We start from the raw sequence: 47,629 nt of genomic DNA, 5'->3' as shown, positions 1-47,629 counted from the left end.
TTTAAGTTAGCATTTGTATTTATTAAAGTCTAAGGAAAAAGAATATCATATCTACCTTAATAATAAAGCTTTACCAATGTTTATAAAAAATGGCTTCACATTTTTAGTGGAGCGCTCGAAAAAGGAATTATTTAATTATTATAAAAAGATGAATTTAAATGAACAAGCAATGGAAATTGCACAATTAATTGTGAATGCTTAGCACTTATACTTTTATTATAGATCGGGGCTGTCTCTTAATTGAAACGGCTCTTTTTTATGAAGATTTTTTTTGGGGGAATTCCAGAGTTGTTATTAACAGAAAGACGAACAAATTATGTCTTTTGTTGATAAAGCTGTGAACTTTATTGATATATTCATTTTTTTGTTGATATTACTCTAATTTTTATTGATAAACCTTTTTTAGATAAAAAGAAGACAAGAATACTAATTTGTATCCTTGTCTTTTATTATTTTAAGAGAGAGTTATTTTTGAAAAAGTTAATTGGAAATCTTGTTGGGTGTTTATTCATTTTCATTATTAAACACCCATTTGGAATTGTATTACTTTACAGTAACCTGACGTGATACTGTACTACTCTTATTTCCTGCTTTATCAATAGCATATAAGTTAATTGTTAATTTACCTGCTTTTTGTTTTGGTAGTTTCACAGAAAATGTTCCATTACTAGAAACTTGTACATTTGCCACAACCTTACTACCAATTGAAACAACGATTTTTGCATTTGCTTCTGCTTTACCATTTACTTGGATACCTGTTTTAGAGCTTACAGATACATTTGTAATTGCTGGTACGCTTGGAGCTGTTTTGTCTAATACCGTTGTTTTAGCAGCTGAACTCTCGTTTCCAGCAGCATCTTTAGCTGTTACATACAATACTGATCCAGCTTTTTGTTTGCTCACTGAAACTTTAAATGTACCTTTTGAATCTGCTTTTCCTGTTCCGATTACTTTTGTACCGTTTTTAACTGTAATTGTCGCATTTGCTTCTGCTTTTCCTGATACCGTTACATCATTATCATCAACTACATTAATAACTGGTACTGTTGGAGCAGTTTTATCTAATACTGTTGTTTTACCTGAACCACTTTCATTTCCTGCTTGATCTTTCGCAGTTACTGAAAGGATTGTTCCTGCATTTAGTTTACCTACTTGGATTTTGTAAGATCCGTTTGAATCTGCTTTTCCTGTAGCGATAACGTTCGTTCCAATTTTTACAGTGATCGTCGCATTTGCCTCTGTTTTACCAGTTAATGTTATGTCTTTATCACTAATTGGATTAATTACAGGCACTGTAGGTGCTGTTCCATCCAATACGACTGTATCGAATACATTACTTTCGTTTCCGGCTTCATCTTTCGCAGTTACTGAAAGAACTGTTCCTGCTGTTTGTTTACCTACTTGAACTTGATAATATCCATCAGAATCTGCTTTTCCTGTTCCGACTACGTTATTACCAGCTTTGACAGTAACAGTTGCGTTTGCTTCTGTTTTACCTGTTAATACTACTGCATTATCACCAATTGGATTGATTACTAGAGTAGGAGGAGCTGTACGATCTAGAACCGTTGTTTGAGAAGCTTCACTCACATTTCCAGCTAAGTCTTTAGCAGTTACAGTAAGAATTGTGCCTGCTGCTTGTTTACCTACTTGAATGACGAATATTCCATTTGAATCTGCTTTTCCAGACCCAATTTCAGTATTACCATCATTTACAGTAATTGTTGCACCTACTTCTGCTTTACCTGTTAATAATGTGTCGTTATCCCCAATTGGGTTAATAACCGGCACTGCAGGAGCTACATGATCTTCTTGTTTTAATACTTTGATCGTAAATTCTTTAGTTGTTTTGTCCAGTCCTTTAGAAATTGTTGCTGTTAACGTTACAGTCTTGTCCCCAGTTTCATAAGTTGGGCGAATCACTGTGCCATCTTCTTTAATAACTGATGAATCACTTGAAGACCAAGTAATTGTTGTATCTAGGTTACCTTTTGTTGGTAAGTTTAGATTTGTTGTAACAACATTTTGATCAGTATTGTCTTTCTTAATTAGATTCCATACAACAGAAGCTTTTGCAGATAAAACAACTTCTGAATTAGATGAATTCTCACTTCTTACATAGAAACCATATCCTTTAGCTATATACGTACCATTTAATCGGAAAACCGCTGTTAAACTAACACCTGTATTTTGAGCCGGTCTAGTCACTTTCCCATCAGGAGCAATAACACCAGGAGTATCGGACATCCAAGTGATAGTTATTCCATCATTACCATAAGTTGTTGGTAAAACTAAGTCTTTTGTAATATCAGTTAATACTTTATTTTCACCAAGTAAATCTTCAGTGTTAATTGCATTGTATGCTCTTAACAGAAGCGTTCTACTTTTATTAGCTGTATCTTTTAATACTGTCACATTGATCGTCTTATACACTGTAGAACTGTTTCTTGTAATTTTTGCTACTAGTTCTACATGCGCATCACCTTCATCAAATAACGGTTTATATACTACACCTTTATTTGTTACGTGTTTTGTATCATCAGATGTCCAAACAATTCTAGAACCATTTGATCCAATCGTAGGAAGTGATAACACTGTGTTCACGTCGTTTTGATCTGTGTTTTCTCCACGAATTACATTCCATGTGATGTTCGTTGCATCTTCATTCGTCGCAATATCATCATTTTCTTCTTTCGCTGCTACTGTTACATTAAATGTTTTTACTACTGATGCTCCACCTACTAATACTGTTGCAGTAAGCGTAACGTTTGTATCTTGAGATTGTCTGATTACTGTTCCATCATTTTTAATTACACTTGTATCACTACTACTCCAGCTGATAATCGCATGATTTTTATCATCATAAGTTGGTAATGCTAAGTTTGTTAATAGTAATGATTGGTGTTTATTCTCACCATTGATCGTATCCCAAGTTAAAGCATTAGCTGCACTTACTGCTAATGGCATGTCTGCACCTTCTGATGTACCTAGGCGATAGACTACTACATTTTTAGTTAGTGGGTGAGTACCTGCAAAAGTTTTAGCTGGATTACTTCCAACGATACTACCGCCATCAATTTCAAAATAGTTTGCTCCAGGTTTTAGTTCACCTGTATTAAGACTAAATGATTTTACTCCTGCATTATTTTCATACCCTGCATAGATTTCACCAGTGCTATCATTTGCTAGTCCAGATTTATGCCATGCTGAAGTTTGGTCAAATAAATTTTTAACTCCATCAAGTCCATTTTGTTTTCGTTGCCAATCAGTCCAAGTAGCAAAGAATTGATCTTGAACTCCAGTAATTGTTCCTTTTACCGTAAAGCTTGAATCATATGTGAAGAATGTTGCTGTATCTTCATTGCCATGATCAATAATCGCATCATTAAATTTAACCTTTGGAATATAGGCATTTTTGTGCAACTTAACTTTGATTGTCGTTTCATTACCTAAATAATCAACCATCGTAATTGGAATCTCACTATCTCCTTGTGGGTAAGCTCCAATATCTTTTAAATATCCACTAATTGCATTATTATTTACTCCATTGAAATAGTAACTATCTGCTGGTATGCCCCAAGCTGGTTCTCCCGTTTTTAGATAATATATCGATACTTTATTTCGAAGATTACCAGCTAATAAAATCGGATTAAGGGCACTATCTGTATTATTTAAGTTACTATTCGGTGTTTGAATATATCCCGTAAATGCAGGGTCTCCACCTTCAGAAGGCCATACTTTATCTGGGCTTATTATCTTTGCATTACTTGCTAATGAATCTTTAAGAGTGATTGCTGGATTTTGAGTTGTACTAGCAATCTTTTGAATTGCAATATCTTTTGTCGCACTTTGTCCATTTAGCGTGTAATTTACAGTCACTTTATCGGCTGCTACATTTACTGCAAATGGATATTCACTTTTATTTCCTAATGAGTCTGTTGCTATAATTTTGATATCATGTTGACCACTTGCATTTGGTAATACAACTGGGTATCTAAACGTTTGAGTCGTTGTAGCGTCATATCTCGACCAAGATCCCATTGATTTTGGAGTCCCTCCATCAACAGAATACTCTACTTTATATCCTCTTGAATTTGAAACTGCATCTTTTACAGAAGCGTTTAGCATCAGAGCTACAGGATCGCCATCGTTCTTCACAATCGCTCTCATTGAAGTAGTATTTAATGCTGTAACTACTGGCGCATCTGTATCTACATAGGTCTCAATACCAATTGCTGGTACACCTGGATCATTCCATTTTTCACCTTCTGCCATCACGAAGTATTTCACTGCATAAGCGCCTTTAGGTAAAGTTGATGGAATAGTAACACTTCCCTTAACTGCATATTCACTATAATTGCTGAAATATGGAGTTTGAGTCGCATTTGCCAAACTAATATCGATTGGATCTCCAACAATTGAACTGCTATCACTGTAGTTCTTTAAAATAACTGCTTGGATCTTTTTAACACTATCTTTAGGACCTACAGCTTTGAAATTTAAATCATAGCTATCGCCTGGTTTAACGTTCGCTTCCCAATACATACTTGGAATATTATTATTTAAGGTTGCTGATGATAAATCAATCCATACGTGCTTACTTGTTTTCTTAACGATAATTGTGTGAGCCTCACCCATATTACCAATTTTATCGACTGGTGCAATATGAATAACGTTTAATCCTTCAACTAATCCAGGTACTTTTAGCTCATATGAACCATCTGCATTTTGTTTTACATTTTGCTGATAACCCCATTGTTCTGAACCGTTTAATGCCATGTAGACATTTCCATCAACATTTCCAGCATCACCATCATCCATTTTCCAACGAACAGTATAGCTATCTGAGTCTGTTGTTTCTGGTTTTGTTTTTTCGTCATAATCTGCTGAACGAGTAATATTCATTTTCGGTGCAGTTGTATCCTTGTACATCGGAATATAAACTGTCTTTTGCGGTTTTGCACTCGGCGCATCAGCAGTTGCAGTAATCGCAAAATAATATTGTCCATCCGGTACTTCTACTGCTTGATTCCAGAATCCCCATGCATCTGTTGGAAGTTGTCCAGGAATACCTCCAGAATACGGATCTGTCTTTTTAACCCAATCAGTATTCGATAAATTCGTAATCAGGTTATGCTCTTTATCTACAACATCAACTTTTAAGTTACGCGCATTTCGAAGTAACGCAACGACAGGTATCGGATATAGACCATTACCAACTACATAGTACTTGTCACCTAATGCGATTTCTGCTGGAGTCTTTGGTGGACCGTAAATAGTTTCATATCCATAGATATTACCACCCGCATTTAAACCTAATTGAGTTCCCCATGTAGATGCCGTCCAAATATTCGTATCTTTTGTATCGATTACATTTGGCTCATCCCAATTACCATAAAATCCGTTATATGGAACATTTAACGTTGGTAGAGATTTGTCAGTTGGTGTTAAGTACACATATCCCTCAATAAAGGTATTTTTAGTAGTAGTGTCCGCAAGTGATACTGTCACATTAACACGTTTAACTGTATTTGCAGGAATTGTAATCTCATTTTGATCGAAAGTAATATTCGCATCGTCTATATAACGACTGCGAATATTATCTGAATTTGTTTTTGTTTTATCATTCAATACATCAGTCATGACAGTACCGTTCACTTTATACGTAACCGCTTTATCAGTAAGATTTTGAGCAGTAAGTGAAAAAGTAGTCGTGTTGCCAATCTCTTTTAAACTAACGCTTCCAGTACCGTCTTTATTTGACACAACAACCGGTGTTTTCAGAGCTAAATCAGGGCGAACCATACCTGCACCTTGTCTTCTAGGTTGGTACTCTGTCATATAATCCTGGCGATTTGCCGGATTGTTGTCGTTAATATAGTCTCTCTTTGCTGGTATTGATGTGTTCATCATGACATTTTTTGTTAACTGCGCAAATGCTCTTGTTCCAGGTTGGAATCCTTTTGCAATTAAACCTTGCATTACATCTGCAACTGCTCCTGTAATATATGGAGCTGCCATTGACGTACCATCTTCATTTTCATATGTGTTATGCTTATCAGCTGTTACACGTACTGATGAATAAATAGCATGACCAGGTGCCATAATTTCTGGTTTTAATAATAAATCACTCGTAGTTCCCCAAGAGGTAAAGTCCGTTGGTTGGCCAGGATTTGATTCACTAAACGCTGAAGTTAATTTTTCATTTGAAATTTTAATTGTAAGAGGTTTTGGTGCAACTACTGCAAGTGGTCCTGAAAGTGGCCCTCCACCACCAATACCAATTCCTCCACCATTTAACTTTTTATATGCATCTTCTAGTTTAACTCCGTCAGCATTACTGATGAATGTGTAAGGAATTAAGCCAAAACCAACTGGATTATCTAGTGGTGCTTTACCTGCAGCATTATAAATAATGACACCTGCAGCACCTGCATTCTGTGCATTAATTACTTTCTCCGCTAAATTCAGAGTTCCTCGTTGTACTAGAACAATTTTCCCTGTTACATCTAGTCCACTATAATCAGAAGCTTGTCCAAGTTTTGGAGTACCGTCTGAGTTTGTACCTAAAGACACTATCTTATATTCTTTACTTGTGTCATTATTCCAGTGCCAATCATCTAGACCATCACCCGTGAATGAACCTAATGTTCCACCTGTTGATAATGCATCACTTGATGTAAACGTATATTTATGATTTGTCACGATATTGTTAGCTGCTGCAACTGTGAATGAATCTGGATATGATCCAGGCGTTCCGATTTTATTTAAATCCGGAGTTTGTCCGGTCTTAATCGATTGACCCATTCCACCTGAACGGTCAGCATATGCATTTGAAGCATTACCAGCCGCAACGACTACAACATGACCTGCATCTGTTGCATTACGAATAGCAATTCCTGTTGGGTCATTAGGGTCTCTTGTGTCAAATGCAGAAGATGAACCAAGACTCATATTAATAACATCTGCTCCTAATGCTGATGCATGGTCAATACCCTTTACAATATCTTCCTCAAATGCACCTGGGCTATAATCTGAAAATACTTTTTCTGCGATAATTTGAGCTTCTGGTGCAACCCCTTGAATAACAGGTCCAGAACCTGCAGCAATACCTGCAACGTGTACACCATGTGAACTTGTGTTACTTTCCGGAAGTTCTACGTGTGGGATTACATCGCTATCTTGATCCGCCCAGTCATATCCATCCACAACTTTATGTGATATCGTTCCATCTGGACGTGTGAATTTACCCGTTTTAATTCGAGCTTTACTCATATCATTTGGATCAGGGAATGCTTCGTGTGTATAGTCAACACCTGTATCAACAATTGCGACAACCATTCCTTCGCCTTTGTAACCAGTTGGTTGTCCAATTGCAGAACCATTCCATACATTTTTAATACCTGTTAAATCATGTTGTTGGTTAACTGCTGGATAAAATGTCTTTTGTACCGTAACTGCTTTAACAACCGATAGCGCTTTAATTGTTTCGATATCACCATACTTAATATTATCAATGCTAAATCCTTTAAAAATGTTTGTATATTCTTGTTTGAATTTAATTCCATCATCGCTCTTTACTTTACCGATTGATAAAGTACTCATAATATTATTTTTAACTGATTGAATATCCTTTTTTACTAGACTTTGTGCAGTACTTAAAGACATCTGGCTAACCCCAGTACCGCTTGTCATCTCAGAAGCAGTTTGTCCTTTTAATTGAACAATTACTGATACGATATCATCTGGTTTGTGCCTATCAGCATCAATACTTTCTTTATTTTTTAATAAATCTTTCTGAGCTTTTGTATGTTCAGCTTTTAGAGCTTTTAACCCTTTTTCTTTAAGTCCATCTATTTGATCATCTGACATGCTTGGTGAGTTTAGATTGTTCTCACTGTTAGTTACAAAAATACCCTGATTGGAATCCTTATCTTCTGTAACAGTTGGCAAATGTTGCACTAAATCTTCTGCTTTTACATAAGACACGTTCGACATAACTAGTCCAAAAAGCGATAAAGCAGATACGGCTTTAATCCATCTTTTCTTAATATTCATTTGGTTCCCCCCTACCAGTAAATCAATATTAATTTTCCGTTTAAAGTATTAAAAATTTTCCAAATACTTTAATCATAAACTAATAATATATGACGACATTAAAAACGTATATTGGGGGAATTTGGCAATTTTACACTTCCTTTTTAAGGATTTTTTTACAAAATTCAACGAAGTAAAATAAAAAATTATAAAATTCTAGTTAAAAATAATAATAAACAATAAAATTTGTAGAATAAACTCATAAAGTAGTAGTGAATTTTCATTGAACGAAATAATAAGTAAAATGTACAAATTTGGGGGAATTTGAGAAAGAAAGCAAGAAAATTTATTGTTAAACCATTATAACCCCAATAATTGTATTGATATTTTATTAAAATAATAAATGAACGTTTAAGTTTTTTCCTTCTTCTCCAATAGAAAAAACCTCTTAAAACATCTATAACTTAATGTTTTAAGAGGTTATAAATTTTCGTATTTTTAAACATAAAAAAACCACCAAACAATATGTATTGGTGGAGACGGTGGGAGTCGAACCCACGTCCAAGAATATCGGCACTTAAGCTTCTACGAGCGTAGTCACTGTATTAGAATTTCGCATACCATTCGGCCCAATGACAGGCTTCCTGATAGCTAGTCTGATTAATCTCTTCCATTCCCCTCAGACGGCGAGGTCCGGCGTAGCCCACTAATGAGTGAACCCCTCTAAGCTATGCACATGGGCGATACATAGGAGGAGCCTTTAGTGCAATTAAGCAGCTAAAGAGAAATTGTTGTTTTTGCCAGTTATTGGCTTTTGCGTTTTAACGAGGCCGACCCCTCGACTCGCGACTTAAGCTCGAACTACCCCTGTCGAATCCGTAACGCCCCCATATAAAATGCTCACAAAACTTATTCAGTCATGTTCGCTATGAGTGACTTACGAAGCATAAAGCAAAGGCTTCATAATCTATAAAATCTGCACATCGTGCTAAATTTTTGTTGGTGATTAACTTACAAACTTATTATAGCATATCCATCTCAAGTTGCAATTAACAATTGTTTCTAAAGAAAACCTAAAATTCCAATGCTTCAACATTTATCCAATTAGATTCTTTGACGATCTCTGAATGCACGTTCTACTTCACGTTTTGCTTCTTTTTTCTTTAAATCATCACGTTTATCATATTGTTTCTTCCCTTTACCTAATCCAAGTAATAGCTTAGCATAGCCATTTTTTAAATAGATTTTTAAAGGTACTAAAGTATAACCAGTTTCTTTTGTATAACCGATTAACTTCACAATTTCTCTATTATGTAGTAATAATTTTCGAGTTCGTAATGGCTCGTGATTATAGCGATTACCTTGTTCATATGGACTTATATGCATATTATGAAGCCATACTTCTCCACCTTGAACGCGGGCAAAGGAATCCTTTAAATTAGCTTTTCCAGCACGTAGTGATTTTATTTCAGTACCTTGTAATACGATACCTGTTTCATACGTTTCTTCAATAAAGTAATCATGATACGCTTTTTTATTTTGAGCAATTACTTTCCCTTCACCTTTTGGCATAATTAACACCTCTCTATCTTTACTTATTTTACCATAATTCAACCTAAAATAGTCAATAAAGCAGTGGACAAGATGTCCACTGCCTTTATGATTATTATCGTTTTTTATTACCTTTTGCTACTTTATCGTAAAAAGGTTTGTTCTTTTTACTCTTACTTTTACTTTTCGTTGGATTAAAACGATCGTCACGTTTATTCCTTGACGATTTTCCGTTACGTCCACTATCTTTTTCGTCACTTCGAGTACTTTCTCCTCGAGGTGAACTTTCTCCTCTTGGTGAACTATCTCCTCGTTTTCCACGAGAACGACCACTGCGAGAACTATCTCCATTTCGGTCTGATGAGCCTCTTCCGCCGCGACCGCCACGTCCTCTACCGCCACCAGAGCCACCGCCAAGATTAACTGGTCCTCTGCCACCGCTTCTACGAGGTTTATTCGATTTCATCCCAACAATCTCAAAATCGATTGCTCGTTCCTCTTTATTAACATTCACTACGCGAACAGCTACTTCATCACCAATTCTGAATACTTTCCCTGTTCTTTCACCAATCATCGCGTACGTACGCTCGTCATAGTTATAGTAGTCATCGGATAAATCAGCAACTCGAACTAATCCTTCGATCGTATTTGGTAGCTCAATAAACATACCGAAATTTGTTACAGAGCTAATAATCCCCTCATACTCTTCACCAACTTTATCAAGCATGTATTCTGCTTTTTTCAAGTCATCGGTTTCTCTCTCTGCTTCAACTGAACGACGTTCCATATTAGAAGCATGCTCAGCGATTGCAGGAAGTTTATCATCCCATTCACGCTTTGTCTCACTATCCATTTTTCCTTCGATTAAATAATTTCGAATTAATCGATGGACAATTAAGTCTGGATAACGACGAATCGGCGATGTGAAATGAGTATAATACTCCGCTGCTAAACCAAAGTGGCCCAGATTGTCAGCCTCATACTTAGCTTGTTTCATTGAACGAAGCATTACTGTTGAGATAACAGTTTCTTCTGGTTGCCCATGAACCATATCAAGAACTTGTTGCAACGCTCTCGGGTGAATTTCGTTACCAGCACCTTTTACTGTATAGCCAAATGATGCGATAAATTCAAAGAATCGTTGAAGTTTTTCTTCTTTCGGGTCTTCATGCACTCGATACATAAACGGTACATTTAGCCAGTGGAAATGTTCAGCAACTGTTTCATTTGCTACAAGCATAAATTCTTCAATCAGTTTTTCTGCAGTTGAGCGCTCGCGTATTACGACTTCAGTTGGATGACCTTCTTCATCAACAAGCACTTTTGCTTCTTTAAAATCAAAATCAATTGCGCCGCGTGTCATACGTCTATTACGCAAAATTTTTGCTAGCTTAGCCATTTCTTCAAACATCGGCACTAACGGTTCGTAGCGATCACGTAAATCAGTATCTTGTTCATCTAATATTTTATTAACATCGCTATATGTCATTCGTTCAGTTGTTTTAATGATACTTTCAAAAATTTCGTGTTTAACAACTTCACCTTTTTGATCGATTTCCATCTCACATGAAAGGGTAAATCGATTTACTTTAGGATTTAATGAACAAATACCATTAGACAAACGATGCGGAATCATCGGAATAACACGGTCAACTAAGTAAATACTTGTTCCTCGGTCATATGCTTCTTGATCAATTGGCGAACTATCAGTCACATAATATGAAACGTCTGCAATATGTACACCTAGTTTATAATGACCATTTTCAAGCGCTGTAACGGTAACAGCATCGTCTAAATCCTTCGCATCTGCTCCATCAATCGTTACAATCTGTTCATCGCGAAGATCACGACGAGTACCAATTGCTGACTCATCAATCTCATCTGGAACAGCATTTGCTTGATCCATTACTTCTTTAGGGAATTCTTGTGGCAAATCGAATTTATGAATAACTGATAAAATATCAACACCAGGATCATTTTTATGTCCTAGAATTTGAACGACAATACCCTCTGCGTTTTTCCCATTCTCAGGAAACTGAGTAAGTTCTACAACAACCTTGTGGCCTTCCACAGCCCCTTGAGAATTACTTCTTGTAATAAAAATATCGCTTCCAAATCGCTTATCATCAGGAATTACGAAACCGAAACTTTTCTGTGCTTGGTAAGTACCAACCATTTTTGTTTGGCCACGTTCTATAATTTTTACAATTGTTCCTTCTCTACGCGCATCACTTTTCTCTTTTGTAATACGAGCGAGAACGATATCTCCATGCAGGGCACCATTTAAGTCTGATGGTGGAATAAATACATCTTCTGCTCCAGTTTCTTCTGGAATGACGAAAGCAAAGCCTTTAGCATGGCCCGTCAATTTACCTCGTACTAAATTTGATTGGTCAGGTAAGCTATATTTATTATTTCGAGAACGTACAATATAACCCTCATCTTCTAAAATGACGAGCGTTTTTACTACTTCTCGGAAGTCACTTGCTTCTGTTAAACCCATAGCCTCTTCTATACCTTGTATATTTAAAGGCATATAGTCAGCGCTTTTCATTAATTCCAATAATTTTTCTTTCCATTGCTGATTCATACTTTTCCCTCCTTTTTCGTTTAAAGGGTATTTAGTTTAAGTTTGTCCAGAAAGATATCATTCTACCATTCCAATTCATTTAAAAATGCTAGTACATCTTCATGTAACAAGTCTTTCTCTTGTCCAAGCGTTATAACATGGGTAGAGTTTTCATACCATTTTAATTTTTTCTGATCAGATTGTACTTCATTGTAAATTATGTTTGCACTGTCTGTATTAATCATTTCGTCTACAGTAGATTGTACGACAAATGTAGGTGCATAAACTGTATCAACATTTTCGCGAACTTCTTTAATTAAACCTTGAAGTGCTCTTAATGTATTCATCGGAGTTTTTTTAAACTCTTCCATTTCTACTTCAATTTGTTCAGGGGTTTTCCCTTCACGTTTTTTAAACTCTCTTGTATATGCTAAAACACCTTCATACATAATTTCTTCGCTTTTTATGTACATTGGTGAACACATCGTAACAATCCCATTCAACGGAACCGTATAGCCTAATTTTAATGCAAAAACTCCACCTAATGATAATCCTACTGCCGCTATCTTTTGATGGCCTTTATCCTTTAAGAATTGGTAAGCATCCATTACATCCTTCCACCAGTCTTCAGGACCTGTATGAACAAGCTCATCTGGTGGTACACCATGACCTTTATAATGTGGTGCATGACAAGTATATCCTTGTTTTTCTAAAAAACGTCCAAGCATACGTACATCTGCTGAATGTCCTGTAAATCCATGTAATAATAAAACTGCTCGATCTCCACCTTCAAATGTAAATGGTTTCGGCATTGTTACTCTCATATATACTCACTCCAAAACTTTTCTATCCATTTTTCTTTCGTTACTTCATATTTTACCTATAATCGTTCAATTCAATATTAAATAATCAATAATAAGAATTAACTAATTTTACGTAAAGAAATTGTCATTTTATTTTACCTTTCAATTCAATTATTTACCAATAAACAGTTTTTTTAAATAACTTGTTATGATTTAATAAAAGGTGTGGTAATAATAATGTTGGTAATTTAAACAACTTAAGGAGGATACGTTATGTTTAATAATGTTGAAGAATTTATTACTGAATGGAAACTTGAAGAAGAAAGCACAATCAAATTACTTAATGCTATGACAGATGAATCTCTTGATCAAGCAATTGGTGAGGATTTTAGTTCTTTAGGCGAATTAGCTTGGCATATTACGACAGCCATTAAAGCAATCATATCACAATCAGGTTTACAATTCGAAGCATCTACGAATAAAGAAGATATGCCTGGAACAGCGAAAGAATTAGCAGAAAAATACGCTGAAGTAAGTAAAGCTATGATCGAAGCAGCACAAAATGAATGGAAAGACAATGATCTAAAACAAATTATTAACGCGTTTGGATTCCTTGAAATGCCGATTCACGCATTACTACGTATGGCAATTCAACACCAAACTCACCACCGTGGCCAAATGACTGTATTAATGAGACAAGCTGGGTTAGCTGTTCCAGGAATGTATGGTCCAAGTAAAGAAGAATGGGCTGCAATGAGAGGTTAATTTTTTTGGAAAATCAAGACAACCTTATAACGGTTGTCTTTTTTCGTGCTTTTAATTGATATGTGGATAAGTAGCTGCTTCCCCTTGAAATTCTGAGGAATTATCAAAAGAAATACGAACAAATTATGCCTTTTGTTGATAAAGTTGTGAACTTTATTGATATATCCACTTTTTTGTTGATAAACAACAGAAATTTGTTGATATAACTCTAATTTTTGTTGATAAACCGTTTGGCCTTATATAGTGGCGTCTGTTTTGCCTAAAAATTATAGAAAATCACAAAAAGCCCACTAGGAATCCAAAACTTCCTCGCGAGCTATCATCAATTTTTGAGACAACTTCTTACTCCTAGTCATTAAGAAAAATATCTTCTTGTTTAAGAGAAGTAATTTTTCCTGTTTTTGCATCAATCTCCATAGAATGATTAATATGGTCCTTCATTACTTCAACACTGTAATGGTATTCATTATCGTCTTTTTCCTTTTCAATTTCAGTAATCGTACCATTATTTACTTGGTCTAATGCAATATCTTTTGCTTGTGAAAGTGTAATAACAAATTCATTTTTATATAATAGATTTAGCGCTTGATCGTCTAAAAGATCTCGGTCTTTTTCTTCTTTTTTAATTTTTGCATTTTTTGCATTTACAATTAGCGTTTTTTTATGGTTTTTCTCAAATACTTCAACTTCGTATGTAGATTTATTTTCTTTATCAATATCTGTGACTACTTTATTTGGATCTTTTTCTATTTTGGATACTACTTCTTCTTTTGAAAGAATAGGGCGATTAATTTTATTACTACTACAACCAGTTATAAATATTCCGATTGCTAATACTAAATACGTTACTGTACTGTATTTTTTCTTCATTCTTTTCACCTAATTTTTCTACTTATTTGTTGTTAAGTATTTACTAACTTTATGCTTCGTATTACAAAATCAAATTCCATTTTACCTAACTCAAGTATAATAAAAAAGACACCCATATAGGTGTCCGATTTATTACAATTTTAGTAAAAATAAAAAAGCCACCTCTTTAGGCAGCTTGTTTATTACAGTTTAAAATACGTTACAGCAATTGTTAGAATGAAGAATAAAACTGCTACAACAACTGTTATTCGTTGTAAAACCAACTCAAAACCACGAGCCTTTTGCTTGCCAAACAGTTGCTCAGCACCACCAGATATCGCACCTGATAAGCCGTTACTTTTACTAGATTGAAGCAGAACAAGAACAATCATAAGTACTGAAACAATAATTAATAGTACAGATAAAAACGTATGCATTTCTTCACCTCCACAGTAAAATACTGTTACTTCCTATTCTACTATGAAGAATACTATACTTCAATATGTGAGTACAATACTTATTTATTGATTTAATATAGTTTCTTCTATCCAAGTTTTTACATCATGATGAACTTCATCTTTATTGATTTCATGAAGCATCTCATGGCGACCTTCTTCATATAATTTTAATTTTATATTTGTACATCCAATATCTTTATAAAGCTGATAGACCTTCTTTACACCAACGCCATTTTGACCAACTGGATCTTTATCTCCTGAAAAAATATAGATTGGAAGAGAAGTCGGCGTCTTCTTTATTTCTGGTTTACGATGTATCGTTCCAATGCCTCTTAACAGTTCACGGTAAAAGCTGGAAGAACAGATAAAACCACAGAACGGATCTTTTAAATATCGATCAATCTCGGCTTCATCTCTAGTTAACCAATCATATCTCGTTTTTGGAAATTTAAAATGATTATTGAAGTTCCCAAAAGTTAAAAAATCTAATACTTTACTCCTCTTGCTAGCACCAATTAAAAATGCTTCTGCACTTGAAATAAATACCCCCATTTTTCTTAACATTCCAGGATCGCATCCAGTTCCAGAAATAATTAGGCCATCATATAAATTTCCTTTTAATTGAACAACTCTTCTACTTAAATAAGATCCCATACTATGTCCAAATAAAATCAACGGAATATCCTTTAATTCTTTTCTAATCATCTTACTAATAAAAACGATATCATTAGCTACTTCTTCCCAGCCGATTTCTTCACCAAAAAAACCAAGATCATCTTCAATTGCCGCTGTTTTCCCATGACCCCTTTGATCATGAATAAAGACTGCAAACTGATTATGAACTAAATATTCAATAAATTTTTCGTAAGCTCCACCATGTTCTGCCATTCCATGTACAATTTGAATTACAGCAATTGGTTCAGCAGGAATATACTTTCGCAAATAGATTTTAGTTCGATCCTTCGCCGAAATTAATCCTTCCCAATTATTCATTTTTATGCCCCTTCATCTCATATGTTGTAAAAGATACTAAAAAGAAAAAACAAATGAAATAGATTATTTCTATTCGTATGTTAATAAATGAAAATTCATCACCTAATAGTCTCCAAAAAACAATTGCTATTGAAAGAATAACAATAATAAATGGAAGTAAATATGTTTTAATAGTATACCAAATAAAATCTTTTAAGTATGCGAAAAAGTTCATAATTATCCTCCCAACTATTCGTCACCCATATCCCTAATTCAATATTAATTCAATTTTTATTTTTCTTGAGGTAATTTTCTAACAATTTTTCATCCATTTAGTGAATTTTTTATGTCAAAGTTGCGTAATATTTTTGAAGATTTTTTACGAAAACAAGTTTGGCATTAATTTTTAAAAAGAGATAAATAAACAAAATGAATGGGGGATTCGAAATGAAAAGAGGCGTACAAACATTTTTAAGCATTGGCTTTTCTACTGTCATGCTAGTCTTATTTGTCATTTTTATCGTGAGAGACGATCATTATCGATACCCAATTGCGTTAGGTGGCATCGCTTGTGCACTCGTTCCACTCATATTAGATAAGATTTTTAAAGTCCGGTTTGCACTACCGTTTATCCTCTCTTATTTCGCTTTTTTAATAGGCTCATTATGTCTTGGTTCAATGCTCAGATTTTATCATTTAGGATGGTGGGATACGTTTTTACATTTCCTAAGTGGAACACTAGTCGCGTTTTTAGCAATTGATTTAATGGGAAAATTGACAACAAAACAGTCTCAGAGTGAAATGTCTGCTGGATTTATTTTTTTATTTGTATTTACTTTTGGCGTATTTTGCGGAGCCATGTGGGAAATTTGGGAATTCAGTAGCGATCAATTCCTCGGAACTAATACTCAAGGTGGTGGTAATTTTGACACAATGACAGATATAATTGCAGACTCAGTCGGCGCACTCATTATTGCATTTTGGAATGCTAGAAGTTCGAGGAAAAAATAAGGTCATTTGACTAAAATAAATTAAATATAAATGACCCACGCGGAAAGTTAAAATTCCTTGTGGGTCACTTTTTTATTCCATTTTCCTCAATATAAATTAGTTGCTATCCGGATCTGTATCATCATGGTAAGTTGAACCCTCAGTTTGTGCATTAAACGTCCAATTCACTTTTAGCTGATCACCTTGGAACTGATTTTGATTTTTACCATTATCTACGAACTCGAATAATACGAAGATTTTCTCTTTGTCACCAGGAACAATGCCGTCTGGCTTCATTCCTACTCCTGAATCTAATTCAGTAATATCTGGTTGCTGATTTTGCAAGTCATATAATGTTGTTTCTACAACTGTGTTAGTCGCACTACTTGTGTTATACATAATTGTAACTTTAATATTTTTAGCTAAATCTTCTGTATTGTCTGATTTGACGTCATCAATAGAGTATTTCGTATCTAGTAATACTTTTCCAATCTGTAATGTACCATTATTTTCAAGTGTAAATTCACGATAAATTTCGTCACCCGGCTTAATATTACTAATGTTAACAACAGCATTAGGATTCATCCCTAAATCTAATGTACCCGCTGCAAATGTATTTTGTGTATCAACTGCGTCATTAAAATATGCAAATGTTCCTCCACCGATTAATGACATCCCTACTGCCGCAGTCATAACGCCCTTTGTAATTTTTTGCGTAAATCCCATTTTTTAAATCCTCCTCTAATATGTAAAAAATATATTAAACTCGTATGCATTTGGTTCTATGCACACGAGATTTAACCAATTTTATTAAGTACTTCAAGATCCTTTTTTGCACCAATGATCGAGCGCATTGCTGAAATAACTAGGAGTATACCTGGAACAATTAATAAAAGAGCTCCAGCTTCTTTAGATTTTGTAAAATCCATTGCGTAGCCTATATAGGGAATCGTAAAACCTGTGTACTTTCCAACTACTTCCCCTGTAGAAACAACCCATAAATCAGGGGCGTTGTTATGATCCCCCTTTGTTTTATATAGGACATTTCCATTCTTTTTTTGTATCTCAAGTATTCGGTGAGTAATCAATTCCTTTTCTTTACGGAATGTAATAACGTCACCTTTTTGATAAGAAGAATGATTGTTTCGTAACTTAATAGAAATGATCGAACCTGTTTGGAATGTTGGCTCCATCGATCCAGATAAAACGACTTTGACTTGATATCCTAAAACTGTCGGTTCTCCTCCAGCTATTCTCGAAGAAAGAACAACAAATGCCATTAAGCATACAAATACTAAGAATATACTTCCTGCGAGACTACTTACTATGCGCAACGTTTTCTTCATCATGTACCATCCTCTGCTATTTCAAATTTGAGTTCACTTCTATTACTTGATTACTAGCTCGGTTCTCAGGTTCATTAGCGTCTTGAAGATGAGCGCTTTTTTCAATTTCTTCTTTGTCCATTATTTGCAACGTAATAGAAGAACGAACAGCGGCTATTTTTTGAAAGTCGATTTCGTCACGCACTTCTTTTATGATGCTACCTACTTTTTGAAACCCTTCACGCACATAACTGTAAGTTTTATTCCCTGTCGTTCTTTGTTCCTGTAACCTTTTGTTATAAGAAGACATTTCGTCATACACATGCTGTAAACTATTCGATTGTTCGCGTAATTTTTGTTCAGTCAAAGTAGTTTCAGTTAGTTTGTCACGTAATTTTTGTAATGATTGTTCCTGAGTACTTGCTATTATCGATTCATAATTTCCATGCATCTGATTTTTAAGACCCTCTGCTCGTTTACCCAACTCTTCGATGGTTGCTGGAAAAACAAATGCTGCGGCTAATGTGATAGGTTCGGGAGAAATTTGGCTTGAAAATGATGCTTCGGTTTCCCCTACTATTTGTGATCCCACATAAAAGGACATGCAGCATAAACAAGGAAACAGGATGACTTTATGAAATGCTCTCCTCATTTTGATTCCCCTCTTCAAAACAAATCTATTTGAGTACATTATTACCGAATTATCAGAAAATTGAAATCGAGATATTTTCATCAAAAAACTGTGTAGAATTTTGATGAATTCACTCGAAACTTAAACAAACGGCTAAATAACCGGCAAAAATTATCTCAAACTGAAGTTTCTTGAAAACGGTTGATTTTATTTCAAATTTTCACAATAATTTAAATTGTTTCAACATTACTTTCGCATGAGGAGTGAGTTTATTGAAAAAGAAGCAGCAGAAAAGAATGAGTAAAAAAGCAGCAATTCCAGCTGTAATGGCTTTATCAGTAGCTTTTGGAGGAGGATTAACAACTTTACCTTCATTTGCAAATGTAAAAGCAAGTGCGGCAACTATTAATCAAGCTTTGAGTAAAGAAGAGGTTGTAAAAGCTTATTTAAATTCAAAAGTAGAAGGTCTTGCTAGATCAGGTTCTGCATGGGAACAATTTAAGATTGTAAGCGAGCAAGCAGATAATGAGACAAATACTTACCATGTAAGAACAGTTGAACAGTATAAGGGGATTCCAATCTATGGAACAGGACAAACTGTAGCTTTAGATGAAAATAATAATGTGTATGCTTCATTTGGAAATATCACTCAAAAATTATCACGTTCAATTATTCCTACTGAAGCGACTATTTCTGAGGAAGATGCAGTAGCTACTGCTAAAGAAAGCATTGAATCGCAAATTGGTACTGTCAATAACTACGATGGAATCAATACGCAATTAACGATTTATCCCTATGAAGGAAAATATCACTTAACTTATCTAGTAAAAGCTTCTACCTCAAATCCTGCACCTGGCTATTTCTTTTATTTCGTAGATGCTACAACTGGACAAGTAGTCAATAGTTTTAATGCAATTGATAATTTAGCGAATCCAGCTTCACTTTCACCAGTAATGGCAAGAGGATTAGATGCACACGGTAAGATGCAAACATTCCCTGTTGGTAAAGACCTTTCAACGGGAACAAGTTACTTGTATGGTGCTTCTGTTACTGGCTCTAGTGCATCACTAACAACTGTACCGATTGCGACTTTTGACGCTCATCGCACAGATGAAACTATATTCAACATCTTCTCAGCCCTTTTCGGATTCACTGGTTGGGAAGTGACAACAAATAGCGCAAGTAACATGTTCCTTAACCCTGCTGCTGTTTCAGCACATATTAACTCAGATAAAGTAAATAAATACTACCAAAGCATACACAAACGCAATAGCTTGGATAATAAAGGAATGACATTAATCAGTTCAGTTCATGTTGGAGAAAAGTGGAACAATGCTGCATGGAATGGTGTTCAAATGATGTACGGAGATGGCGATGGTATTAAATATGGTTCAATGTCAGGTGGATTAGATGTAACTGGTCACGAAATGACTCATGGCGTTATTTCAAATACAGCAGACTTAGATTACCAAAATGAATCTGGTGCAATCAATGAGTCTTTAGCCGATATCTTCGGGGAATTCGTTCAACAATATACAACAGGAGTAAAAGAATGGGACTTGGGAGAAGACATCACTACTCCTAACATTCCAAATGACGGAGGACTCCGTTCTATGAGTGATCCAGCCTCAAAGAAAGTTAGTACAGCATATATGCCATCAGGTCATTATCCTGATACATATCAAGACCGCTACATAGGTACATTAGATAATGGTGGCGTTCACATCAACAGTGGTATTAACAACAAAGCAGCATATTTACTTACAAATGGCGGAACTAATAACGGCTATACAATTAGTCCAGTTGGTAGAACTAAAGCAGAAAAAATCTATTACCGTGCTTTAACGCTATACTTAACATCTTCTTCAGGATTTAAAGAAATGCGTGAAGCTGCAATCCGAGCTTCCCGTGACTTGTATCCGGATAAAAATAGTTCACCATCTGCAGAAACAAAGGCAATTATGGATGCGTACTCTTCTGTAGGCGTCAACTAAGCTTCTAAAATATTTAAAGCCATGAGTGAATACTATTCAATCATGGCTTTTCCACTTTTTATAAAATTATGGAACCTTTCAAAGCTTTCTGTGCCTGAATCTAAAAACGAAAACAATCTTTTGGGATTATTAAATTATACTTAGTATCCTACTTTCGATTCACCTTTTCACCAGCATCCCCTACATTTAAACTGCATCTTAGCAATTTAGTTCCAGGAATAATCATTTTCAAAAAATGCAATTGGGTCATTTCTATTAAAAATTAATAAAAACATTGAGCTTAGGTAGGAAAATCCATAATTAAGCGTTACTGATTAACCCAATTGTAATTTTATTTAAAGTTCGTAATAATCAGAACTATAGCTTTCTAATTTCATTTTAACTAAAAAATTTACGATAAAGAGGTTAATTATTTAAGGGAACAAGGAGTGAGTAAAATTTTAGAGGGAGAAATCATCAAATTTTATCGGCAAAAAGCCGGTCTGACACAGGAACAATTAGGTAAAGGCATCTGCACCCTCTCTTACGTTAGTAAAATTGAGCGTGGTCAAACAGCTTGTTCATTTGAGATTATTGAATTATTATCTAAACGCTTGCACATAGATATAAAAGAGGAAATTGGTAGTCTTGAGAATATGGAGAACCAACTTCATCGTTGGCATAAGGCGATTATTATGAGAAGGTTAAATGAAGTAGAAGAAACCTACATCGAATTGGAAAAAATCCCTACTATCGTTTTTTCCCAATACTCTGTCCTATATCAGCTACTGCAGGCAAGATACTATTTACTAAAGCAAGATTTCGAAAAGACAAATGTCATTTTACAGCATATCCAAAAAGTGCACCAAAATCTTCCACCTTATGAGAAAAATCTGTTGCTACATGTATGCGGGATTTATTATATATGTAATTGCATTACTTCAAAAAACGAAAATCATCACAAAGCAATAAAAATATTACGGAAGATCAACAAGGATGAATATGGAAACCTTGAATACAACTATGACTTGGCGTTGGCTTATTACTGTATCGATTCCAAAGTAATGGCTTATGCTTATGCAGAGAAGGCACTTCGATACTTCCGAGAAACTAATAACTCTTTAATGGCAGTCACTACTGAGTCATTATTGCTTTTGCAGATTGGAAACGATATGCATTTAGATTTAGAAGAGTTGACCGAATCCTATCAGAACCTAATTTATCATAGTGAATTAATACATGCTCCTGAAAAAAAAGGTATGCTCCTAAACAATTTAGGCTTTGAATACTTTAAAAGAAAAGACTATGCAAATGCGCACAAGTACTATAAAGAAGCACTTCGGATTTCAGAAAAGTCTTCACTCACATATCTTAATCGTCTACATAATTGTTTAGAAAGTAGTTATGAAGGAAAACTACAGCCAAAAAGCGTAATGCTGAAAAAGGCCCAAGAAGGGAATTTATTAGCAAAACAACTAAAAAACCGCTTTTATCAACTAGTATTCAAGCTTCTTATCTTTCGTATAGAGAATAAACGCGATCAATATTTTGACTACATAGAAAAAGTTGCTCTACCATACTTCCAGTTAAACGAACATACGAGATTTATAAACAAGTTTGCTAAAGAGTTATATGATTACTATGCAGATCAGGAGCATCATGAGAAAATCGCACAGATTTCAAAAATTCTAATAAAATAGTAAACTAACAAAAAAAGAGAAGGTTTTATGCCCTTCTCTTTAACTTTTAATTATTCTTCATCTTCCCGCACATTATATGCCAAATTAAACAATTCATTCTGGCTATTATATTTTTCATTTCCAATACCTTTTACATAGTGATAAACACCATTTTCATCTTGCTCACGTGCTTTTGCAGTATCGAAGAGCATCATAAGGAAAATGTTCATAATTCGCTTTTTTATATGGTCAGCAAATATTGGGAAAAAGATTTCAACACGTTTTTCCATATTACGAGTCATTAAATCCGCAGATGATAAAAAGATTTTCTGTTCTCCATTATGGTAGAAATAATAGATTCGACTATGTTCTAAAAACCGCCCGACAATACTAATGACGCGAATATTTTCACTTACGCCTTTTATTTGTGGACGCAAGCAACAAGTTCCTCGAACAATTAAATCAATTTTCACACCAGCTTTTGACGCCTCATATAGCTTCATAATAATTTGCTTATCGGTTAAAGAATTCATTTTAGCAATTATTCGCCCATTTCCATACTGCCTATGAAATGCAATTTCTTCATCAATCATTCGAATAAAATCGTGACGGATACTATAAGGAGCGACTGATAAATGCCTAAAATCGGGTTTTTCCATGAATCCACTTAGAAAGTTAAAAAAATTTGTTGCATCTACTCCAATTTGACGATTAGCAGTCATTAGTCCCATATCTGTATAAATTTTTGCAGTTGCATCGTTATAGTTACCGGTACCTAAATGGACAAATCGTTCAATTCTTCCATTCTTTTTGCGAACAACAAGCGTGATTTTACTATGGGTTTTTAAATGAGTCATTCCATAAATAACATGGCAGCCCTCTTTTTCCAATTCCTTTGCCCAATGAACATTGTTTTCTTCATCAAACCGAGCTTTTAACTCAACAAGAACAGTTACTTGCTTACCATTTTCCGCTGCACGTTTCAATGCCTCGATAATTGGGGAATCACCACTTACTCGATACAATGTTTGTTTTATCGCTAGGACGCTTGGATCATTTGCAGCATCTAATACAAAATCTAATACCGGTTCAAATGATTCGTATGGATGATGTAGCAATATATCTTGTTCCATTATTTTTTCAAATATATCCTCATCGGATTCAAGATCTTGTGGAGGCTGTGGGATTAATGTTTCGTAAACCAAGTGCTCTTTATATTTTTCTAATTCCTTATAAAAACTAAATAAAAATGTTAAATCTAACGGTCCATCTAGTTCATATACATCTTTGCCATGTACGTCTAGTTCTTCCAATAAATAGTTCAAAATGTAATCGCTCGCCCCAGATTGTCCTATTTCTAGTCGAACTGCCGAACCCCATTTTCGCTTTTTTAATTCTTTTTCTATTTCAAGAAGTAAGTCTCTAGCTCCTTCTTCATGAATTGTCATATCCGCATTTCTAGTAATGCGAAACTGCGCTACTTCTCGTACGATAAATCCTCGAAACAAAAGGTGGATATATGCAGTGATTGCATCTTCCAATAATATATAACAATGCTTTTCATCAAGCGTTGGTATTGATATAAATCTTTTTAATAATGAAGGTACTTGTACAATCGCAAATTTATTACGTTTTTCTTCTTCCTCTGCCAAGTCTTCTAAATAAACTGCCAAATTTAAACTTTTATTTAATAGCATTGGAAATGGTCTATACGCATCAATTGCCATAGGTGTTAGAACAGGGAGTACTTGCTCTTCAAAATATTGTTCTAAATAATTTTTTTGTCGATCACTAAGTTCATGATATTTTACTAAATGAACGTTCTCTTGTTTTAATTTTGGTATTAATGTTTCTCGGAATGTTTTATATTGCAAATTCACTAGTTCATGACCAACTGTTGATATTTGTGAAAGCTGATGTTTCGGTGTTAAACCAGCCTTATTTTCTGGCTTATTAAACCCTGCTTTCACTTGATCCTTTAATCCAGCAACACGCACCATAAAAAACTCATCCAAATTCGAACTAAATATTGCCAAAAATTTCAAACGTTCAAGCAAAGGATTATGTACGTCCAAAGCCTCTTCTAAAACACGCTCATTAAAAGCAAGCCAGCTTAATTCCCGATTATTATAATATTGCGGATCTGCTAACTCGATCTTCTTTTCCTTTACCTCTTTAGTCGCTATCATCATTTACACCCTTTTTTGAACATATTCTAGTTATAATTACTCTATTTTTAATTTATTTTTTCTACAAATTAATCCTACAATACTAAAATTTATGCAATATTAATAGAATGTTAAGTTATTGTAAATATATGAAAGAATTGTTAATTTCTACCATTTTTATTATAAAGAAAGCTCGCCGTTTGTCGAGCCTTTAGGAGAAGATGGAGCGTAATTGTACTTATACATCTACCTAAAATTGCAGATATTTCTTCACCGTTGCCAATTTATACTTTCTTAATATGTAACAAAAAAGCACAATCCGATTACTCAGATTTGTGCTCTTCGAAAAAAATTCGTATTGTCTTATTTAATAATTTTTCTAATTGCTTTTTACTTTTTTCAGCTTCTATTTCTTCAGCAGTCGAATCACCTAAACATTTAAGTTGCAGAATAAGATCCTCGCCATTTACTTTAAGTTCAATTTTCTTCACTGCTTCTCTTTTAGAGGCGTTTAAACTATTAGCAAATTTTAAAAGAATCCCTAAAAATCGTAAATTCTTAAGTTCGTCTGATGTAAACCATTCAAGAAACGGTTTACTAAATTGCTTAAAGCTATTTTTATTTTTATAAGAAGCTATTAATGCTATTTTTATACGCTCTTTATGACTCAATCCTTCAATTGTACGATTAGCTAATAAATAAAACGTATGCTGACTACTTGATTCTTCTTCAATGTATTGCCCAATATTATAAACTCGTGCCGCTAGATTTATATCTAAAAAATCTTCAGGCCTTAGCGGGTATAGGTTAGCTTTACTAATTTGTTCCACTAATTGATTTACTAAAATCTTTATATGATTTACGTGATTACTATTTATTTCATAATCTTGTTCTAAATCGCTAAAACTTTTATCCAGCACGCAAGGAAGCAATTTTCGTCCCTTTAAAACAAACTCTTCTATAAAGATCCCGTCTCTTAAACCCTTATTACTTAGAATAAAGTTTTTAGCATTTACGATTGAATAAAGCTCTTTAAAAACTTCAATTGCTGGAAGGATAATATCAGCACGATCTTTTGATAAACCATCAATTCTTAGAAAATCATCAAATGACAACGTTGAGAGGTGATTTTTAATATAGCTAATTTCTTCAAAATTCAACTCATATTGATGTATACCTGAAATTGGATAATCAACTAAACTTTGATGAATTTGCACTACATTACGAGCACTTCCTCCTATCGCAACAATTGGAACTTTCTTACCTCTGAGCCACTCTAATGATTCAAATTGCTTTTGTAAGTATTGAGTAAGTTCTTTCATTTCCTCTATAGTTGGAATATCATTTGATACAAAATCCTGTTTCAAAGATAATGCTCCGAATGGAAAACTATGATAATGAATCATATCTCGATTCTTAAAATAAGTTACCTCAGTGCTACCTCCACCAATATCAATTGTAACTCCCTCTTGAATTGGAGTAGAATTTACAACAGCAAGAAATCCATAAAATGCTTCTTCATACCCCGACAAAACTTGTAATGTAAAATCAGTTTCTTCCGCAACTAGTTTAATAATCTCATCTCGATTAATAGCCTGTCTAATCGTTGCAGTCGCAACACATTTAATTTGATTAATTTTATGATGACGAGTAATCTCTTGAAACATAAGAAGTGTTTTAAGTAGAATATTCACGCCTTCATTGTTCAAGATTTCTTTATCATTTAAATATTTACGTAATCGAGCTACCATTTTAATATTCTCGACTTCTTTTATACGACCGCTTTTACTTTGTTCATAAATAACAAGTCTCATTGTATTCGAACCTATATCAATGATCGCGTATTTCTCTTTCAATATATTATCATCCTTTATTTAAAAATTTAGTTAACTTTCTATTTCCTTCATTATATCAATAGATAGGGACTAAACTCACTTCCCTAAGTCAAATCATACTTTATACCCAATTATTCTTACATTCAATTTACATAAAAATAACAAAAAATAAATAAACCCTGACTATTTTAAAATAATCAGGGTTTAAATGAACTTACTTTATGATTTCGCTTCGACTACGGCATTTTTCACGATTTTGAACATCGGTACCATAATGATAATTCCAATAACAAACAATAACGCTGAAACTTGATAAATAGAAACTAATGAAAAATGTTCCTTTAATACTCCTGCTAAGCTCATAGTAATGACCATAGCCCCCATAAATAAAGGTGTTAGTATACCGTTCACTCTACCTACAAACTTTTCATCAGTATTTTTTAAAATAATTGTATTAATACCGATATGCAGTGCAGGCATAAACAACCCGATAAAAAATTCGGATAATAGCGTTAGCCAAAATACTTCAGACCAACCTATTACAAAGATCCCAATTGCATTAACTGCCATACCAATAAATAATAAAACATGCGGTGCTAACTTATTAGAAATTACCATAATTAGACCACCACCAATAATCATTGCGGCACCATTTGCAGCGAATAACCATTGCAAATATCCCTTATCTAGTCCTAGTCGTTCCGTTACTAAAAAAATTGCTAGTGGATGAATTAGACCTATCCCTAATCCGGCTGCTGCAAATACCCCTCCTAAATAGACTAGTATTTTTCGAGACCAAACGTATTGGAATCCTAGCTTCATCTCTTCTACTAATGATGAAGTATGCTCTGATTTTTCTTCTTCTTGGTCTTTCGGTAACCTTGTTAACACTAAAGCTGACATAAGAAAAGCTATACCTACAATTGCCATCGAAACATACATTCCAGCTTGTTGAAATACAAAAGTACCTAAAACTGGTCCTAAAATCATAAAAATTGCCATCATCGTTTGAAAGATGGACATACCAGCTTGCATTTGCTCACCTGGTACATGAACTTTAAATAATTTCATATTAGAAGGCTGAGAAAACTGAGACAATATCGCTGAAACTAATGTAGCAAAAAATATAAACTTCCAGCTCCCATATAATAGGGCAATCAGTATAACAAAAATAGATGCAGCACTTAAAAGATCACACCACACCATAGTACGCTTTGGTTTCCAACGATCGGCGAAGGTTCCACCGATAAAAGAAAAAATAAAAATCGGCGCAAATTCAGCAACTGAAATAAGTGATACCGCTGTTGCATCGCCATTTGTCTTTTCCACAACAAATAATAAGATTGCAAAATTGCGAATCCAAATACCTACTTGAATAAACAAACCCGCTGCAAGAATTGTCTGGATGAAAGGATTTTTTAGCAAAGAAGCCATTGAAGGATTTGAAGCTGTTGAAGTAGTTGTATTCATTTGTTCCCCTCTCTTATTTTTAATACACTCCAATTTTGAATAAAAATTTATGACGTATGAATCACTATTTATAAGAACGTATATTCCCATTTTAACATTAAATTTCTTTAACAATCAATCCTTTTATTTAGATATACTCACTTTTTCTTATTTAAAGGACAGAAACAAAAAAATCAAAAAAAAAAAAAGAGAAGGTGACGATCCTTCTCTTTTTACGTGTCTATAATGGATTATGTTTTTTGTTAATGCACTTAGTTTTGATTAAATTATTTTCTTAAGTTGTAGAAAGATTTTAATCCTTGGTATACTGCGCTGTCGCCTAACTCGTCTTGAATACGTAATAATTGGTTGTATTTAGCAATACGGTCTGTACGAGAAGCAGAACCAGTTTTGATTTGACCAGCATTTGTAGCTACTGCGATATCAGCGATTGTGCTATCTTCAGTTTCACCTGAACGGTGAGAAACTACAGCTGTGTAACCAGCACGTTTAGCCATTTCGATTGCATCGAAAGTTTCAGTTAATGTACCGATTTGGTTAACTTTGATAAGGATTGAGTTAGCGATACCTTTTTCAATACCTTCAGCTAATTTTTTAGTGTTTGTAACGAATAAATCGTCACCTACTAATTGAACTCGGTTACCTAAACGTTCTGTTAATAATTTGTGACCATCCCAGTCGTTTTCATCTAAACCATCCTCAATTGAAAGAATTGGGAAGTCGTTGCAAAGTTGCTCATAGAAATCAACCATTTCAGCTGAAGATACGCCAGTACGCCCTTCGCCTGCAAGATCATATTTACCAGTTTCTTTGTTGAAGAATTCTGAAGATGCAACATCCATTCCTAAGAATACTTGTTCGCCAGCTTTGTAACCAGATTTATCGATTGCTTCCATGATTACTTCTAAAGCTTCACGGTTTGAACCAAGGTTTGGAGCGAATCCACCTTCGTCACCTACAGCAGTGTTTAAACCTTTGTCATGTAAAACAGCTTTAAGATTGTGGAAGATTTCAGTACCCATACGGATTGCTTCTTTAAAGCTATCAGCACCAACAGGTAAGATCATGAATTCTTGGAAATCAACGTTATTATCAGCATGAGAACCACCATTGATGATGTTCATCATTGGAACTGGTAATTGCTTCGCGTTAAATCCACCAAGGTATTGGTATAATGGTAAACCTAATTCATCAGCAGCTGCACGAGCTACTGCCATAGATACACCAAGGATTGCGTTAGCGCCTAATTTACCTTTGTTTTCAGTACCATCTACTTCAATCATACGACGGTCGATTGAAACTTGGTCAGTTACTTCGTATCCAACGATTTCTTCAGCTAAAATATCATTAACGTTTGATACAGCTTTCTCAACACCTTTACCAAGGTAACGAGATTTGTCACCATCACGTAGTTCAACTGCTTCGTATTCACCAGTTGAAGCACCACTTGGTACTAATGCACGGCCAAAACCGCCATCTTCTGTATAAACTTCTACTTCTACAGTAGGGTTACCACGAGAATCTAATACTTCGCGAGCATAAATATCAATAATCATTGACATAATAAAATCTCTCCTTTTATTGCGTTTATACGCATAATTAGTAACTTATTTATAGATAACTGCTCACTTATTTAATAAGTGATTTACCAGTCATTTCTTTTGGTTGTTCTACTTTTAATAAAGCAAGAACTGTTGGAGCTAAATCACCTAAAATACCATCTTCACGTAACGTAATACCTTCTTCAGTTACAATAACTGGTACAGGGTTAGTCGTGTGAGCAGTCATAGGTTCACCCTCAGGTGTAATTTCCTCATCAGCATTTCCATGGTCAGCTGTAATGATTGCTTTTCCGCCTTTTGCAAGAATTGCATCAACTACATCGCCTAAACACTCGTCAACCGCTTCAATTGCTTTAATTGTCGGCTCAAGTTTACCTGAATGTCCAACCATATCCGGATTTGCAAAGTTTAAAATAATTACGTCATGCTTATCTGCAGCAATTTCTTTTACTAGCGCATCTCTTACTTCATAAGCACTCATTTCGGGTTGTAAATCGTATGTTGCTACTTTTGGCGAGTTGATCAAAATACGTTCTTCACCTGGGAATTGCGCTTCACGGCCACCACTAAAGAAGAATGTAACATGTGGATATTTTTCCGTTTCAGCAATACGTAATTGATTTAAGTTATTTTGAGCAAGTACTTCGCCTAAAGTGTTATCAAGGTTAGTTGGTTTAAATGCAACGTAGCCTTGTACTGTTTCACTAAAATGTGTTAAACAAACGAAATGAACATTTTTCGGGAACTTACTTCCACGATCAAAGTCACGGAAATCATCATTTGTAAATACATTTGAAATTTGAATCGCACGGTCAGGTCGGAAGTTGTAGAAGATAATTGAATCTTCATCACCTATCGTCGCAACTGGAGCGCCATCTTCTTTAACCATAACTGAAGGCAATACGAACTCATCGTGGATTCCGTTTGCATATGAATCTTCAATTAATTCGTAAGGGCTTGTATAAGTTGGGCCTTCTCCATATACCATTGCACAATAGCATTTTTCAACACGATCCCAACGCTTGTCACGGTCCATCGAATAATAACGACCAGAGATTGTTGCGAATTCACCTACACCATATTCTTTAAACTTAGCTTCTGTTTGATCAATATATTTTTTAGCTGTAGTTGGGCCAACATCTCGGCCATCTAGGAAAGCGTGTAAATATACTTTCTTCATACCTTCTTCAGCAGCTAATTTTAATAAAGCAAACATGTGATTAATATGGCTGTGAATACCGCCATCAGACAGTAATCCAAAAATATGTAATGCTTTGTCTTTTTCTTTTGCACTTTTAATTGCGTCGATGAATGTATCATTTTTTTCAAATTCACCTTCACGAATTGCTTTATTTACACGCGTTAAGCTTTGATAAACAATTCGTCCAGCTCCGATATTTAAATGACCAACCTCAGAGTTACCCATTTGTCCTTGGGGTAAACCTACTGCTTCACCGCTAGCAGTTAATTGTGCATGCGGATATTTATTCCAATATCTATCATAATTTGGTTTCTTCGCTTGTGCAACAGCATTTCCAAATGTTTCGTCGCGTAAACCAAATCCGTCTAGGATAATTAACGCTACTGGTTGCTTACTCATTACTTAACAGCCTCCAATAATGCAAGGAAAGAAGCTGGTTCTAAGCTTGCTCCACCTACTAACGCTCCGTCAATATCAGGTTGAGCCATATACTCTTTAATATTTTCAGGTTTTACGCTACCGCCATATTGTACGCGTACAGATTCTGCAACAGCTTCATCATAAAGACATGCTACAACATCACGAACAAATTTACATGAATCTTGCGCATCTTTTTCTGTAGCAGATTTACCTGTTCCAATTGCCCAAATCGGTTCATAAGCAATAACTAAATTCTTCACTTGCTCATCTGTAAGACCTGCAAGATCAGCTGTTAATTGAGTGCGAATAACTTCCTCAAATTTACCGCCTTCACGTTCTTCAAGTGTTTCACCACAGCAAAGGATTGGCGTAAGACCATGTTCGAAAGCTTTTTTTGTTTTACTATTAATAAACTCATCTGTTTCGCCATAATATTCGCGACGTTCAGAATGTCCGATAATAGCATAAGTTACTCCTAGATCTTTAAGTGCAACTGGGCTAATTTCTCCAGTATAAGCACCACTATCTTTATCACTTACATTTTGAGAACCAATTTTTAATTCCGTTCCTTTTGTACCATACAACATTGGTGCAATAAATAAAGCAGGAGCACAAACTGCTGAATCTACTCTATCAGATGATGGAATGCTATTTTTTACTTCTTCAACAAATGTCATCGCTTCGCTAAGCGTTTTATTCATTTTCCAGTTACCTGCAATTATAGGTTTACGCATAAGAAACACCTTCCTAACAATTGGTAAGACATAAAATCTTACTCTATTTCAATTACTAAAAATTGTAAAGCTATTAGACTTATTTATCGTTTAATAATGCTACTCCTGGAAGTTCTTTACCTTCCATAAATTCTAAAGAAGCACCACCACCAGTAGATATGTGGCTCATTTTATCTGCTAAACCGAATTTTTCAGCAGCCGCAGCTGAGTCTCCTCCACCGATAATTGAGTAAGCATCTGAATCTGCTAAAGCTTGTGCTACTCCAATAGTACCTTGTGCAAATTTATCGATTTCAAATACGCCCATTGGTCCATTCCAAATAACTAATTTAGAACTTTTAATTACATCTGCATAAAGAGCAGTTGTTTTCGGTCCAATATCAAGAGCTTCCCAATCTGCAGGAATGCTATCAATATCAACTTCTTGCGTATTAGCATCTTCACCAAATTTGTCAGCAATAATTGCATCGATTGGCATGTAGAATTTAACGCCTTTTGCTTCTGCTTTTTGCATAAACTCATTCGCTAAATCAATTTTATCCTCTTCTAAAAGAGACTTACCAATTTCATAGCCTTTTGCTTTTAAGAATGTATAAGCTAATCCGCCACCAATGATTAAGTTATCAACTTTTTCTAATAAGTTTTCAATTACACCAATTTTATCTCGAACTTTCGCTCCACCGATAATAGCTGTAAATGGACGCTCTGGGTTAGAAAGTGCTTTACCTAAAACATTAATTTCTTTTTCCATTAAGAAACCTGCTACAGCTGGGATATATTTTGCAATACCAGCAGTAGTTGCATGCGCACGGTGAGCAGCACCAAATGCATCATTTACATATACATCCGCTAAAGCAGCAAATTCTTTTGCTAAAGCATCGTCATTTTTCTCTTCACCTGGGTAGAAACGAACGTTTTCTAATAATAAAACATCGCCTTCGTTCATTTTGCTAATTTCTTCTTGAACTTTAGGGCCGTATGCTTCATCAGTTTTAATTACGTTTTTACCTAATTTTTCACTTAAACGTTGAGCAACAGCATTTAAACGTAAATCTTCATTTACTTGTCCTTTTGGACGACCTAAATGAGATGCTAAAATAACTTTTGCTCCGTTTTCTATTAAATACTGAATTGTAGGAAGTGCAGCACGAATACGTGTATCATCTGTTACTTCACCATTTGCCATTGGTACATTAAAATCCACACGGCAAAATACGCGTTTTCCCTTTACATCAATGTCATGTAATGACTTTTTGTTCATAATAGGTGCCTCCAGTACGTTTTTATTCATCCATATTCAATTCCACTTATCGATCCGTCTCATTTTGAAGTCGCATCTATTCTGTGATATTGTCACCGCAATTTTAACAGATTATGTATATCAATTGGAATTTATTTCTAGAGTATTTTTTTATAATGTGTTGGATTCGTGACAAAAGAGGATTTTTATCAAATAAAAGAGGGGAGGAATTTCCCCTCACCCTCATATTAATTTTTATTAAAATTATAGACCTTTTGAAGCGATGTGAGCTACTAAGTCAACTACACGTGTTGAGTAACCAGTTTCATTATCGTACCAAGAAAGGATTTTAACCATGTTGCCTTCCATAGTCATTGTAGATAATGCATCGATTGTAGAAGAGTTTGAGCAACCGTTGTAATCGATTGATACTAATGGCTCTTCAGAATATCCTAAAATACCTTTTAATTCACCTTCAGAAGCAGCTTTAAATGCAGCATTTACTTCTTCAGCAGTAACTTCAGCGTTTAATTCTACTACTAAGTCAACTAAAGATACGTTAGCAGTTGGTACACGTACAGCACCACCGTTTAATTTACCTTTTAATTGAGGTAATACTAATGAAACTGCTTTAGCAGCACCAGTAGTTGTTGGAATCATGCTCATTGCAGCAGCACGTGCACGACGTAAATCTTTATGTGGTAAATCTAGAATTTGTTGGTCATTTGTGTAAGAGTGAACAGTTGTCATCATACCACGTTTGATACCAAATTTTTCGTCTAATACTTTAGCAAATGGAGCTAAACAGTTAGTTGTACAAGAAGCGTTTGAAATTACATTGTGGCTAGCTGCATCGTATTTATCATCATTTACACCCATTACGATCGTGATATCTTCGTTAGAAGCTGGTGCAGAGATAATTACTTTTTTAACTGATCCACCTAAGTGTTTTTCAGCGTCTTTTTTATCTGTGAAACGACCAGTAGATTCAACAACAACCTCTACTCCGTAATCGCTCCAAGGTAAAGCTGCTGGGTCACGCTCAGCGATAACTTTAATTTCGTTACCGTTAACTACGATTGAATCACCGTTTACAGCTACATCAGCGTTTACTGAACCGTGTACTGAATCATATTTTAATAAGTGAGCTAAAGTTTTAGCATCTGTTAAGTCGTTAATTGCTACAACCTCTACGTTTGGGTTGTTTAAGCTTGCGCGGAAAACCATACGTCCGATACGTCCAAATCCATTAATACCAATTTTAGTTGCCATTTTTAATTTCCTCCTTTTAATAGGTAGAAGCTTTTATTATATTTTATTTTAAAGGGAACATCCTTTAATTAACTCTTTTGCTGCTCCTTCGTCTGTGACGAGGATGTTTACATGGCCCTTCTTTAAGAATGATGCCATTGCTTTTGCTTTAGAAGAACCTCCTGCTACAGCAAGCACATAAGGTATTTTCTCCAATTCGTTCAGTTGTAAACCAATTGTTCTTACTCTGTAAACAACTTCACCATTTTCATTAAAGTAATATCCAAATGCCTCTCCTACAGCCTCAGACTCAGTTAGAATTTCTAATTGTTCTGATGAAGACTGCCTTCTTTTAGCCATAGTAAATGCGTCACCAATACCGTGTACTACAATTGAAGAAGATCGAATCAAATTCAGAACCTCTTTTACTCTTGGTTCTTCCATCATTGTTAAATAAGCTTCTTCACTAAGTTCATCTGGCAGGTGAAGTAATCGATAATTACCTTTAGCCATTTCAGCCATTTTTGCACAAATCGTATTCGCTTGATTTCTTACTTCTTCTCCTAAACCGCCTCGTGCTGGAACAAATAAGGGATTTAAGTCTTTAGAGTCATCTTTCATCATTTCGGCTACAGCAGCTAAAGTAGAACCACCGGTAACAGCAACAATATTATTTGTCTCTATTCTTTGGTTTATACAGCCAACAGCTGCTCGACCCATCTCCTTTTTTACCCAGTCCAGTTCGTCACTATCGCCAGAAACTACGATTACTTCTTTAAGATTAAATGTATCTTTTAGCAAGTCTTCAATATTTTTCAAACCGAATAGCTCACGCATTGGTTCTTCTAGGTCTAGAAGTAAGCTTAGTCCTTCATCCGTTAATGTCATACCCGAAGATGCGACATTAATCAGTCTTTGCTCTTTTAATAGGGCAACTTCTGATCTAAGTACTCTTTCTGTTAATCCTACGCTTGCAGACAAGTTTCTTCGACCGATCGGTTGCATAATTCTTATATACTGTAGGATTTGAAATCTTTTTTGGATAACCGGTATTAGATCAGGTAATAATTTTTGTTGTAGCTTTAAAATGTGGTTCATTTTCATCTCCTCTTTCACAGAGTATTCACTTGGGTCCTTTTATGTCCCTCTATGACATATTATGTCCCACTTGTTTTAAAAAAATTACAGCGTTTTTCAACGTTGTTTTTTTTTGAACAAGATTTACTCCAGAAGTGAAATAACCCTGCTACATTTACATTGTAACAGGGTCATTCATTTCTTTCAACTGATAACTACCTATTTATTGCATTTAATATGTCAATCTTATGAATTTTGCCGTATGCAATTGTTCCCCCGTCCATTTGAATAACCGGAATCATCAACTGATATTCCTCTAATAATGCGTCATCAGAATAAATATCAATTTCATTTACTTCTATTTTATATTCCGATTGGGCTAATCGAATTGATTCTTTTGCTTCTTCACATAATCCACAATTCTCTTTTGTATATAAAGTTAACTTAATTGACATCTAATTCTCCTTTAACTAAAGCGCTTTCGTTTTGACGAACCAGGAATTCTAAGTATATCCCTATATTTAGCTACAGTTCTTCTGGAAATCTCCACTCCATGCTTTTGTGCTAATAATTCAACAAGTTTTTGATCTGATAGTGGTTTCTCTTTATTTTCTTCATCTACTAATTGCTTTATGAATACTTGCACACTCGTTGAAGCAAGCTCTTCTCCATCAACACTTACACCTTGATGGAAAAATTTCTTCATTTCAAATAAACCATATGGCGTTTGTACATATTTGTTTTTACAAGTACGACTGATCGTTGATTCATGTAATGAAAGTTCTTCAGCAATCTCTTTTAATGTCAGTGTTTTTAAATTAGCAGGACCTTTTTCAAAAAAAGCAATTTGCTTTCTAAGTATACAATTCATTACAGCTAACATCGTTGATTTTCTTTCTTCTAAGCTTTTCATTAACCAGTTAACTTGTGTGTTTTTATCTTTTAAATAAGTTGAAACTTCCTTCTCATGTTGACCATTTAAAATGGAGGAATATTCACTAAGTACTTTTAAACGTGGCATTATTTTATCATTAATAAGTACAACGAATTCTCCACCTATTTTTTCGACCGATAAATCAGGGGCAACATAATTTACTTGGTCTTGGAAATAATTTAAACCTGGTCTAGGTTGCAACGTCAAAATTAAATCAATTTCCTTTTGTAATTCAGGCAAACTAATCTTAAGTTTTTTTGCAATCTCTTTCCAATTTTTATTAACAAATTGGTCAAAATACAGATCAATGACCTGGTCTGCAATTGTTGTTTCTGCTTCAAGTCCATTTAACTGTATAAGTAAACATTCTTTAACAGATCTTGCTCCAACTCCTGCTGGTTCAAACCTCTGAAGCATTTCAATGCAGATTTGTAACTGAACGAAAGAGATATTCAGTTCTTGAATAAGTTCTTCATCTGACTCCATCAAGAATCCATTTTTATCTAAGTTATAAATTAAATATTTAATAATTCTATATTCCTCAGTCTCAATTTTCAACTCATTTAACTGACTAACAAGTTCCTCTTGTAGCGTTTCTGTTCTTCGAGTGTATAACTCAATTCCTTGTCCGCCTACAGTAGTTTGTTGTTTGATTTTTGAGGAAGGATAATCGTTATAAGGGGTTTCAACTTCAATTAAGGGATTTTCTAATGATTGTTCAGATAAAAAATCCGTAAGCTCTTGGGCATTAAATTGAAGCATTGTAATGGCTTGTCGTAGTTCCTGAGTCATTGCAAGTTTCAATGATTGTTTTTGCATTAAATTCATTTCCATACTACTTCACTCCCTTATACTATTTTACTCTATATTTAACTTTTTCATAGTACTTGACGAATTGTTGTATTAATTAAAAAATGGTGAAACCGTTTACTTTTTCCTGTATAGTAAAAGTATACAACTCTTTATGATGGGGGGCCATTATGAATAGAAAAAATCAAATTTACGAAGTTTTTCTACAAAGTAAGGAGCAAGGTTTTACTGCTATTGAGATCTCACAAAAATTAAATTTAGACAGAGCTAACGTTAGCAGTGATTTAAATAAATTAGTTAAAGAAGGTTCATTGGTTAAAACGAATTCTAGACCTGTAGTTTTTAAACTTCAGTCTCATACTTTACAACAAACTAATCACTTTCAAAACAATCCGGCAAATTCAGAATATAAGTATGAATATTTTTATGAAGAAAACATTAGTTTAAGACCAGCGATTGAAAAAGCAAGGTCGGCGATTCTTTATCCACCAAATGGTATGCACACATTAATACTTGGTGAGACAGGCGTTGGTAAATCTGCTTTTGCAGCTAGAATGCATGACTTCGCAATTCGTTCAAATGTTTTGCGAAAGGATTCTCCCTTCATTATATTTAACTGTGCAGACTACGCTAATAATCCTCAGCTATTATTAGGACAGCTTTTCGGTGTAAGAAAAGGTGCATATACAGGGGCAACTGAACAAAAGGGTTTACTTGAAAAAGCGAATAATGGAATTTTATTTTTAGATGAGGTACATCGTCTTACTCCTGAAGGTCAAGAAATGTTATTTACATTTATTGATTATAAGTTGTATAGACGACTAGGAGAGACTGAAAATGAGCGAACATCAAATGTTTTAATCATTTCGGCTACTACTGAAGACCCTAGTTCAACTTTATTATCTACATTTACACGTCGTATTCCTATGGTCATTACATTACCGGCATTAAGAGATCGAACTTACGATGAAAGATTTACACTCATTAAGCGATTTTTCTCTGAAGAAAGTCTTCGTCTTGGCAAAGAAATCGTTGTAAGTGCCAATACGATTCGTTCTTTCCTATTCTATCCGTGTCAAAATAATATCGGTCAATTGAAAGCCGATATTCAGTTAGCCTGTGCCAAAGCCTATGCAGATTTTATCACTCATAAGCATGACAAAATCCGAATTCATAGCACCGATTTAAACTGGTATGTGAAAGAAGGCTTATTCATTGAAAAAAAGGTAAAGCATTCAATCACACTGCTAAATGAGTATTTCGAATTTTCGCCAACTAAAGGCATAATCAGTAATCCTCAAATGGATCATTCTGCGGATACAATTTATGACCGAATTGATACAAAGTACGAAGAACTTAAACAACGTGGCGTTAACCAGGACGAGTTATCTTTACTAATGGAAAACGATATTGAAAGCTACTTTACGCATTACATTACCTCCATTAATCGAAAACTATCTAGTAAAGAAAATGTCCAAAAAATAATAAAGCCTGAAATCGTCACATTAAGTGAAAAAGTACTAAAACTCGCAGAAGAAAAATTAAATAAGAGATTTAACGAAAAAATACTTGTTGCTCTTAGCTTGCATATACAAACGCTATTACAACGTATTCAGTCAAACAAGAAAATACATCATCCAAATATAACTCAAATTCGAGATCAATATAAAAACGAGTTTTCCGTTTCAATCGAATGTGTAAAAATGATTGAAGATTTTTCAAACGTTTCAATTCCATTTGATGAAGTAGCATTTATTACGATGTTTTTTGTATATGGGAACGAAGATTTTAAAGTGCCTAGTTCAAATGTAAAAGTAATTGTTTTGGCTCATGGTAGCGGAATTGCAAGAGAGATGGCCAATGTAACAAATGAACTGCTAGAAAACGAGGAAGTTATCGGAATTGATATGCCTTTAAGTGAACCACCACAAGATTTCTTAATTCGCGTAAAAGATTATATAAAATCATTAGGTAAATTAAATGGCATTTTACTTTGTATTGATATGGGTTCATTAGCTTATATTGGTGATATTATTGAAGCCGAATTTTCGATCCCTGTACGTGTGATTCAAATGGTAAGTACCGCACATGTAATAGAAGCATCTAGAAAAGCGACATTAGGCTATAGTTTGGACGAACTATACCAAGATGTACGAAACCTAACTACTTTCTTCATCAATTCACATGCAAATAAAACGAAACAACCAGAATTTAATCGTTCAGTCATTTTAACTGCATGTCTGACTGGTCAAGGAAGTGCAATAGCCATTAAAAATATACTAGCGAATAACTTGGTCTATGATAAAGAGATGCTAGAAATCGTTCCAATTAGTCTTTTAAATAAAGAAGAATTACAAAAAATGCTAAATGATATTTCTAAAGAACGAAGTATCGTTTGTATCGTTTCAAATTTTGATATAAGCGTTCCATTCAACACATTCCATTTACAAGATGTATTAAACATGAAGGCTACAAAGAAAATACAGGAATTAATAACATATGAAGAGACGTACTTAAAAATGGCTGAAACATTACAAGAAACGATTTCTTTAAAGGATGCTAAAAAGGTAATCAGTGTGATTAGACGCGCCCTAAATGATATTCAAGTCCAAACAGATAAGTTTTTCAAAAATGAGGATTTGATGGGTATTGTTATTCATATGAGCTGCATGATTGATCGAATTCAAAACTCACAGCCTTTAATTCCGTTTAAAGACAAAGAAGATAAAATAAACAGTGACTATCTGCTATATTTAAAAATAAAAAAAATACTGCAACAAATTGAGGAATCTTGTGACATTATCATACCTGATGATGAAATATGTTATTTAATGGAATTTTATTCTAGAAATGACAAAGAACAAGAGGAGCAGAAAAAAGAAAGCAATTTGTTAAAATAGACTAGAAAAGCCAGTTCTTTCAATTAGAAGGAACTGGCTTTTCTACATTCTATATTAATATTTTACTAACTCTACTCCCTCTGGAAGATTTGAGTTCGTTAAAATATCAAGTTCTGTTAATCGTTCAAAACAATATGAAGTACCATTTTTCAAATGATTATCAACTAATGCAGGATGCACCATAATTTCTACTGACTCTACACCTTTATTTATTCTTTCTTTTATTGTCTCGATATAGTTTGCTGGAATTTCACTACCATAAAAATCAGTTAATAATTGATCAGTAAATGGTTTAATTCCGACTATTTGGCTTTCAGGAGAAACACGGACTGGAAGATCATATTTTTGAGATAGTTTCGCAATAACTGGGTGGAGAATAGGAATCATGTGTACATGGTGATGGCTATCTAGATGCGTAGGCTTCAAACCGAACGAAAGGAACTTTTGAATTTGCGCATCCCATTCCTTTTCTACTTCTTCTACATTAACAACTGGATAATCGTACCAATAACTGTTCTTAAGGAAAACGCCATTTTGATCTACAATTGTTTGTAAATCAGTTAATAATGGCCTGCCCGCTGTTAAGACAAGATGTACACCTAGTCCCAGCGTAGGATGCAATTTTGCTAATTCAATTCCATGCTCCACCGCATACATATTCATCATCATCGTTGCAGAATTCACTATGCCATTCAAATGTGCTTCAATAATACCGAAATTTACACCTTTTGAATATCCGTAATCATCTGCATTTACAATAAGCTTAGTCATTCTTCAATCCCCTTTTCTTCAATTTACTAATTAAAAAGGGATGTCCTCGCACATTCGAGTTACATCCCTCACTTTAATCGATTAAAATGTTAATTCGCTGCTACTTTTTCGTTTTTGAAAAATTGAGGTAAATGCTCTTTGTGCGCTTCTAACATTTCATCTAAAATTTGTTTTGCTAAACTATCAGACCCAACTAGTGGATTAATACACATTGCAAGTAAAGCAGTTTTATAATCGCCAGTTACACCAGCTTCTGCAGCAACTCGCTCAAATGATTTAATTTGTTGAACTAAACCACGTACAGCCACTGGTAAATCTCCCATTGTTAGTGGTTTCGGGCCATCCTTTGTAATGACTGCACTTACTTCAACTGCACAGTCATCTGGTATAGAAGCAATCGCCCCATTATTCATTGTGTTAACAGGTTGAATATCACCTTTATTGTTATATAGAGATGATATTAATCGACATGCAGCATCACTATAATATGCTCCCCCACGCTTTTCTAATTGTGGTGGCTTAATACTTAAATTAGGATCTTTATATAATTCAAATAATGATTCTTCTAATTTTTTTACAACCTCAGCGCGAGTGCCATCTTTTTTCGCAGCCTCTAGTTCTTCCTCTAGCATTACTTTAGATTGATAGTAGTAACGATGATACGGACAAGGAATCGCTCCTAGTGCTTCAATGAAATCTGGATTCCAATCCATTGCCTTAATATTTTGCATCGTCATACTTTCAGTAGGTCGTGCAAACTCACTTACAACACGACTTGTAACATCTTCACCATCTAACAATACTTTCGTTCCGTAAACCATATGATTTAATCCCATAAAATCAATATGGACACGCTCAGGCTCTACACCTAGACCTTTTGCTATATTCATATGAATATGAATTGGTACATTACATAAACCTACCACTTTACGGAAGCTTGTATATCTTAAAATCGCTTCAGTTAAAATGCCCGTAGGATTCGTAAAGTTCACTAACCAAGCATTCGGACAAAGTTCTTCAATATCTTTTACAATATCTAAAATAACTGGAATTGTACGAAGTGCTTTAAACAGACCACCTGGACCATTTGTTTCTTGACCAATGACTCCATACTTTAATGGAATTCGCTCATCTTTCATACGAGCTTCAAGTAAACCTACACGGAACTGAGTAGTAACAAAATCAGCGTCTTTTAGAGCAGCGCGACGATCAAGTGTTAAATGAATTTCCATAGGAACTCCCGCTTTTTCTACCATTCTCTTTGCTAGACTTCCTACGATTTCAAGTTTTTCTCTACCTTCTTCAATATCTACTAACCAAAGCTCCCTAACAGGTAACTCATCATAACGTTTAATAAATCCTTCAATCAATTCTGGAGTATAACTTGAACCGCCACCAATTGTTGCTATTTTAATACCGTTTCTCATCTTCTTCACTCCTTCTATTTAATAGAAGAAAAGTAGTTCGTTCATTCTACAAAACTACTTTTCTAATTTCTCTTATTTGTTTAATTTTTCATGTAAGAAAAGAATTTCCATTACTAAATCTCTCATTGTTAGTGCATTCATTAAATGATCTTGGGCATGAATTAATAAAATACTCAACTGAATATTCTCTCCACGTGCTTCACTTTGAATTAATGATGTTTGTGTATGGTGAGCATGATTTAATTCTACTTTTGCCTCTTCAATCTTACTGTTTGCTTCTTCTAAATTACCCGCTCGAGCAGCTTGCATTGCTTCCATCAATGAGCTTTTTGCGTTTCCTGCGTGTAAGATTAATTGAACTGCTGTTTGCTCGATCGTCATTAAAGTACTCATTTCGTATCCTCCTCAAACTGCGTTACATGGCAGCACTTTGATTATTTGCTGCTTCTCTCATTTTTTTAGCTTCGACTCTTCCTTGCATTGCCACAAATGGTAGATAGATAACCACTGAGATAACTAAGTTAAATGCGGCTAAAGCTGCACCTGTCCAATGTCCACCTGTAATTAACCAACCACCTAAAATTGGCGGAGTTACCCAAGGAATGCTTGTTGTTACAGGATGAACTAATCCAAGGGAAATCGCTGAATATGATATAACTGTTAAGATAATTGGTGTACCTATAAATGGAATTAACCACATTGGATTTAATACGATTGGCAATCCGAAAAGAACTGGTTCATTGATTTGGAATAAACCTGGTGCTCCTCCTAATGCAATCATTTGTTTATTACGTTTTCTATTAATTAAGATCATTGAAATGATTAACCCTATCGTAGCACCTGATCCACCTAAGAAAACAAATGCATCAAAGAATTGGCCAGCCATTACATTGTATTCGCTCCACTTAGTAACACCTTTTGCTGCTAAATCAATATTTTCATTCCCTAAAGCTGTAAATAATGGTGTTGTAATTCCACCTAAAATATTTGGTCCATGTAGGCCAAGCATCCAGAAGAAATGAATGAAGAATGCGATACCGATTGCAAATGGTAATGAGTCAGCAGCATTTGTTAATGGTTTAACAAGCACTGAGCTTAACCAATCATTAAAATATACTCCATCAGATAAATATAATCGGAATAACAAACCAACAATTGCTATTACCAAAATTGTTAACATACCTGGTAACAGTTTCGCAAATGCTTTAGAAACCGCTGGTGGTACACCATCAGGTAATTTAATGACTAATTTTTTCACTTTAGATAAGCGGACAAAAATTTCTGTTGCGATAATTGCGACGATTATTCCAGTAAATAGTGCAGTTGAATTAGTATATGTTGAGTTTACTAATCCCCAAACACTACCAGTAGCTGTTTTTCCATTTTCTAATGTAACTGTCACTGTATTTAAAGTTTGTGGCACTAGCACAAAATATGATGCTAACGCTACAAGCATTGCTTCGAATCCCTCATCTCCATATGAGCGAGCCAATTTATATGCAATCCCTACAACTGCAAACACAGTCATAAATGCGAATGTTCCCCACCAAATGTCTCCACCTAGTGTCTTCCAATTTAGTCCAAAAAGTGCTTCCATCATCTTGTCGTAGCCTTTTATCGCTCCGCCTAGATTATTAAATAAAACTGCAAACGAACCTACCATTGTAATGGCAATCATACCGATTAACGCATCACGTATTGCTAACAAATGACGTTGGTTACCGAACTTTGCTGCAGCTGGCATTATATATCTTTCTACAAAATTTATCATTTTTTAAGGCTCCTTTTTGTTAATAATTCATGCAACAATAAATGCTATTTTTTTAAGCTAAGAGCTAATTCTAAAACAGCTTCACCGTTCATCAGTCCATAATGTACTGGATTGATCACATCAACTGGGATTCCTTTTGGCTCTGCAACTTTTTTCATCTCTGAAGCTAAATATCTTACTTGTGGCCCTAATAAAAGAACATCGGCTTTATCTAAATTTTCTTTTGCAGCATCACCTGATACTGCCCAAATTTTCGCTTCAATTCCTTTTGCTTTTGCTGCATCCTCCATTTTAGTTACTAGTAAACTAGTAGACATCCCTGCTGAACAAGCTAATAAAATATTCATTATAATTCCTCCAGTATCAGTTAATGTGTAGCGCTTACAATCTTTAGTAAGGAACTACCAATTTTTTTATTTTGTACACTCTTTATATAGCAAATGGCGTGCCAACTTTTACTTACTTATTTAAAAATATTTATTTTTAGCTGAAAGTCGTTGTCCTACAAGGATTTAAAATATTAATGGTTTTTTCTAAACCTTACAAGGCTGCAGCTTAATTTTCTTAGTGTGTTGTATAAAATTGATAATTTTTCTAAAAATGAATTAGTGTGTTAACTTCACGTTAGTGTGTTGCAAAATAGACACACAAATAATTTAGTGTTTTAAAACTCTATTGAATTCTTCTTAAATTATATACTTTTATAGAACAAAAAAGTGATGTAGAGCTTGTCTACACCACTTTTTGTTTATTTTGAGATTTTCTCATGCAAGTATATAATCTCTTCCACTAAGTCCCTTGTTGTAAGAGTGTTCATTAAATGATCTTGTGCATGCACTAAAAGAATATTAATTTGATAGTGTTGCCCGCCCGCTTCACTTTGTATAAGTGAAGTTTGGGAATGATGAGCCAGCCTAAGTTCAACATTAGCTTCGCTTACTTTCTTACGAGCTTCCTCAAACTCCCCCTCTCGAGCTTTGTACATCGCTTCCATTAATAAACTTTTAGCATTACCTGAATGTAATATAAGCTGAAATGCAATTTGTTCATTGTTTGTGTCGGTAGGCATCTGCACTCTTCTCCTTTACATTCTATTAAACATTTAATGAGTTACTGCTCGTAGTTTCCGTTGATCTTTTAGCTTCCATTCTTTCTGCAACTACTACGAATGGCAAGTAAATAATAACAGAGATTACGGCGTTAACTAACGATAAAACTGCTCCGCTCCAATGACCACCCGTTGCTAAATATCCGCCAATAACCGGTGGAGTTACCCATGGAATAGTTGAAACAACTGGGAATACGATATGCGATTGAACAGCTAAATAAGAAATAATTGTTAATACAATTGGAGTAAGGATAAATGGTACTAACCATACTGGATTTAATACAATCGGTAAACCGAAAATGATTGGTTCATTAATATTAAATAATCCAGGAGGTGTGCCTAAAGCAATCATCTGTTTATGACGTCTACGGTTAACGATAAACATTGCAATAATTAAACCAATTGTTGTTCCTGATCCACCCATATACACGAATGCATCTAAGAATGGTCCTGCTAAAACTGAGTACTTATCTAAATCAGTAACTCCTTTTGCGTATAAGTCAATATTATGATTTCCTAAACTTGTTAATAATGGTGTCGTAATACCACCTAAAATATTCGGACCATGTAGTCCTAGTGCCCAGAAGAAATGAACAAAGAATGCAATTGCAACTGCAAATCCTAATGAATCAGCTGCATCAGTTAATGGTTTTACAAGAACTGAGTTTAACCAATCATTAAAGTATACTCCATCAGATAAATACAATCTGAATAATAAACCAACTAAAGCTACAATGAAGATTGTTAGCATACCTGGTAATAGTTTTGCAAACGCTTTCGATACTGCTGGTGGAACACCATCAGGTAATTTAATAACTAATTGCTTTACTCTAGCTAATCGTACAAAAATTTCAGTTGCAACAATCGCTACGATAATACCTGTAAATAAAGCTGTTGAGTTTAATGAATTCCAGCTAATAAATCCCCAAGCACTACCTGTAGCTGTTTTGCCTCCGTCTAATGTAACAGAAACTGCAGCTAATGATTGTGGAACAAGTACAAAATAACATGCTAATGCAACAAGCATAGCTTCAAAACCTTCATCGCCATAAGAACGTGCTAATTTATAGGCAATCCCTACAACTGCAAACACGGTCATAAATGCAAAAGTTCCCCACCAAATATCGCCGCCTAATGTTTTCCAGTTAGCACCGAAGACAGTTTCCATCATGTGATCGTAGCCGTGGATTGCTCCACCTAGATTATTAATTAAAGTCGCAAATGCTCCGATCATCGTAATTGCAATCATACCAATTAACGCATCACGGATAGCTAGCAAATGACGTTGATTTCCAAACTTCGCTGCTGCAGGCATTATATACTTTTCAGCAAAACGCATCATTCTGATACACCTTCTTTTCTCTCTAAATTTTTAATACCCCGTTTTATTTTTTCAAATTTAAAGCCATTTCTAACACAGCTTCACCATTCATCAATCCATAATGTACCGGATTAATAGTATCTACTGGAATCCCCTTAGGTTCAGCCAGCTTCTTCATCTCTGAGGCAAGATAACGAACCTGTGGTCCAAGTAGTAATACATCCGCTTTAGCTAAATTTTCTTTCGCTTCATCACCAGCAACAGCCCATATGTTGGCCTGAATCCCTTTTGCCTTTGCTGCTTGTTCCATCTTCGTGACCAGTAAACTAGTTGACATACCTGCTGAACATACTAATAGAATATTCATTCTCCACCTCCTACAAAATTTACCCAGCCATTGTAGCGCTTACATTTTTACAAATAATGACAAAAGAATTACGCGATACAAGGACAAGTTTTTTAATCAATTTAAATATTGCAAAATCTGTGCCAATTTTCTAAAAAATCTATTTATTTTAAAACCCAATAAAAAAACCTTGAGAAATCAAGGTTTTTAAAACTAATCATTTTTATTAAATTTTAGTGTTTCATTTGTGTGTAGCCATAAATCGTACTGTGTTAGCTAAAAGATAGTAGTGTGTTGGCGAATTAATGCGAAACACCCTAATTAAACCGAAAGTGTGTTATACTACAACACATTAAAATTATTCTTCAACTGTTAAATGAGACTTACAAAATTCAAATACTTCTTTCTCTTCATCTTCTTCCAAATCAAAATCTAAATAACTATTTGATTCAACCTCAAACAAGTCATATTTTATTAATCTAGACTCTTCACCATTTACACCAAAAAGTGCTTTTATGTATATTCCTTTTTCATTATATAATTCATCATCTTCTGGTACATCAATATAAAGAATAAATTCATATCGCTCCCCTTCAATGATGCCAAATGGATCTTTTATTTCTTCTACAGTGTATTCTGCAATAGTTAACACAAAAACATTCCCTTCAATATTAATATGTA

General features: G+C 34.6%; 36 protein-coding genes and 1 other RNA gene. 5 read left to right on the top strand and 32 right to left on the bottom strand.

Annotated elements, in window-relative coordinates; translation table 11 throughout:
* Positions 1 to 543: 543 nt before the first annotated feature.
* From CN601_RS18395 to CN601_RS18375, 5 genes are all read right to left on the bottom strand, one after another.
* A complete protein-coding gene (locus CN601_RS18395) occupies positions 544 to 8,058 on the bottom strand; it encodes an Ig-like domain-containing protein (protein ID WP_098171879.1) in 7,515 nt (2,504 codons plus the stop codon).
* A gap of 510 nt (positions 8,059 to 8,568) precedes the next feature.
* Positions 8,569 to 8,926: a transfer-messenger RNA gene (gene ssrA / locus CN601_RS18390) on the bottom strand.
* Positions 8,927 to 9,141: 215 nt separating this feature from the next.
* Positions 9,142 to 9,609: an SsrA-binding protein SmpB gene (smpB, locus tag CN601_RS18385; protein ID WP_056469927.1), complete on the bottom strand. Its 468-nt coding sequence runs from the start codon at positions 9,607 to 9,609 to the stop codon at positions 9,142 to 9,144.
* A 94-nt stretch (positions 9,610 to 9,703) separates the two neighbouring features.
* On the bottom strand, positions 9,704 to 12,178 hold the full coding sequence (rnr, locus tag CN601_RS18380; protein ID WP_098171878.1) for a ribonuclease R: 2,475 nt from the start codon (positions 12,176 to 12,178) through the stop codon (positions 9,704 to 9,706).
* Positions 12,179 to 12,240: 62 nt separating this feature from the next.
* On the bottom strand, positions 12,241 to 12,981 hold the full coding sequence (locus CN601_RS18375) for an alpha/beta hydrolase (RefSeq protein ID WP_098118687.1): 741 nt from the start codon (positions 12,979 to 12,981) through the stop codon (positions 12,241 to 12,243).
* Positions 12,982 to 13,233: 252 nt separating this feature from the next.
* On the opposite strand from CN601_RS18375, the gene CN601_RS18370 reads away from it, so the two are divergent.
* Positions 13,234 to 13,725 carry a DinB family protein gene (locus tag CN601_RS18370; RefSeq protein ID WP_098118688.1) on the top strand — a complete coding sequence of 164 codons (492 nt, stop codon included), beginning with the start codon at positions 13,234 to 13,236 and terminating at the stop codon, positions 13,723 to 13,725.
* A 348-nt stretch (positions 13,726 to 14,073) separates the two neighbouring features.
* On the opposite strand, the gene CN601_RS18365 is transcribed toward CN601_RS18370, so the two are convergent.
* The 4 genes from CN601_RS18365 to CN601_RS18350 all read right to left on the bottom strand — a co-directional run bounded on the left by CN601_RS18365 (position 14,074) and on the right by CN601_RS18350 (position 16,239).
* Positions 14,074 to 14,595, bottom strand: coding sequence for a PepSY domain-containing protein (locus CN601_RS18365; RefSeq protein ID WP_098171877.1), 522 nt, complete (start codon positions 14,593 to 14,595; stop codon positions 14,074 to 14,076).
* Between the two features lie 182 nt (positions 14,596 to 14,777).
* On the bottom strand, positions 14,778 to 15,011 hold the full coding sequence (gene secG, locus CN601_RS18360) for a preprotein translocase subunit SecG (protein ID WP_025569105.1): 234 nt from the start codon (positions 15,009 to 15,011) through the stop codon (positions 14,778 to 14,780).
* A gap of 84 nt (positions 15,012 to 15,095) precedes the next feature.
* Entirely contained in the window at positions 15,096 to 16,025 is a 930-nt protein-coding gene (locus tag CN601_RS18355; protein ID WP_098171876.1) for an alpha/beta fold hydrolase, read from the bottom strand.
* Positions 16,018 to 16,239 (bottom strand): hypothetical protein, encoded by a 222-nt coding sequence (locus CN601_RS18350; RefSeq protein ID WP_098118691.1) that lies wholly within the window; start codon positions 16,237 to 16,239, stop codon positions 16,018 to 16,020. Before CN601_RS18350 ends, CN601_RS18355 begins: the two co-directional genes overlap by 8 nt.
* 212 nt (positions 16,240 to 16,451) lie before the next feature.
* On the opposite strand from CN601_RS18350, the gene CN601_RS18345 reads away from it, so the two are divergent.
* Positions 16,452 to 17,015, top strand: coding sequence for a DUF2238 domain-containing protein (locus tag CN601_RS18345; protein ID WP_098171875.1), 564 nt, complete (start codon positions 16,452 to 16,454; stop codon positions 17,013 to 17,015).
* A gap of 96 nt (positions 17,016 to 17,111) precedes the next feature.
* Here the strand turns inward: CN601_RS18345 and CN601_RS18340 are convergent, their stop codons facing one another.
* From CN601_RS18340 to CN601_RS18330, 3 genes are all read right to left on the bottom strand, one after another.
* Positions 17,112 to 17,720 (bottom strand): TasA family protein, encoded by a 609-nt coding sequence (locus CN601_RS18340; protein ID WP_098171874.1) that lies wholly within the window; start codon positions 17,718 to 17,720, stop codon positions 17,112 to 17,114.
* A 71-nt stretch (positions 17,721 to 17,791) separates the two neighbouring features.
* Complete coding sequence (sipW, locus tag CN601_RS18335; RefSeq protein ID WP_306659834.1) at positions 17,792 to 18,340, bottom strand: signal peptidase I SipW; 549 nt, start codon at positions 18,338 to 18,340, stop codon at positions 17,792 to 17,794.
* Between the two features lie 16 nt (positions 18,341 to 18,356).
* A complete protein-coding gene (locus CN601_RS18330) occupies positions 18,357 to 18,971 on the bottom strand; it encodes a DUF4047 domain-containing protein (RefSeq protein WP_179865603.1) in 615 nt (204 codons plus the stop codon).
* Between the two features lie 275 nt (positions 18,972 to 19,246).
* On the opposite strand from CN601_RS18330, the gene CN601_RS18325 reads away from it, so the two are divergent.
* Together CN601_RS18325 and CN601_RS18320 are read left to right on the top strand one after the other, a co-directional pair.
* Positions 19,247 to 20,944 carry a M4 family metallopeptidase gene (locus CN601_RS18325; protein WP_098171888.1) on the top strand — a complete coding sequence of 566 codons (1,698 nt, stop codon included), beginning with the start codon at positions 19,247 to 19,249 and terminating at the stop codon, positions 20,942 to 20,944.
* Positions 20,945 to 21,372: 428 nt separating this feature from the next.
* Positions 21,373 to 22,623, top strand: a complete 1,251-nt coding sequence (locus tag CN601_RS18320) for a helix-turn-helix domain-containing protein (protein WP_257131739.1) — start codon at positions 21,373 to 21,375, stop codon at positions 22,621 to 22,623.
* A 50-nt stretch (positions 22,624 to 22,673) separates the two neighbouring features.
* On the opposite strand, the gene CN601_RS18315 is transcribed toward CN601_RS18320, so the two are convergent.
* From CN601_RS18315 to rpoN, 11 genes are all read right to left on the bottom strand, one after another.
* Positions 22,674 to 24,794, bottom strand: a complete 2,121-nt coding sequence (locus CN601_RS18315) for an RNA degradosome polyphosphate kinase (RefSeq protein WP_373604990.1) — start codon at positions 24,792 to 24,794, stop codon at positions 22,674 to 22,676.
* A gap of 299 nt (positions 24,795 to 25,093) precedes the next feature.
* The gene (locus CN601_RS18310) at positions 25,094 to 26,626 is read right to left on the bottom strand and encodes a Ppx/GppA family phosphatase (RefSeq protein ID WP_306659833.1); all 1,533 of its coding nucleotides are present in this window, start codon (positions 26,624 to 26,626) and stop codon (positions 25,094 to 25,096) included.
* A gap of 198 nt (positions 26,627 to 26,824) precedes the next feature.
* Entirely contained in the window at positions 26,825 to 28,075 is a 1,251-nt protein-coding gene (locus tag CN601_RS18305; RefSeq protein WP_098171870.1) for an MFS transporter, read from the bottom strand.
* A gap of 266 nt (positions 28,076 to 28,341) precedes the next feature.
* Positions 28,342 to 29,637 carry a phosphopyruvate hydratase gene (eno, locus tag CN601_RS18300; protein WP_098118695.1) on the bottom strand — a complete coding sequence of 432 codons (1,296 nt, stop codon included), beginning with the start codon at positions 29,635 to 29,637 and terminating at the stop codon, positions 28,342 to 28,344.
* A 67-nt stretch (positions 29,638 to 29,704) separates the two neighbouring features.
* Positions 29,705 to 31,237 carry a 2,3-bisphosphoglycerate-independent phosphoglycerate mutase gene (gene gpmI, locus CN601_RS18295; RefSeq protein ID WP_098171869.1) on the bottom strand — a complete coding sequence of 511 codons (1,533 nt, stop codon included), beginning with the start codon at positions 31,235 to 31,237 and terminating at the stop codon, positions 29,705 to 29,707.
* Entirely contained in the window at positions 31,237 to 31,992 is a 756-nt protein-coding gene (gene tpiA, locus CN601_RS18290; RefSeq protein WP_098171868.1) for a triose-phosphate isomerase, read from the bottom strand. The genes gpmI and tpiA overlap by 1 nt, the downstream gene beginning before the upstream one ends.
* A 79-nt stretch (positions 31,993 to 32,071) precedes the next feature.
* Complete coding sequence (locus tag CN601_RS18285) at positions 32,072 to 33,253, bottom strand: phosphoglycerate kinase (protein WP_098118698.1); 1,182 nt, start codon at positions 33,251 to 33,253, stop codon at positions 32,072 to 32,074.
* Positions 33,254 to 33,496: 243 nt separating this feature from the next.
* The gene (gene gap, locus CN601_RS18280) at positions 33,497 to 34,504 is read right to left on the bottom strand and encodes a type I glyceraldehyde-3-phosphate dehydrogenase (RefSeq protein WP_098118699.1); all 1,008 of its coding nucleotides are present in this window, start codon (positions 34,502 to 34,504) and stop codon (positions 33,497 to 33,499) included.
* A 48-nt stretch (positions 34,505 to 34,552) separates the two neighbouring features.
* Positions 34,553 to 35,581, bottom strand: coding sequence for a sugar-binding transcriptional regulator (locus CN601_RS18275; RefSeq protein ID WP_098118700.1), 1,029 nt, complete (start codon positions 35,579 to 35,581; stop codon positions 34,553 to 34,555).
* Positions 35,582 to 35,775: 194 nt separating this feature from the next.
* Positions 35,776 to 36,009 (bottom strand): glutaredoxin family protein, encoded by a 234-nt coding sequence (locus CN601_RS18270; RefSeq protein WP_098171885.1) that lies wholly within the window; start codon positions 36,007 to 36,009, stop codon positions 35,776 to 35,778.
* Between the two features lie 17 nt (positions 36,010 to 36,026).
* Positions 36,027 to 37,328: an RNA polymerase factor sigma-54 gene (gene rpoN, locus CN601_RS18265; protein ID WP_098171867.1), complete on the bottom strand. Its 1,302-nt coding sequence runs from the start codon at positions 37,326 to 37,328 to the stop codon at positions 36,027 to 36,029.
* A 146-nt stretch (positions 37,329 to 37,474) separates the two neighbouring features.
* Here rpoN and CN601_RS18260 point away from each other — a divergent pair, with 146 nt between their 5' ends.
* Positions 37,475 to 40,204, top strand: coding sequence for a sigma-54-dependent transcriptional regulator (locus tag CN601_RS18260; RefSeq protein WP_098171866.1), 2,730 nt, complete (start codon positions 37,475 to 37,477; stop codon positions 40,202 to 40,204).
* A gap of 54 nt (positions 40,205 to 40,258) precedes the next feature.
* Here the strand turns inward: CN601_RS18260 and chbG are convergent, their stop codons facing one another.
* The 9 genes from chbG to CN601_RS18215 all read right to left on the bottom strand — a co-directional run bounded on the left by chbG (position 40,259) and on the right by CN601_RS18215 (position 47,600).
* The gene (chbG, locus tag CN601_RS18255; RefSeq protein ID WP_098171865.1) at positions 40,259 to 40,975 is read right to left on the bottom strand and encodes a chitin disaccharide deacetylase; all 717 of its coding nucleotides are present in this window, start codon (positions 40,973 to 40,975) and stop codon (positions 40,259 to 40,261) included.
* A gap of 89 nt (positions 40,976 to 41,064) precedes the next feature.
* Positions 41,065 to 42,402, bottom strand: coding sequence for a 6-phospho-beta-glucosidase (locus CN601_RS18250; RefSeq protein ID WP_098171864.1), 1,338 nt, complete (start codon positions 42,400 to 42,402; stop codon positions 41,065 to 41,067).
* Positions 42,403 to 42,474: 72 nt separating this feature from the next.
* The gene (locus tag CN601_RS18245) at positions 42,475 to 42,795 is read right to left on the bottom strand and encodes a PTS lactose/cellobiose transporter subunit IIA (RefSeq protein ID WP_179865602.1); all 321 of its coding nucleotides are present in this window, start codon (positions 42,793 to 42,795) and stop codon (positions 42,475 to 42,477) included.
* Positions 42,796 to 42,817: 22 nt separating this feature from the next.
* Positions 42,818 to 44,173, bottom strand: coding sequence for a PTS sugar transporter subunit IIC (locus tag CN601_RS18240; protein ID WP_098118705.1), 1,356 nt, complete (start codon positions 44,171 to 44,173; stop codon positions 42,818 to 42,820).
* Positions 44,174 to 44,217: 44 nt separating this feature from the next.
* On the bottom strand, positions 44,218 to 44,520 hold the full coding sequence (locus CN601_RS18235) for a PTS sugar transporter subunit IIB (RefSeq protein WP_098118706.1): 303 nt from the start codon (positions 44,518 to 44,520) through the stop codon (positions 44,218 to 44,220).
* A gap of 401 nt (positions 44,521 to 44,921) precedes the next feature.
* A complete protein-coding gene (locus CN601_RS18230; RefSeq protein WP_098171863.1) occupies positions 44,922 to 45,242 on the bottom strand; it encodes a PTS lactose/cellobiose transporter subunit IIA in 321 nt (106 codons plus the stop codon).
* Positions 45,243 to 45,267: 25 nt separating this feature from the next.
* Positions 45,268 to 46,623 carry a PTS sugar transporter subunit IIC gene (locus CN601_RS18225; RefSeq protein ID WP_098171862.1) on the bottom strand — a complete coding sequence of 452 codons (1,356 nt, stop codon included), beginning with the start codon at positions 46,621 to 46,623 and terminating at the stop codon, positions 45,268 to 45,270.
* A 43-nt stretch (positions 46,624 to 46,666) separates the two neighbouring features.
* Positions 46,667 to 46,969, bottom strand: coding sequence for a PTS sugar transporter subunit IIB (locus tag CN601_RS18220; RefSeq protein ID WP_098118709.1), 303 nt, complete (start codon positions 46,967 to 46,969; stop codon positions 46,667 to 46,669).
* A 337-nt stretch (positions 46,970 to 47,306) separates the two neighbouring features.
* Positions 47,307 to 47,600 (bottom strand): DUF6509 family protein, encoded by a 294-nt coding sequence (locus CN601_RS18215; protein WP_098118710.1) that lies wholly within the window; start codon positions 47,598 to 47,600, stop codon positions 47,307 to 47,309.
* Between the last annotated feature and the right edge of the window lie 29 nt (positions 47,601 to 47,629).

The organism is Bacillus sp. AFS017336, assembly GCF_002555445.1.
Taxonomy (GTDB): Bacteria; Bacillota; Bacilli; order Bacillales; family Bacillaceae_G; genus Gottfriedia.
Note: the sequence above shows the minus strand (reverse complement) of the source record. Positions and strands in the feature narration are given on the sequence as shown.

What these genes read in the sequence shown, in the direction of transcription:
- CN601_RS18395 (WP_098171879.1), bottom strand. Translation starts at nt 8,058, where the DNA reads ATGAATATTAAGAAAAGATGGATTAAAGCCGTATCTGCTTTATCGCTT.
- smpB (WP_056469927.1), bottom strand. Translation starts at nt 9,609, where the DNA reads ATGCCAAAAGGTGAAGGGAAAGTAATTGCTCAAAATAAAAAAGCGTAT.
- rnr (WP_098171878.1), bottom strand. Translation starts at nt 12,178, where the DNA reads ATGAATCAGCAATGGAAAGAAAAATTATTGGAATTAATGAAAAGCGCT.
- CN601_RS18375 (WP_098118687.1), bottom strand. Translation starts at nt 12,981, where the DNA reads ATGAGAGTAACAATGCCGAAACCATTTACATTTGAAGGTGGAGATCGA.
- CN601_RS18370 (WP_098118688.1), top strand. Translation starts at nt 13,234, where the DNA reads ATGTTTAATAATGTTGAAGAATTTATTACTGAATGGAAACTTGAAGAA.
- CN601_RS18365 (WP_098171877.1), bottom strand. Translation starts at nt 14,595, where the DNA reads ATGAAGAAAAAATACAGTACAGTAACGTATTTAGTATTAGCAATCGGA.
- secG (WP_025569105.1), bottom strand. Translation starts at nt 15,011, where the DNA reads ATGCATACGTTTTTATCTGTACTATTAATTATTGTTTCAGTACTTATG.
- CN601_RS18355 (WP_098171876.1), bottom strand. Translation starts at nt 16,025, where the DNA reads ATGAATAATTGGGAAGGATTAATTTCGGCGAAGGATCGAACTAAAATC.
- CN601_RS18350 (WP_098118691.1), bottom strand. Translation starts at nt 16,239, where the DNA reads ATGAACTTTTTCGCATACTTAAAAGATTTTATTTGGTATACTATTAAA.
- CN601_RS18345 (WP_098171875.1), top strand. Translation starts at nt 16,452, where the DNA reads ATGAAAAGAGGCGTACAAACATTTTTAAGCATTGGCTTTTCTACTGTC.
- CN601_RS18340 (WP_098171874.1), bottom strand. Translation starts at nt 17,720, where the DNA reads ATGGGATTTACGCAAAAAATTACAAAGGGCGTTATGACTGCGGCAGTA.
- sipW (WP_306659834.1), bottom strand. Translation starts at nt 18,340, where the DNA reads ATGAAGAAAACGTTGCGCATAGTAAGTAGTCTCGCAGGAAGTATATTC.
- CN601_RS18330 (WP_179865603.1), bottom strand. Translation starts at nt 18,971, where the DNA reads ATGAGGAGAGCATTTCATAAAGTCATCCTGTTTCCTTGTTTATGCTGC.
- CN601_RS18325 (WP_098171888.1), top strand. Translation starts at nt 19,247, where the DNA reads ATGAGTAAAAAAGCAGCAATTCCAGCTGTAATGGCTTTATCAGTAGCT.
- CN601_RS18315 (WP_373604990.1), bottom strand. Translation starts at nt 24,794, where the DNA reads ATGATGATAGCGACTAAAGAGGTAAAGGAAAAGAAGATCGAGTTAGCA.
- CN601_RS18305 (WP_098171870.1), bottom strand. Translation starts at nt 28,075, where the DNA reads ATGAATACAACTACTTCAACAGCTTCAAATCCTTCAATGGCTTCTTTG.
- eno (WP_098118695.1), bottom strand. Translation starts at nt 29,637, where the DNA reads ATGTCAATGATTATTGATATTTATGCTCGCGAAGTATTAGATTCTCGT.
- gpmI (WP_098171869.1), bottom strand. Translation starts at nt 31,237, where the DNA reads ATGAGTAAGCAACCAGTAGCGTTAATTATCCTAGACGGATTTGGTTTA.
- tpiA (WP_098171868.1), bottom strand. Translation starts at nt 31,992, where the DNA reads ATGCGTAAACCTATAATTGCAGGTAACTGGAAAATGAATAAAACGCTT.
- CN601_RS18285 (WP_098118698.1), bottom strand. Translation starts at nt 33,253, where the DNA reads ATGAACAAAAAGTCATTACATGACATTGATGTAAAGGGAAAACGCGTA.
- gap (WP_098118699.1), bottom strand. Translation starts at nt 34,504, where the DNA reads ATGGCAACTAAAATTGGTATTAATGGATTTGGACGTATCGGACGTATG.
- CN601_RS18275 (WP_098118700.1), bottom strand. Translation starts at nt 35,581, where the DNA reads ATGAACCACATTTTAAAGCTACAACAAAAATTATTACCTGATCTAATA.
- rpoN (WP_098171867.1), bottom strand. Translation starts at nt 37,328, where the DNA reads ATGGAAATGAATTTAATGCAAAAACAATCATTGAAACTTGCAATGACT.
- CN601_RS18260 (WP_098171866.1), top strand. Translation starts at nt 37,475, where the DNA reads ATGAATAGAAAAAATCAAATTTACGAAGTTTTTCTACAAAGTAAGGAG.
- chbG (WP_098171865.1), bottom strand. Translation starts at nt 40,975, where the DNA reads ATGACTAAGCTTATTGTAAATGCAGATGATTACGGATATTCAAAAGGT.
- CN601_RS18250 (WP_098171864.1), bottom strand. Translation starts at nt 42,402, where the DNA reads ATGAGAAACGGTATTAAAATAGCAACAATTGGTGGCGGTTCAAGTTAT.
- CN601_RS18245 (WP_179865602.1), bottom strand. Translation starts at nt 42,795, where the DNA reads ATGAGTACTTTAATGACGATCGAGCAAACAGCAGTTCAATTAATCTTA.
- CN601_RS18240 (WP_098118705.1), bottom strand. Translation starts at nt 44,173, where the DNA reads ATGATAAATTTTGTAGAAAGATATATAATGCCAGCTGCAGCAAAGTTC.
- CN601_RS18235 (WP_098118706.1), bottom strand. Translation starts at nt 44,520, where the DNA reads ATGAATATTTTATTAGCTTGTTCAGCAGGGATGTCTACTAGTTTACTA.
- CN601_RS18230 (WP_098171863.1), bottom strand. Translation starts at nt 45,242, where the DNA reads ATGCCTACCGACACAAACAATGAACAAATTGCATTTCAGCTTATATTA.
- CN601_RS18225 (WP_098171862.1), bottom strand. Translation starts at nt 46,623, where the DNA reads ATGATGCGTTTTGCTGAAAAGTATATAATGCCTGCAGCAGCGAAGTTT.
- CN601_RS18220 (WP_098118709.1), bottom strand. Translation starts at nt 46,969, where the DNA reads ATGAATATTCTATTAGTATGTTCAGCAGGTATGTCAACTAGTTTACTG.